The sequence below is a fragment of the Streptomyces sp. NPDC001380 genome, assembly GCF_042895785.1.
In the GTDB taxonomy this organism is placed as follows: Bacteria; Actinomycetota; Actinomycetes; order Streptomycetales; family Streptomycetaceae; genus Peterkaempfera.
In genome coordinates this window covers 1-57,671 of record NZ_JBIAWP010000024.1, presented here as the reverse complement: position 1 = coordinate 57,671, position 57,671 = coordinate 1, and the positions used below count along the sequence as shown (strand labels likewise).

Sequence of the window (57,671 nt, the reverse complement as noted above, 5' to 3'; positions counted from 1 at the left end):
GTACCCGGCGAAGAGAGGCGGGGCGCCGAATTCGGCGACGGTCGTCGCCACCAGCTCGTCCATGCGCTCGGTCAGCGCGTCGGCGATCTGCTGCAGGTACCGCTTGCGCTCTTCCAGGCTGGTCGTGGACCAGGAGGGGAAGGCGGCCTTGGCCGCGGCGATGGCCCGCTCGGCGTCCACGGCGTCACCGCGTGTGGAGCGCCCGATGAGTTCACCGGTCGCGGGATTGCGCACGTCGACGGTCTCCTGACCGTGGGATTCGACGAAACGCCCGTCGATGAAGTGCTGGTTGACGGTAATCATCATGACTCCTCTGTCCGGGGAAGATTTTCGGACTACTTCTGCGCCGGATTCTTCTCGATCAGGTCCTGCGGGTTCGAAATGCGTGCGAAGGTGTGGAAGAAACCGTCCTCCAGGCGGCGGTGGACAATCCGCCAACCTTCCGCGCGCCTCTCCAGCCTGTCGTGCCACAGACCGGTGTGGATGACGTTGGCCTTGCCGTCCCGTGTTTCATGCGTATGGAAGAAGGGCGAGACGGCGGTCGCGGCGTCGTCGTCGATCGTGACCACCGCATAGCCCTCACGGTGCTGCCACAGACCGAACAGCCTGCCCAGCCCCTGATCGGGCCTGCGGCCCTCACCGCGCATGAAGTCGACGAACTCCTCGAGGCCGATCTCGGCACTCAGCCCCACGTCGGAGGCATCGATCACGGCGTCCGGCGCAAAGACCTCCGCCCACTGGGTCAGCATGTCCTGATCCGCGTCGTCCCCCTGGTGAAGGTCCTGGCCCAGTCCGTACTTGGCGATCACGTCCTGGATCGCAAAACGGTCGAGAAGGTAACGGACATCAGATTCCAGCATCATGGTGTTCTCTTTCCCTATGGCTTTGCCGAGACCGGACACGCCCGCCTTCCCGTGTCCTGCCGGTGTGGTCGGGCGGCAGTCCACTGCGGATCCTTGCGGGCTCCGGACGTACTCCGTCGGCCGCGGCGGGGCATGCCCCGTGCTGTGCGCCGGCGTGCCGGATGGTTCAGATGGTGAGGACGATGCGGCCGGGGACCTCACGGGCCTCGAGCCGGCGGTGTGCCTCCGCGGCCTCGGCGAGGGGGAGTTCGTCGATGCGCTGGGTCAGCCTGCCGTCGGCGAGGAGGGCGATGACATGTGCGGCGGCGGGCTGCGCGGCGGAGGGGTCGGCCTGGAGGTAGGGGCCGACGGCGAAGCCGAGCATGCCCGCGTTCCTGCCCCACAGTTCGTCGCCGGTGACGGGGGTGTCCGGGGTGCGGGCGGCGTGGCCGAGGAGGAGGATGCGGCCGAGCGGGGCCAGGACGTCCAGGCTGGCGGTGCGGACCTCGCCGCCGACCGGGTCGACCACGACGTCGACCGGGCGGCCGTCCAGAGCCGCCACGAAGCGGTCGCTGGTGAGGACCTCGTCGTAGTCCAGGTGGGCGGTGTCGGCGATCCTGGCCTGCGCGGTGACGGTGCCAGTGATGCGGGAGGCGCCGAGGGAGCGGGCGACGGCGGGGAACGCGGCGGCCAGGCCCCCGGCGGCTCCGTGCACCAGTACGCTCTCCCCCTCCCGCAGGTGCGCCACGCGGGTGAGGGCCAGGTGGGCCGTGACGGCATTGGGCAGGACCGCAACGGCCTGGGCCGGGTCCACGCCGCTCCCCTTCAGCGAGACGGTCATGGCGGCCTCGGCCAGGGTCACGGTGGCGTACCCGCCCAGGCTCATCTGGGACAGGGTCACGACCGGTTCGCCGACCTGGAATCCGGTGACGCCTTCGCCCAGCTCCCGGACCGTTCCGGCCACTTCCAGGCCGGGCACGAACGGCGGCCGGGGGAAGCCGGGCCGGTCGGCCAGGTCGCCGCGACGGAAGAAGACGTCGACCAGGCCGACTGCGGCGTGGCTGGTGTCGATGCTGATCTGCCCCGCCCCCGGCTTCGGGTCGGGCAGGTCGACCGGGACCAGGACCTGGGGCCCGCCGAACTCGCTGATGGTCATCGCATGCATGGGAACACTCCTGCTTTTCGGCCCGTGGGGGGGGGGAGGGAGAGGCTGCGGGTAAGGCGCCGCAGCTCGGGAACAGGGGGCGGGGGCGGAGACCGACCGCACGAGGAGCGCCGCACTGCGGATCGCGTGCACCGGGGCACCGCTCCGACAGGGCCCGCAGCCGTGGAGTCCGGTGTCCGCCCGCCGATGACGACAGTAACGCAAGCTGCTTGCGTTGTCCAACGCATGCCGCTTGCGTTGTTAGTATCGTGAGCATGACGCATCCGAAGACCTTCCAGCGCGCCTACTCCCGCCACCACAAGGAACAGCGGGCCGCCGACCTCCTTGAGGCGGCCCGCGTCCTGGGCACCCGCGAGGGCGTCCGCGCGGTCACCCTGACGGCGATCGCAGGACATGCCGGCGTGCACGCATCAGCGGTCCGCCGCTACTACTCCTCACGCGAGGAGATCCTGCTCAGCCTCGCCGAGGAGGGATACCGCGACTGGTCGGAGGACGTCGCCGCGCGGCTGGCCGGCCGCCGCGCCACCTCGGACGAACTGGCCCGCGTCCTGACCGCCTCGCTCGCCGCGCGGCCGCTCTTCTGCGACCTGCTGACCCACGTTCCCCTCACCCTCGAACGCGAGGTCACCTACGAGCGCGTCCACGCCTTCAAGGCCGTCGCCCTCGCCTGCGTGGAGACCCTCGTCACCGCCATCGCCTCGGCCGGCGCACTCGACACGGCGCAGGCGGGCGACCTGGTCATCGCGGTCATCGCCATGGCCGCGCCCCTGTGGCAAGCCGCGCACCCCGCCGAAACGCTGACCCGCCTCTACGCGGAGGAGCCCGGACTGGCCCATCTCGGCATCGCCTTCGAACCCACCCTCGTGCGCCTGGTCAGCGCGCTGGCGGACGGTATGACCGGCCGGGCATGACCACCAAGGGCCGGGTCCCGGGGGACAGGTGACGGAGGCGGGAGAACATCGGGCCAAGCACACCGGGGACGGCCTGAGTGAGGACGATCCCGTTCCCGGGGCCTCCTGGGAGAGCGTCCGTCCCAGCGGGTCGTGGGGGGGTGGCGCCCCTCGGTCCGCCCGTCGGAGGCGGACGGCAGGCGCCCGCCGCGCCGCGGGTGGTGCGGCCCGGGCCGCGCAGGAACGCGCGGACCCCGTGAGCACGCCGCCAGGCGACGGCGATCGTGGCAGCCCGCGCCGGTGCCTCCTTGAGCGGGCTGCCGCGCGGGCATCGGCGTGCTGCGGGCCGGCTGCCTCCGTTCGGCCGCCTCCCGCCTGATCGGCGTGCCGCCCGCACCCGGCCCCCGTGCACGTACGGTCGTCCGCCGTCGGGCACGTGCACCCTGCGACCGACGACCCGAAAACCCCATGTGCGTGCGGCGGGCAGACCCTATGATCACTCCGCCCCAGCGTCCGCTGCAGCGGCACACGCCTCCGAGACAGGCCGAGGACGATGACGAAGACCGCCCGCAGAGCCCCGTGGATCCTCGCCCGCTCCGCACAGGCGGCGACAGCGGCGGCCGCCGTGGCGGACGTGTTCCGCGCGGCGGCCGTCCGGGATCACCACCTGCACCACACGGATGCGTCCCTGCAGAGGTCGGGCTTCATGTCGATGGTCTTCCTGTACGTGATGACTCCGGCGATCGTGCTGTTCCTCGTGTGGCTCGCCCGGTCCCGGCACAACGCCCGGGAGCTGTCCCCCCTGGCCCCGGTCCCGAGTCGGGCCTGGACGATCGGTGCGTGGTTCGTACCGGTGGTCAACCTCTTCGTCCCACGCCGGCTCGTCCTCGACATCGGGCGGGCGAGCTCCGCGTCGTGGGAGCAGAAGCGGGACACGGCCCTGGTGAACCTGTGGTGGGCCGCCTGGATCACGCACGCGGTCGTGCTCACGGTGGGCGGCCGGGCGGCCCCGGGTTCGATGCCCCTCCTCGTGGTGGCGGAGGCACTCATGGTCGCGGCGGCCGTGCTGCTGGGACTGGTCATCGAGCGCATCACGGCGCTGCAGGGCGCCGCGCTCGGCGCCACCGTCCCGGTCGCGCCTCTCGCCCGGGTATGAGCCACTCCCCGGGTGCACTCCCCCACGCCGTACCGCACGCTCCGGGCGGTCCGTTCCGACGTGGGGCACCGGCCGCTCGCGGGCCAGTGCCGCGGCGTGGAGTGGTCCTCCCGGAGCCCGCCTGTCGGCAGGCCCGGTCGTCGTGGCGACACGGCGCACGTCCAACCCTCCCGGAGAGCGGTCCGCAGGACACCTTCATCTGCTGCCTCCGCCTGCTCGTGCGTCCTCCCGGACTCCGGAGGCCCGACGCGTTCGAACGGCGTGAACGCCCACGGGAGGCGCTGCTCCTCGTCCGGTACGCCTCAGACGTCCGTCGCCACGATCAACCCCCGGTCGGCAGAGCAGCTCAGCCTGAGCGGCCGGCAGCGTGCTGGCGCCGGGCCTGTTCGATCAGCCGTGTTCGCCCGGGGACCGGCGGGCGCGGCTCCTGCATCTGCAGGGGTGACGCCGGGGCTGTTCGCCTGTCGGCAGACCGTCGAGCCGGGTGGTGGCGATGCGATGAGGTAGGCGCACGGCGGCAGGTCGACCGGCGCCGGTCCCACCCTCCACGTGTGACGCCCGGCGTCGGTCACCCGAGAGGGCGGCCCGTACGATCATGGCACCCGGCCGACGGCTTGTGCCCGATGAAACGAATGAGCCCATGAGCGACGACGTCCTGTCGGTCATCCCGACCGACCCCTGGTGGCAGCCCGACCGGGCGGCGGCGGAGCGGACCGCCGCGCTCGTCGCAGACCTGGCTTTCGGGCTGCCCGGAGACATGGAGGCCGAGATCGACACCACCTGGTACGAGGCCCCCACCGTCGTCGACTGCGGCGCGAACCTGGAACGGATCGGCTGCCCGCGCTGCACAGCCCCGATCGACACCGAGTGGTGGGCCGACCTGCTCGAAAGCCACAGTGGCGACGGCTTTCCCACGCTGGCCGTGGAGGTGCCCTGCTGCGGCGCCGCCACATCGCTGGATGCGCTGGACTACGACTGGCCCTGCGGCTTCGCCCGCTTCGAGATCGCCGTCTGGAACCCCGAGCGCGACTGGTTCAGCAACGAGGACCTGGCCGCCGTCGCCGGCACACTCGGGCATCCCGTGAAGCAGGTCAGAGCCCACATCTGACCCGGGGCGCGCTGTCAGGGGTGGTCGCTGGGGTTTTGCCCGTTGACCACCGGATGGTCGCTGCACCTGGTGGCCGGACACGGCATGGAGGAGGAGCTGTACGGCGCTGGGAGTTCATCGGTGACCGGTTCTGCGACGTTCTGGGAGGGGTGGTCGAGGGTGCGTCGGTGCGCGTGCGCCACGGCCGGATCGGAACCGAGGGGCGCATCCGGGTGAAGGAGTTGGACTGCGCGGCGGCGGCTTCGGCGCAGTTCGGCAGACTCGTGACGGAGAAGGAGCGCAAGGGCTGCTCCGAGGTCGAGGCGGCGGTCGACCCCGAGCCGCGCACGGACCAGGAAGCCGCTCCCGTCGCGAAGGTCGGCGAGCTGCCGGACGAGGACACCTTTGTCCTGCCCGGCTGACGGATCGTCCCGGAAGGAGGTCTGCGGGTCGGCCGGCAGCCAGCGGTCCTCGCAGGCAGGGTCTGCCGGGCGCCTGACGATCTCGTCCCGGACGGCCTGATGAGCCGCACGGCCTCGTTGCCGCCAACACCTCCTGAGCGCAGGCGCCGGCACCCCGGATGCCTGCGTGCAACCGACCGCATCGAGCCCGCCGGCATCGTCCCCGTGCCGTCCGCCTGGCACACGCCACCGCGCAGGCGAGAAGAGCGCGGCCTCCAGCTCTTCGACCCTCGGCATGCCGCCTGCCGGTCCGAGCAGCTCTCGACCGCGACGGTCCCGGACCGCACCCCGTCCCGGGTGAGGCGGACGTCGCGACGACAGGAGCGCCCGACGGGTGCCGAAGCGCCCTCTCATGCCCCGGCCCCAGCCGTCCGCGTGCGGTCACGACGTTGCGTGTCACCCTCGGAACAGGGAGATTCCACGGATGGAGCACGCGCCGCACACCCCGCAGCCTGTCCTCCGCCCCGGCGACGTACCCGAGCGCATCACCGCCGAGGGCCTCGTCCTGCGGCGCTGGCAGCCACGGGACCGCGAGGCGAGGTACCGCGCGATCCTGGCGTCCTTCGACCACCTGCACCCCTGGATGGGGTGGGCCGGCGAGCCGCCGACCGAGCAGCAGCACGCGCAGCGCTTCGAGGAGGCGCTGGCCTGGCCGAGCGGCCGCAGCTACAACTTCGGCATCCTCGACGAGCGGGAGGGGACGATCCTGGGCATGGCCGCGGTCCACGACGACCTCGGCGGCGGAGCCGTCGAGATCGGCTACTGGTCGACGTCGCGCATGACGCCGCGGCGGCGGCGCGCTGGACCGTGGCCTCCTCCCAGCCCGCCGCCGGCACAGCGGTCCACGGGGACACCCCCGTCGTCCCGCACCTGCGGCCCGTCCGCACGACGACCGCGACCCCGCGACGCACACCGACGCCGCCGCACTCCTCCGTACGCAGGGAGGCCCCGCGCCGCCCGGCTGCGCCCAGGCACACCAAGCGCCGGTAGGCCCCCGCGCACCGGGTGCCGCCCGGACCGACGGGCGGCACCGCCGGCCCGCTCCTCCGCACGGGCGGACGGGGTCGGGTGCGGCGGGTTTCCTCCGGTTCGGGAAGGAGCTCCTGCCGCCGGGCGGTGCCCGGGCGGGAGGGGGATTGCGCGCGGTGGCAGGGCGGCGCCGGCGTCGCCGGATGCCCCGTCACCTCCATCGTCCACCCCGATGGTCGTCCCGTCCGAGACCTCCGCGGTCGAGGTCTTGAGACGACCGGTTGAATGCACCCGTACGGACCCCGGCAGTTCGCCGGCCTCTGCGACGAACTCGGGGGGCCGGTCGATGGGCGCCGTCGGCAGCGGTGCCGACAGCGCGGTCTGCAAGAGCCTCGACATGCCGCTGGGGCGCGAACGCCCGCCCACCATCAGGGGAGAAGGCCCCGTGTGCGTCCGATCCCCTCGGCCCCCCGCCGCCGGACGCCCGCTCGACGGCGACGGCAGGAACAGCAGGACGGTCGGGCGGGACGGGTCCCGGTCACGCGGTGGGCCGTGGGCCCGCGGCGCGGCGGAGCCGGTTGGCGATGGCCAGTCCCAGTCCCTCCTCCTGCGGCAGGGAGGCGATGATGAGGTCGCATCCCCGCCGGTCGAGTTCGCGCAGGTACCCGTAGAGCCCGCGTGCGTAGGCGGCCGTCGATGCGGGGACCGGGATCACGGCGTGCGCCGCCACCGGGGCGCCCGCGAGGGAGGGGGGAAGGAGGACGCCCACCCGGTGGCCGAGTCCCTGCGCGCGTTCCGTTTCGGCGACGGCCTCGCCGGGCTCGACGAGGACGACCCGTGCCCGCGGCGCGTAGTGGGACGGATGCTGGCCCGGTACCCGGACACGGCTGGCGGAGGGGACCGCGATCGGGCGCCCCAGCACTGCTTCGAGGTCTTCGCGCGTGACTCCGCCGGGCCGGAGGATGCTCGGGGCGTCGCCGGTGGTGTCGACGATCGTCGACTCGACGCCGACGTCGCAGGGGCCGCCGTCCAGGACGAGGTCGACGGCGTCGCCGAGCTCCGCGCGGACGTGCTCGGCGGTCGTGGGGCTGACCGAGCCGAAGCGGTTGGCGGACGGGGCCGTGACACCGCCGCCGAAGGCCGAGAGCAGGGCGAGGGCGACGGGGTGGCCGGGCACGCGCACGGCCACCGTTTCCAGGCCGCCGGTGGCTTCGAGGGGGACGCGCCGGCCGCGCCGCAGGACCAGCGTCAGGGGCCCGGGCCAGAAGTGCTCGGCCAGCAGGCGCGCGGTGGCGGGAACGTCCTCGGCCCAGTCGTGGAGGTGCTCCGCGCCGGCGATGTGGACGATCAGCGGATGGGAGGGCGGGCGGCCCTTGACCTGGAAGGTCCGGGAGACGGCGGCGGGATCCTCGGCGTTGGCGCCCAGACCGTAGACGGTTTCGGTCGGCAGGGCCACCAGGCCGCCGGCCCGCAGCACTTCGGCCGCCTTCTCGATGTCACGTGTGCTTGCCGTCACTGTCCTTCGTCCTCTGCCTAGCCCGTTCCCCGCACCGCCCGGCCCGCGCCCGCTCAACGGCGGACGCGGGGCCGGCGGCCACCACGCCGTCCCGCCGTCCCACTGTCGCTGCGGCATACGCGCTGCGTCGAAAGGGGCCGTCGCACGGGTGCGCGGTCAGCCCGCCTGCCGGTCGGAGGACTCGTGCCCGGTGTAGCCGGCGACGGCGGCGAGGAGGTCGCCGATGCTGTGGGGCTGCTCGACCGGGTGGCGGACGGGCAGGTGGGGGTTGATCGTGTAGTGGTTGCGGCGCCCGACGCGGGCGCGGGTGATGTATCCGGCGCCGATGAGGTCGGCGATGATCGACTGGGTGGCCCGTTCGGTGATGCCGACGCGGTCGGCGATGTCGCGCGCGCGAATGCCGGGGTCCTGGGCGATGCACACCAGGACGTGGCCGTGGTTGGTCAGGAACGTCCAGGCCGGCTTGGCGGTCTCGGCTGCGGCAGACGGGGTCACCTGTTCAGTGTACTGCACTTCCTGAATCAGAAGCCGCATGTCATGCCCCTCCCGGGTTGCGCCCCACCCTCACCTGCTGTACTAATCACGATATCAAATTCGTGCTTTAGAGATCGGAGGTGGTGCGGATGGACGCGGGGACACTCGGGCAGGCGGCACTCGCGGCGGCAGTGGGTGTGCCGCTGCTGGCCGCCACGGGAACCGGGGGGTCGCAGGCCGCGGCCCGGTGGCGGGCGGGATGGTCGTGGGTGGCGGCGGCGGCCGCGGTCGTGGCCCTGGTGGCGGTCGCGGTGGGCGGGCCGGTGGGCCTGGTGGCCCGGGCGGGATCGCTGCCGGCCTGGGGGCTGGTCGCGGACGGGCTGACGGTGAGTCTGCTGACACTGGTGTGCCTGGTGGGTGCGCTGGTGCAGAGCTTCTCCGGCCGCTACCTGTCCGGGGATGCCCGCTCGGGGCGGTTCGGGGTGGCAGCGGCGTGGGTGGTGGCGGCGATGGCCGTGGTGTCGGTGTCGGCGACCGTGGCCGGGATGGTGGCCGCCTGGGTGGTCGCCGGCCTCGGGTTCACGCGGGTCGCGGGAGCCCGCCGGGACCTGCCCGGCGTGGCGGGGCTGGTGCGGGTGATGCGCACCGCGCTGCTGACCGGTGACGCCGCCCTGGTCGCGGCAGCGGTGATCGTTCTCGCGCGGGCGGGAAATGTGGGGACGGAGTACACCGCGCTCCAGGGTGCGGCGGCCCGGCTGGGCGGGTGGGCGCCGCTGGTGGCGGGGCTGATCGCGGTGGCGGCGATGTCGCGGTGTGCGCAGGGCGTCTTTCAGGGGTGGCTGCGGCTGACGGTGTCGGCGCCGACCCCGGCGTGCGCCCTGCTGCACGCCGGGGTGGTCAACGGCGGCGGGATCCTGCTGGTGCGGCTGGCGCCGCTGGCGGCGTGGACGCCGGCCCTGGCGGCGGTGTCGCTCGCGGGGACGGCGACGGCGACCTGGGCGGTGGCGGTCATGGCACGGCAGCCGGACGTGAAGGGGCGGCTGGCATCGTCGACGAGCGCGCAGATGGGCTTCATGCTGGTCGAGTGCTGTGTGGGCGCCCACCCGGCGGCGGTGGTGCACCTGATCGGGCACGGCCTGTACAAGGCGGGGCTGTTCCTGTCGTCGGGGTCGACCGTGCGCAGGCCGGGCTCCCCGGGGGTCCCGGAGCCGGTCGGCGGCCGGGCGCGGGCGGGTGCGGCCGCCGTGGCCGCCGCCGCTGCCACCGCCGCCGCGGCCCCCGGGGTGGCCACCGGGGACGGGCTGGTGCTGGTGGTCCTGGTGGCGGCGACCGCGTGGACGCTGGCGAACGCGTGGTGGGCGCGGCGCCCGGCCGGCGAGCCGCGGCGGTGGCTGTGGCCGGTGCTGCTGGTGGTGGCCGCCGGTGCCTACGGCGCGGTCGCGGCGGTGGTGGGCGGGTTCGTCGCCCGGGCCGTGCCCGGTGCGGGGACCGGGCTGCCCGTCTGGGTGCTGCTGGGTGTGCCGGCTGCGGCTGCGGTGTTCACCTGGGCGGCGACCCGTACGCGGGCGGCGGTGTTCCTCGGGGCCCGGCTGCTGGACGCCGCCGTCGCACCGGTCGGCTGGGACCGGCCGCGCCCGCCCTCCGCCGCGGCCGTCGCCAGGCCGCACCGGCCCGAGAAGGAGCCGGTGCTGGAGTCCGCGGCCTGAACCGCCGCCCCGGCGCGGACGCCCCCCGTGCCCTCGCCCGCACGCGGCGTGAGCGGCCCCGACCCTCCTGCCCCCCACGACTGAAAGGTCTGCTTCCATGACGACGACCCATCCGGCGCCGGTGACGGCGGCGCTGATCGAGCAGGCGGCTCGGCCGATCCCGGCGCTGTGGCCGGTGACCACCGCGATCGCGGTCAACCCGCTGTGGGACCTGCGCGGGCACACCATGGCCGAGGCCGTCGGCATCGCCGCCCCGCTGCTGGGCATCACCGGCCTGCCGGATGCGCGCCTGGTCGCCGACGCCTACGAGCGCGGCCGGATCACCGACGCAGACCTGAGGACCGCGCTGAGCTCCCTGCACGGTCCGGCCGTACCGGGGGACGCCGCGCACACGCCGGCTCTCGCGCCGCCGGTGCCGACGGTGGACGGGCGGGCGGAGGCGGTGACGGACCGGGAGGTGGCCAAGTGGTGCGCCGCCTACGTCACCGGAATGCTCGGCAGGACGGCCCCGGCGTCCGGCTTCTACGCCACGTGGCGGGAGTGGGCGGGAGGGGATCCGTTGGCCCGCCGCCTGGGGATCGGCACCGGCCGGCCGCTGCCCGCCGCCGCCGAGGACGCCCTCGCGCTCGCCCTGGAGGGGATGGGGGCGGACGACGAGGAGACGGTGGTGGCGGTGCTGAGCGCGCAGCTGGCCCGTCTGCCCGGCTGGGCGGCCCATGCCAAGTGGCGCACGCAGTGGGCCGCACCCGACCACCCCGGGCCCGCCCTGCACCTGGGCGACTACCTGGCCGTGCGCCTGACCTACGACGCCGCCCAGCGCACCCCCGCCCTGCCTGCGCCCGGCGGCGCCGGACCGGCCCCGCACGGAGACGCGGCCGACGCCGGCCGGGGCCGCGACCGGCTGCCGGAACCTGCCGACGCCGAGGTGGCGGCCCGGCTCTCGGCCCTGGACCCCCGCACGCGGCACTGGGTGTGGCTGGCCGCCTACGAGGGCCACTACCGCGACGGGCTGCTGGCCGCCCTCGACCGCCCCGCACGCCCGGTCCCCGCCCGGCCCCCCGCCGCCCAGCTGGTGTGCTGCATCGACGTGCGCAGCGAGGGACTGCGCCGGCACGTGGAGGCCGTCGGCGACTACGAGACCTTCGGGTTCGCCGGGTTCTTCGGCCTGCCCGCCCGGGTGAGGCCCTTCGCCAGCGATGACGCGCTCGACCTGTTCCCGGTGCTGCTGCGGCCCGCCTTCACCGTCGGCGAAGCCTCCCGCCGTGCGGGCGCGGGTGCCGCGGCGGCGGCCGCCCACGCCGACCTCGCCGCTGCGGCGGCAGCGGCCGGCGCCGCGCAGAAGGCCCCGCTGGGCGCGTACCTGCTGGCCGAGGCGGGCGGGTTCGCGCTCGGGCCCCTGGCGGTGGCCCGCACCCTCGCCCCGCGCGCCTGGGCGGCCGTACAGCGGTGGGCGAGGACCGCCCTGACCGGCACCGCCCCGGTGACGCCGGTGCTGTCCGGGCCGGCGGCACCCAGCGACACCGAGCAGGCCGACTTCGCCGAGGCGGCCCTTGCCGCGATGGGCCTGACGGAGCGGTTCGCGCCGCTGGTGCTGCTGTGCGGGCACGGCAGCACCACGACCAACAACCCCTACGCGAGCGCCCTGGACTGCGGCGCCTGCGGCGCGGCCCGCGGCGGCACCAGCGCCCGGCTGGCCGCCGCGGTCCTCAACCGGGCGCCGGTGCGCGCCCTGCTCGCCGAGCGGGGCCTGCCCGTGCCCGACGACACCGTGTTCGTCGCCGCCGAGCACGACACCGCCACCGACACCGTCACCTGCTATGACGTGGACGCCCTGCCCGCCACCCACCAGGCCCGCATGAGGCGGCTGCGCCGCGACCTGGCCACCGCCGGACAGCGGCTGGCCGCGGAGCGGGCCCGCGATCTGCCCGCCGCCCCCGCCGGCCTGCGGCCCAGGGCCGCGGCCGCGCACACGGCCGCCCGGGCGGCGGACTGGTCCCAGGTCCGCCCGGAATGGGGTCTGGCCCGCAACGCCGCCTTCCTCGTGGCCCCGCGCGCGTTCAGCGCGGGCCTCGACCTGGGCCGGCGGTGCTTCCTGCACTCCTACCGGCCCGAGACGGACCCCGACGGCGCGGTGCTGGAGGCGATCCTGTCGGGGCCCGCGGTCGTGGCGCACTGGATCAACGCCCAGTACTACTTCTCCACCGTGGACCCCGACACCCTCGGCGCCGGGGACAAGATCGCCCACAACGTCGTCGGCGACATCGGCGTCCACCAGGGTGCGGGCGGCGACCTCCGGCTCGGCCTGCCCCGCCAGTCGGTGTTCACCGACCACTCCCGCCCCTACCACGAGCCCATGCGGCTGCTGGTCGCCGTCACCGCCCCCCGCGACCGCCTCGACACCCTCCTGCACCGCAGCCCCACCCTGGCCGACCTCGTCGACGGCGCCTGGATCCACCTCGCCGTGCACGACGCCGACCGCTGGTGGCTGCGCCGCCCCGGCCACGGCTGGACGCCCTGGCGCCCCGCCGGCCGGCCCTGAGAGCGACCACGAACCGACCCAGTTCCAGCGCAAGGGAGAAACCCGCGATGACCTCGCCGCAGCCCGACGCCGCCACCGCCCTCGCCACCCTGCTCGACGGCAACCGCCGGCACGCCCTCGGCACCCCCGCCCCGCACGCGCCCGGTGAGCACCCCGGCGTCCTCGCCGCCGTACTCACCTGCAGCGACCTGGGCGTGGCACCGGAAGCCGTCTTCGACACCCAGCCCGGCCGGCTGATCGTGACCTCCACCGCGGCGCACCTGACCGGCACCGCCGCCCTCGCCGGCATCGACTACGCCCTCACCCTCCACCAGGCGCCCCTGCTGGTGGTCCTCGGACACCAGCCGTGCCGCATCCTCGACACCGTCCACGCCCAGTACACCCGCGGCACCGTCCCCACCGCCTACCACGGCGCCATCACCGCGCACCTCGGCCTCACCCTCGGCCACCGCCCCGCCGCCACCCCCGAGGACCTCCTCGACCGCCACCTGCGCCACACCGCCACCACCCTGCTCGACACCTTCCCCGTCCTCGCAAGGCTCCACCGCGCCGACCCCGCCGCTCTGGCCACCCTCGTCTACACCCCCGCCGACCGGCTCGTCCGCCCGCTCCGGACCGTGTCCGTCCTCCAGTCGTAGGAGCAGCCCGGAAAGGCACCGATCCCATGGCCAGCACGCCCACCGCCCGCCCCTACCACGGCGCGACCGTCGCCTTCGGCACCCGGCACGGCAAACACCACTGCGCCGCCCCCGCGTTCCAGGACGTCCTCGGCGCACGCGTCACCGCCCCGCCCGGCCTCGACACCGACCAGTTCGGCACCTTCGCCGGCGACATCCCCCGCACCCTGCCCCCGCTCCCGGCCGCCACCGCCAAAGCCCGCCTGGCCATGGCCGCCACCACCACCCCCTACGGACTGGCCAGCGAGGCCAGCTACGGACCCGTCGGGCTGGTCAACACCCACGAGGAGATCATCGTCTTCCTCGACGACACCCGCGACCTGTGCATCGTCGAGGGCCTGCGCAGCCTCGACGTCCCCGGCACCGCCACCGACGTCGCCGACCCGGAGACCGCCGTCGAGGCCGCCCGCTCCTTCGGCTTCCCCCACCAGGGCGCCATCGTCACCACCACGTACGACGGGCACCTGCACGTCGCCGGCAAGGGCATCACCGACACCGCCGTCCTGCGCCGCACCACCGGCACGGCACTGCAGCGCTCCGACACCGGCACCGCCACCGTCGCCCCCGACCTGCGCGCCCACCACAACCCCACACGCCGCGCCCTCCTCACCCGACTCGCCCGACGACTCGCCACCCGCCTGGCCACACCCTGCCCCCGGTGCCGCACCCCCGGCTACGGCCGCACCTCCCACCGCACCGGCCTGCCCTGCCGCGCCTGCGCCTGGCCCACCGACCTCGTCACCGCCGACGTTCACGGCTGCGCCCGCTGCCCGCACCGCCACACCGTGCCACGCCCCGACACCACCGCCGACCCCCGCTGGTGCGAACGCTGCAACCCCTGACAGAGCGTTCTCTCCCCTGGTCCGTGTTCGGCCCCGGGGCCGGGTTCCGCGCCGGCTCACGGGGACCCCCGGGGGGGCCGACGGCTCCTGCGGCCGGTCGTCACGGGCTGGATCACGGCTTCGGGGCGGTGGGGAGTGGGTCTCGTGGTCGCGGGCCGGGCGGGCGCCGTGGTCGACGGCCGTGGCGCGGCAGCCGGAGTCCGCCCGCGCCGAGGCCGCGCGGGCCGGGGAGGACGCCACCGTCCCCTCGACCCGCGCGGCCGACGCCGTGCCACGGCCGACCCCGCGCCACCGCGTACCGGGTCGTTAGGCTCAGGGACATGACTGTTCAGCGGATGGACAACGTCGCCATCGTCGTCGACGACCTGGACGCGGCTGTCGCCTTCTTCACCGAGCTCGGCCTGGAGCTGGAAGGCAGGGCACAGATCGAAGGCCTCTATGCGGACCGCACCGTCGGACTCGACGGCGTCCGGAGCGACATCGCGGTGATGCGGACCCCCGACGGCCACAGCAAGCTGGAGCTGACCAAGTACCACACCCCCGCGGTGTCCGACGCCGGGCCGCGGAACCCTCCGCCCAACACGCTGGGCCTGCACCGCGTCATGTTCGCCGTCGACGACATCGACGACACCGTCGCCCGCCTGCGGACCCACGGCGCCGAACTCCTCGGCGGGGTGGCGCAGTACGAGGACGTCTTCCGGCTCTGCTACCTCCGCGGCCCCGCAGGCATCATCGTCGCCCTGGCCGAACAGACGGGCTGACGCGGGCCCGCCGCTCGGAGCACGCCGACGGCCGGCCCCGCGCCCCCGCGTACCGGGTCGCAGGGCCCGGACCGCGGACGGGCCACGGGCCGACAGGGCGGCTGCGCTCGGCGAGGTGCTCCGCAGACGAGGCGCCCGGGCCCGTGCCGCGCGCTCGACGGCGCAGGTGACGGCGAGGACGGACTCCCGTCGCGGCGTCAGCGGCGCCCCCGTGTGCGGCGCCCCTGTCCTACCTGATCGATAGGGTCGCGACCATGACGTCGGATCACGGCCTGACCGGTCGCACCAACCAGGGACCGGTGCTCACACGCGGCGGCGAGGCCGAGACCTGCGCCGACCCCAGCGCCGTGATGGCGCTGTTCGCCGATTCGGCGCAGACCGGGGGCGCGTTCACGAGCTACCGCTCGACCTTCGTCGAGGGTGCGCCCGGCGCGCCCGCGCACGTCCACACGCGCGCCTGGGAGGTGTTCTTCGTCCTGGGCGGCTCGCTCCAGGTGCTGCTCGGCGAGGAGGTGACCCTGCTGCACCAGGGCGACTTCCTCGCCGTGCCGCCGGGCACCCCGCACGCCTTCCGCGCCGCCCCGGGCTCGGGCGCCGACATCCTGTGCGTGTTCACGCCGGGCATGGACCGCTTCGACTACCTGCGCCTGCTGGGGCGGGTCACCCGCGGCGAGGAGCCCCCGAGCCGGCTCGCCGAGACGTCGGAGCGCTTCGACAACCACTACGTCGACAGCCCGGTCTGGCGCGCGGCCCTGGAGGCCGCGCAGTGATCACCCGGGACACCCGCGTCCGGATCGCCCGCCCCTCCCGGGACCTGGTGGCCGCCGAGCGCTTCTCCGTCGAGGGCCTCGGGCTCGACGTTCTGTGGCGCACCACCACCGAGCGCGTCTCCGGCAAGCATGACCTGGTGACGCTCGGGCTCCCGGGCGGCTCCTGGCACTTCGAGCTCACTCACGACCCCGAGCGGCCGCTGGAGCCCACACCCACGGTGGACGACCTGTTCGTCCTCTATCTCGGTACCGCGGTCGATGACGCCCTCGTCGACCGCCTCGTCGCCGCGGGCGGCACCCGCGCCGCGGCGCACAACCCCTACTGGGACGAGTACGGTGCCACCGTTGCGGATCCCGACGGCTACCGCTTGGTGCTCTGCTCACGTTCGTGGAGCGCCTGAAGTCCTCCGCCGTTGAGGGGCGGGGCCGGGTGGCCGGGCCGGGCCGGGCCGGGCCGGGCGATGATGGCCGCGGTCGACCGGCCGCTCGGCCTGCAGGCGGACATGGCCGACCTGGCCGGACGCGGCCTCCGCGTCCACCGCCTCGCACACCGCCCGCTCCCGTGGCCCCGCCCGTGACCGCGCCCGCGACCCGACGGTGCGTCAGCTGCAGCGGACACCGCCATGACCCGCCGGCAGGCCGGAGGGTCCGGCAGCCTCGCGGGCGGTGGCGCGGGCGGTGGAGGACCTGACAGCTCCAGCAGCGTCTCGCGGGTGATCCGGATCCCCTCGGAATCCTCGTCGAACCCGTCCGGCAGCGCCGCCCTGCCAGGAGTGCCCAGCGATGCGGGAACGCGCCTGCCCTACGCGTGCGCGGGCGTCCCGGTCACTCCACGAAGTACGAGTCGTGCCGGTCGAAGAACCTCGCACGCTCCTCGTCGGAGGCGTCGGCCGGCTCCGACACCCGCTCGAAGTACTCCTCGCGCGGTGCGCCCGGCGTGAAGAGCAGCAGCATCTCGGCGGGCGCGTCGGAGTCGTTGCGGAAGGCGTGCAGTCCGCCCTGCGGGACGTGCAGGAAGTCGCCCTGGTGCGCGTCGACCCGCTGAGCGCCGTCGTAGAGGCGGACGGTGCCGCCGAGGGTGGAGAACGACTCCGAGATGGTCTTGTGGAAGTGGGTCCTCGGACCGCCGGCCCTGGGCCGCATTTCGACGCGGTAGAGCCCGAACTCGCCTCGGGTGGTGGTCGTGGTCGCCCGGTAGTGGATGGCGTCCCCGCCCTCCCCGCCGATGTCGGGGGCGGTCTCCGCGGGACGGTAGCGGGCGCTGACCTCGCCCCCGTCCCCCCAGTACACCTGTTCCGGGTAGTACGACATTGCAGGCACCCTTCGTCCGATCGGTGTGCGCGCCGAGAGGCGCTGGTGGGCGCGGCCCGTTCGAGGTCCGGGCCCACGCCCTTGTCCACTTGACCGGGCACGTCGGGGGAGTGTGACGTGCCCGTCGTGGGCGGTGCGGCGGGCCCGGCCGCCCGCAACCGCCCACGACGGACCCGGTGCCTCAGCCGAACTGGCCCGGCTGGTAGCCGCCGGCCGGCGTCCGGTTGATCACGTTGATGCGGTTGTAGGCGTTGATCACGGCGATGAGCGAGACCAGCGCGGTGAGCTGGTCCTCGTCGTAGTGCTTGGCGGCGTTCTCCCAGGCCTCGTCGGTGACCCCGCCGGCCGCGTCGGCGATGCGGGTGCCCTGCTCGGTCAGCTCCAGCGCGGCCCGCTCGGCCTCGGTGAAGACCGTGGCCTCGCGCCAGGCGGCGACCAGGTTGAGGCGCTGCTGCGTCTCACCGGCATGGGCGGCGTCCTTGCTGTGCATGTCGGTGCAGAAGCCGCAGCCGTTGATCTGGCTGGCGCGGAGCTTCACCAGCTCCTGGACCGTGTGCGGCAGCGTCGAGTCGACCACCACCTTGTTGGCCGAGTTGATGTGCTTCAGCACCTTGGCCGCGAGGGGGTGGCCGAAGTAGTCGAGGCGCGCTTCCATCGTGGGATCTCCTCGTCGTATCGGGGTTGCGCCCAACTGACCGGGGAGCCCTCCGGACTGTGACACGGCGGCCGGTGATCCGCGTCACTCCACGCCGGACGTTCCGATGCGATGCGATGCGATGCGTCCGGTCCGGGTCGGCGGCGTGCGGGCGGAGGGCCGGAGCTCCGCTGCCGGGACGGTGCACGCGCGCTCGATGCCGGTTCCGGGGTCGCCGGGGACACCGGATCCGTCCAGGCCGACGGGGGCGCCCCCGCCCCTTCCGGCCCGGCGCCCCGTGTCACAGCCCCGCGCCACGACCGGTCGTACGAGCGGAACAGCAGACGGTCCGGACACCCGCCGGCCCGAGCGCCCCGGCGGGCCCGGGCCAGTGCCGGGACACCTCGCAGGAGCACCGGCGGGAACCCCTTGTCAACGAACGATGAACGGTGGTGGCGGCATGAGCGGCGGGAGCCCGGAACAGCAGGCGGAACCGTCCGGTGCGGACCGGGCTCGGCGTCGCCTGGATCAGCTGCTACGCGGTGGCGCCGGCCGGCTCGGCCAAGGACATCATCGCCACCCCTCTCCACCTGCCGGTGGGGCCGGTGACCTGGGGGGTCCGCATCGGCCTCCTCGTCGTGCCCGCCGCCGCCTGCACGACGGCGCAGCGATGGGCGCTCGGCCTCCAGCGGGAGGACCGCGACACGGTGCTGCACGGCCGCGAGACCGGCCTCATCGGGCGTCTGCCGCACGGCGGGTACGTCGAGCTGCACGAGCCGCTCAGCCAGGCGGAACTGCACCTCCTCACCCAGCACGCGCAGTATGCGCCGATCAACGGCGTCACCCGGGACGGCGCGGACGCGGCCGACGCCGGCCGCCGCCTCCCCCGGCAGCTGCGCGCCGGGCTGAGCAGGCGCCTCCACGGCGAGGACGCGCAGCTACCCAAGCCGACCCGGCAGGAGTACCGGGAGACCGGCAGCCGGCACGAAGGCTGAGCCGGCGGCCCGTCGGCAGCGGGCCGCCCGGCCCCCCGGAAGCGCCCCGGGCTCCGTCCCGTGGTCGCACGGCGGAACGGCCGGCCTCCACCGGAGGGGTACGGCGACGGGGAGAGGCTGCGGACGTGCGCGGGTGGTAGCTTCCCCACCGTGACGGAGCATCAGGACGAGACCAGGGCGGCCTACGACGGAGTGGTCGAGCTGTATGCGTCGATGTTCGCCAACGGGTTGGAGGCGCACCCGTTCTCGCGCAACATGATCGGCACCTTCGCCGAGCTGGTGCACGCGACGGGGAACCCGCGGGCAGCGGACGTCGGATGCGGGCCCGGGCATCTGACCGCCATGCTGCACGGCCTGGGGCTGGACGCCTTCGGGCTCGACCTCTCCCCGGGCATGGTCGCCCACGCCCGGCGGGCCCATCCGTCGCTGCGGTTCGACGAGGCCCGGATGGAGGCCCTGCCGGTCGAGGACGGCGCGCTCGGCGGCGTGCTGGCCCACTACTCGATGATCCACACCCCGCCCGGCGCACTGCCTGCGCTGCTCGCCGAGCAGGTACGCGTCCTGGCGCCGGGCGGCCTGCTCCTGGTCTCGTTCTTCGCGACCGACGGACCGGAGCCGGTCCGCTTCGACCACAAGGTGACGCCCGCCTACAGCTGGCCGGTGGAGCGGTTTGCCGCGCTGCTGGCGGGGGCCGGGCTCGTCACGGTCGCCAGGCTGATCCACGACCCGGCCTCCGAGCGGGGCTTCCTCGACGCCCACATGCTGGCCCGCCGTCCCCGGAGCACGCCCGTGGTCCCGGGGAGCGAGCCGGTGTAGATCACCTTTGTGGCGGGAGGCCGCCGGAAGGCGCCGTGCCCCGACCGCCCGGGAGCCCGCTCCCCCGGCCCGTCCGAGGCTCTTTCCCCCGGACTGTCGGAGGCCGCCTCCAGCGGCTTCCCGGGGTCCGGTGTCACAGATTCCGTGCCTGTCCGGTCTGAACGGTTGGGCGGTGTGCGCGGGCACGGCTGCCGGCACGGGGGACGCGGTGCCGGGTGATGAGGGGATGGATGCGGTATGGACCACGCCGACGACGCGGCGCCGATCTCGGAGCTGCTGGACGAGCGGAGGCATCTGCTGGATGTCGCCCACTGGATGCTCGGCAGCGGCAGCGCGGCCGAGGAGGCCATCGACGACTCCTACCGGCAGTGGTACGCGCTGGCCGAGGAGGAGCGGGCTCGGATCGCCGCCCCCCGCGCCTGGCTGGCGAAGGCCGCCGGCAGCGTCTGCCTGGCCCGGCTGGCCCTGCCCCGCCGGGTCCCGCCCGGAGCGGCGGACAGGACGGCGGACGGCGTGGCGGCCGGGGCGGCGGACCGGGCGGACGGGGCGGCCGGGGCGGCCGGCGAAGGGGACCGGCAGCGACTGCTGGAGGAGGAGGTCAGCGAGGTCCTCCTGGAGGCGCTGGACTCCCTGCCGCCGGCCGAGCGGGCGGCCTTCGTGCTCAACGACGCCTTCGGGATGGCGCCGGGTACGGTCGCGGACATCGTGGGGCAGCCGGAGCCGGAGTGCGCCGAGACGACCGACCGGGCTCGCGACAGCCTGCGCGCACGCCGGGCACGGTCCGCGTCCGTCAGGCGGCACGACGCGGTGGCCCGCCGGGTGGGCAAGGCCTGCGCCGCGGAGGACGCGGCGCTCCTGGCGTCCGTGATGGCTCCCGACGCGACGGCGTTCTTCGACGGCGGCGGCAGGATCCGGGCCCTGGTCAGGCCCGTGTACGGCAGGGAGCAGGTCGCCCGCAGCCTGCTGACGCTGCTGGCGCGACGGCCGCGGACCACGCTGCGCACGCAGTCCGTCAACGGGCGGACCGGTCTCGTGGTGCGCCACGACGACCTGGTGGCCGCGGTCATCAGCCTCGACGTGGCCGGCCACCTGGTCGCGCAGGTGTGGATCACCCTCAACCCCGACAAGCTCCGCTCCTGGAACCGCCCCAACTCCCCGCCGGACACCGGACGGCACGGCGGCAGCCCTGCCGGAACACGCCGGACGTGACATCCGCCGCTCCCGCGGCACGGGATGCGGGGTACAGGATGCGGGAACGGCGGAGCGACGCGTCCGGCCGGGACCGGGACGGCCCCGCCGGTCCGCTCCCCGGTCGACGCCGTGCCACCTCTTCACCGGATGCGACGGGCTGTGGGAAATCCTGCCAGAAGCGGCGGTCCTGACCTGGCCGGGGGGCGGTGCCGCGCACGAGGCCGCCGGGTGCCGGGACGCGGTCAGCCGCGTCATCGCACGCGGTGCGCCCGGTGACGTCGGCGGCCGTCCCCGGGACACTGGCCGCCCATGGATGAGGTCGAGGTCGTCGTCGCCCATTGCGAGCGCGCGACCCTGCGCGTCGGGGACGTGTTCCTCAAGGTGGACGCCGATCAGACGCGCATCGACGTCGAGGTCGAGGTCGAGGCGATGTCCCTCGCGCCGGTCCCGACCCCGGAGGTCCTGTGGCGCAGGCCGCCCGTGCCGGCGCTCGCCGCAGTCCCGGGGACGGCGCTCGGGCGCCTCGGCGGGCCGTCGGCCGGATCGCCGGCGGCGTGGGCCGCGGCGGGCGCCGCCATCCGCAGACTGCACGACGCGCCGCCACCGCGCCGGCCCGGCCAGGCGAGCCGGAGCACTGCCGCGCTGGAGGCGGAACTCGACGACGAGTGCGGGCTGCTCGTGGCGAACGGCCTCCTGCCCGCCGACCTGGTCACCCGCAACCGGCGGGTCGCCGAGGCCGCACTGCGGCCGTGGACTCCGGCGTTCACGCACGGCGACCTGCAGATCGCGCACGTCTTCGCCGAGGGCGACGAGGCCACGGGCATCATCGACTGGTCCGAGGCGGGCCGGGGCGACGCCCTGTACGACCTCGCCACCTTCACGCTCGGACACGGGGAGCACCTCGGCGACCTCGCCGCCGGCTGCGGTGCCGGCATCGACCTCGACGTGATCCACGCGTGGTGGTCGTTGCGGAGCCTGCTGGTGGTTCGCTGGCCGGCCGAGCACGGCTTCGACCGGTTCGCGCCGGGCTGTGAGGCCGACGTGCTGAGATCCCGGGTGTGGGGCTGCGCGGGCCCGGCTGCGACGAGAACCGGCATGCCGCCATGCCCGCAGGTCCGGAGGCGGCCCCCTGCCGGGCTCGCAGCCGGGTTCGGCGTCGGACCGGCCGCCGTCCGCCGCGTCACCGAGGCCCCCGGCGGCGCGGCCTGCCCCCGCGCCCGGGGGCCGTCGGCCGCCTCACGGTCAGCTCCGGACGCGTACCGCTCGCTCCACGCCGGGGCGGCTCGGCTCCCCGCTGGAGACGAACGCCCGGCGCGGGTCCTGCACGGACGCGAGCGAGACGAGGTCCCGGCCGAACAGGGCGGCGGTGAGCCACACGGCGAGCACCCGCACCTTCCGCTCCCAGGTGGGCACGGCGAGGACGTGGTAGCCCCGGTGCATCAGCCAGGCCGGGAAGCCCTTGATCACGATCCCCTTGTACTGGAAGATGCCCCGGCCGAGGCCGAGGGTCGCGACCACGCCGAGGCTGCTGTGCCGGTAGTCGCGGACCCGGCGCCCGCGCAGGTCGGCCAGGATGTTCTTCGCCAGCCGCCGGCCCTGGCGCACGGCGTGCTGGGCGTTCGGCACGGTGTGCGCTCCCGGGACCGGGGACGCGAGGTCGGGCACGGCGGCGTCGTCCCCGGCCGCCCAGGCGTCCGGCACGGGCTCGTCGGCGGTGCCGACGCGGAGGTCGGCCCGGACCACGACCAGGCCGCGGCCGTCGACCGGGAGGTCCGTGTGGTTGTGCACGACGGGGTTCGAGGCGTTGCCGGCCGTCCACACGATCAGTTCCGAATCGAACTCCTCGCCGGTGGAGAGCACCACGTGCCCGTCCTCGGCGGACTTCAGCTGCGTGTTCAGGTGGACGTGCCCGCCCCGGCGTTCGAGGGATCGCACGACCCAGGCGCCGGGCCCGTCCCCGACCTCGGGCAGGATGCGGTCGCGCGCCTCCACCAGATGGAAGGAGAGCTCGTCGGCGCTCAGCTCCGGGTAGTACGCGAGCATCGCGGTCGCCAGCGACAGCAGCTCGCCGAAGCCCTCGACGCCCGAGAAGCCGCCGCCCACGAAGGTCACGGTGAGCAGGCGCCGCCGCCGGGGCCCCGGGGGCAGCGAGGCGGCCTGGTCGAACGCGGTCAGGAGGCGGTCGCGTATGGCCACCGCCTCCTCCACGTGCTTCAGTCCGATCGCCTGCCGGTCCAGGCCGTGGACGGGGAAGGTACGGGTCACCGCGCCGGCGGTCACCACCAGGGTGTCGTAGCGGAGTGCGTAGTCGGCTCCGTCCGCGGGCCGGACGGTGACCGTCCGGTCCGCGTGCCGGATCTCGGTCACACTCCCCGCGACCAGCCGGGTCCTGCGCAGGTGCCGCCGCATCGACACGGCGGCGTGGCGCGCCTCGACCGATCCCGCGGTCACCTCCGGGAGGAAGGGCTGGTACGTCATGTAGGGGCGGGGGTCGACGACCGTGACCCGGGCCTCGCCCGGGCGCAGCTTCTTCTCCAGCCCCCATGCCGTGCAAAAGCCGGCATAGCCGCCGCCGACGATCAGGATCTCTCGCATGATTCCCTCTGCTCGTTGTCCGTCACCAGGTAGACCGGGCGAGGCGGGGCGGCGTGACAGAGGGGCCCGCGTGGGGCGCCGATGTGACACACGGCACAGCTCGCGTCCTGTCACGGTCCGCCGGGGCGGGCCGGTCGGCGGGCCGTACCGGCACCGCCTCGCACGTCCGCGCGGGCCCGGGCGGCTTCTCCGTCCCGACCGCCCTCCGGCTCCGGACGGCCGTCGGGGCCTCGGCGGCGGGGGCCGCCGCGGCCCTGGCGTCGGACACCGCGGTCGTGCCGGCCTGCTCGCGCAGCCGGAGGACGTCCTCCGCCTCCCCGACGGTCCGACGCCGCACGAGGGACGGGACGAGCCTGAACGGAAGAAGGCGGCGGACGCCGGCGGCCTCCCGGTCGTCCTCCGCGATCAGGAGCACGGTGAGGCCACCGCAGTCGGGGGGCTCGACGGCCGTCACCTCCCGTCCGCCACGGAGCCCGCGCGGATTTCGGTCACGCACGTCCGGCTGCGGGATCTCGCTGGTCATATCGTGGCTTTCGTACGGCTGGCCGGCAGGGGCTGTTGACCTCTTCCGACCGGCGGCGCCCCGCCCGTGTGACACCGGGAGGGCAAGGGGCGCCCGGAAGGTACGGACACGGACGGATCCCGTGGGCGCACGGCGCGTGCCCCGGTGCCCCCGGGGGCGAAGCCGGTTGCGAGGCCGGCCGTCGGCGGAAGCGCCCTGCTCAGGCCGCTTGTACAGTGGGAGGCGACCGGACCGGAAGGGACGATCATGGAAGCTGGCGCCGACGCCGACTCCCTCGACCGGGCGACGAGCGACTTCCTCGCGGCGCGCCCGCAGCTCTTCGGCATCGCGTACCGCATGCTCGGGAGCGCCGCCGAGGCCGAGGACATCGTGCAGGAGGCGTGGCTGCGGTGGCAGAACGCGGACCGCACGGACGTCCACGAGCCGACGGCCTTCCTGACCACGATCACCACACGCCTGGCCATCAACCTGGCCCAGTCCGCGCGGGTGCGGCGGGAGTCGTACATCGGGCCGTGGCTTCCCGAGCCGGTCGACACCCGGTCCGACCCGCAGCTGGGGGCGGAACGGGCCGAGGCGCTCGAACTGGCGGTCCTCATGCTCCTGGAGAAGCTGAACCCCGTGGAGCGTGCCGCCTACGTCCTGCGGGAGGCGTTCGACTATCCGTACGGACAGATCTCCGACATCCTGGACACGAGCGAGGCCAACGCCCGCCAGCTGGTGAGCCGTGCGCGCAGGCACCTGGCCGCCGAGCGCAGGGAGCGCGTCAGCGCGGCAGACCACAAGCGCCTGCTGGAGGTGTTCCTCTCCGCCGCGCGGACGGGCGACCTGGCGGTGCTGGAGGACGTCCTCACCGCGGACGTCGTCAGCTACTCCGACGGCGGCGGGATCCGCGGCGCGTCGAGGATCCCGGTCATCGGACGTCCGCACGTCTCCAAGTTCCTGGTGGCCTTCGCGCCGCGCTTCTGGCCGCAGGCGGACATCCGGTGGGTCGAGGCCAACGGGCGGCCGGCCGTGCTCGTCTCGTCCGGCGGGACCGCCGTGGCGCTGCTCTCCGTCGACGTGTCCGCAGAGGGCATCGACCGGATCATGTGGGTGATCAATCCGGACAAGCTGTCGCCCTATGTGGCGTCCCTGGACGCCTGACGACCCGCCCCGCCGGTGCACGACGGCGCCGTGCCGGGGGCCTGCGGCTCCGACCCCGCCGGCGGGGAGCGCCGCCTCGTCCACGCGGACGCCGTCGTCCCGAGGGGCGGTGCCCGTGCCCGTCCGGAGGACCGCGGCACGGACGTGCGCGGCCCCTGCGCCGCCGGTGAGGCGTCGGGCGGCCCGCACGGCGCCGGCCGGCTCGGCGGCGGCCCCGTCGGGCCGCTGGTCCACGGCCGCCTCGCCGGGCGGGCGGCCGCCGCCCTCCCGGAGCCGCCGGCCTCGGCAGCCCGGTCCCGGAGGAACGCCCCGCGGTCCACCCGGGGACCTGTCACACCGACCGTCCCTGCCCGGTCTTTCCTGGGACAGGTGACATCGAAGGTCTCCGAAAGGATTGCCCCTATGAAGATCGTAGTGATCGGCGGTACCGGACTCATCGGCTCGAAGCTGGTCGCCAGGCTCACCGAGCACGGTCACGAGGCCGTGCCCGCCGCTCCCAGCACCGGCGTCAACACGCTGACGGGCGAGGGGCTGGCCGAGGTCCTGAGCGGGGCGTCGGTCGTGGTCGACGTCTCGAACTCCCCCTCCTTCGAGGACGACGCCGTTATGGAGTTCTTCCGCACCTCGACCGCCAACCTCCTCAAGGCGGAGGCGGACGCCGGAGCGGCCCACCACGTGGCCCTGTCCGTGGTCGGCACGGAGCGGCTCCAGGAGAGCGGCTACTTCCGCGCCAAGCAGGCCCAGGAGGAGCTGATCAAGTCCTCCGGGATTCCGTACTCCATCGTCCACGCCACCCAGTTCTTCGAGTTCATGAAGGGCATCGCCGATGCGGCGACCGACGGCGGCACCGTCCGGCTGGCGCCCGTCGGGATCCAGCCCGTCCACTCCGACGACGTGGCCGCGGCCGTGGGCCGTACGGCGGTCGGGACCCCCGTCAACGGGGTGGTGGAGGTGGCCGGCCCCGACGCGTTCCAGCTGGACGAGCTCATCCGCCAGGGCCTCGCGGCCAAGGGCGACCCCCGCGAGGTCGTGACCGACGTGCACGCCCGGTACTTCGGTGCCGAGCTGCGCGAGGACACCCTCCTGCCCGGCCCGGACGCGCACCTCGCCGCGAGCCGTTTCGCGGACTGGCTCGCGCAGCAGCGGTGAGCCACCGGGTGGCGGCCCTGGCACCAGGGCCGCGACCCGCCCCCGGCCTGCTGCTCCTCGGCGCCGCGCGGCCGTGCCGCAGCGGCCTGCCGCACCCGGAGCGGCAGGCCGTTTCCTTCCCGGACACGGCGGGCGCCGGGATGCCGACGCTCTTCACCGGCACCGGCACCGGCACCGGCACCGGCACCGGCACCGCGCCCGGCACTCCGTCGGAGCAGGAGGCCCGGCACCGGACCCCCGTCGAGCGCGGGCACGTCGACGTGAGGCGGATACGGCAGGACTCCGCGGACACCTCAGCCCGGTCCGCCGCTGCTCCTCCGGGTGACGTCGCACCTGCTGTCGCTGCACGCCCGTCCCGGGAACGGCAGCCGCAGGGGCAGGCCGGTCGCGGGAGCCCTCCCTCCCTGAGAACTGTCGGAAGGTCAGCCGCCGGGGGCCGCACCGGTAGGGCCGGGCAGGGCGTGGGCGGCGGACGCGTCGGGACAGCGTGCGCTTCCCCGGGGGTTTGCACGATGCGATGATTGAACGGTGGTACGGACCGGTCCGATCGAGGGGTGCTCGGCAGGACGCTGCCTGCCCCCTGACTCCGGAGGGTCCGGGGCAGGTGGGCCGGGACGTCCGCTCGGCGGTCGCCCCGGCGACCCCTCCGACAGGCGGACAGAGGCCCCCGCACGATGACGAGCACCAGATCCTCCGACGGGTCCGGAGAACCCTTCCGGCCGAGCGGCGCACATCCGTACCGCCTCCGCCTGGAACCCGCCGTCCTCCTGCCCGGCGGTGTGGCCGTGCTCAGGCCCGCAGGCACCCTCGACCACCGCGCCGACGCCCTGCTCGACCCTGCCGTCGCCGCGCTGCTCGCCGACGGCGCGCGCCACCTGGTGGTCGACCTGGCAGGAGTGACGCGCTGCGACTCCCGAGGTGTGGACTGCCTGCTCGGCGTCCGCCACTGCATGCGCGTCCTCGGCGGCGCGTTCGCCGTGGCCTCGGCGCAGGGGCCGGTCCTGCGGACGATCGCCGCCTGCGGCGCGGGCCGGGAGCTGTCCTGCTTCCCCGACACGGAGCGCGCCCTCGACGCGGTCCGCCGGGGCGCCGCTCCGGGCTCCCCTCACTGAACCGGGCCGGGGGGCGGGCCGCCCCTGTCCGGCACGGCACCGGACACGGCCGTGCCCGTCCCGGGCCGCGACGCCGGAGCCGAGGCCTTGGCCGGAGCCGGGGCCGCGGAGCCGCAGGGCGCGGGACCGGCCGCCCACGGGCCGCCGTCTGGCCAGGGGGGCGGCCGGTGGCCCGTCGTCGTCCGGTCGGGCACCTCCCCCGGTGCTGTCGTGGTCCGCCGCGCCGGGACGGTCGTCGCGGTGCCGGCTGCCGGGGAGCACCTCCTGCAGCTCGGCCTTGAGCCCCTGCCGGAGCACGGAGTCCCGGTCGCTCCCGCCGTGCAGGACCGCGGAGGCCGCGGCCTCGATCCGGTCCGGGGAGGCGTCCGCGCACCTCCTGCGCACCCGGCGTGCGGTGGCCGGCCGGGGTCAGCGGGGACGGGGAAGGGCGCGGTCCCGGTGCAGCCCCTGCGTGCGGGCCGCCTCCGGCCCGGGGCCGCGGGCCACCCGCCACATGCCGTACGGGAGGTCGACCAGGAGCCGCCACGGACGGCCCTCGGCGCGCGCGCTCCACCGCTCCACCCACCCGGCCGTCCGCACGCGGGGCAGCGGACGGGCATGGGCCCGTCCTCCCACCATGTCGGAGAGCACCCTTGCCACAACGCCTCCCGCACGTCCCCTGTCCGCCCGCGGTCCCGTGCCGCGGCTCACGTCGCGCACCGCACTGCTGCCCCGTCCGGCGCCGGGCGAACCGCACCGGCGGCGACAGGGGCGGGGCCGCCGTCCGCCGCGAGGGCGGCGGCCGGCGGGCCGCGGGGGCGGGCCGGCGGGTCCCCTGCGGGTCCCTCCTGTCCTCGGGCGGCCTGCGGCCGACGGCGGTCGAAGAGCCCCTGGGTGCCCGCCGGACCGGAGGGGAAACGGTCGTGCGGGCGCCGGGACCGGACCGTCCGTCACCATCCCGGGGGGTCGGGGGGAAGGGGGAGCGCGTACGGCTCCCCTCAGGCCTCGGCGAGGTCCCGCAGGGCACCCACCAGGCCGGCCCTGCGGTCGGCGGGCACCGCCGCGACGACCCGCCGGATCTCCTCCCGGCGGCGTTCGAGGACGAGGGCGACGGTGCGCCGCCCCTCCGGGGCGAGGGCGACCCGCACCTCGCGGCGGTCGCGGACCCCGGCCTCGCGCACGACCAGGCCCGCGGCGGCCAGCCGGTCGGCCATGCGCATCGCCGTCGACGGGTTCACCCCGAGCTGCTCGGCCAGCCGCGACAGGCTGAGGGGGCCGCGCGTCTCCAGGACCACGAGCATGCGGAAGCGGGGCAGGGTGAGGTCCTCGGCGGTCCCCGCCAGGGAGCGCACCGCGAGGGCCACCAGGACGCGGGAGGCGGCCAGGACGGCCGTGACGACCTCGTCCTCGTCCTCGCTGTCGGGGGTGACGGGACACGCGGGGGCGGCTGGCTCCTCGGGGGCGGCCGGCTCCTCGGGGGCGGCCGGGCTCTGGTCGGCGGCAGGCCGCCCGCAGGCGGCGGAGCTGTCGGAGGGGCCGGGGGCGGGGAGCGCGCCGCCGTCCGCGGCCGGCCGGAGTTCTGTCATGGCTCCTTCCTACCGTCAGGGACCACCCGGTCGCCGCCCGCCCCGCTGACGCCGCTCCCGGCCCCGGGGGCGGGCCGCGCCCCCAGGCGGGCCGTGCACTCCAGGAGCTGCAATACCGACCGGCCGACCGTCCTGGACTGCTTCGTCGCCGACACGGGACTCGGCCTCGGCTCACCGCCGTCACCCTGAAACGCTGATCTCGGCAGCGTCGGCAGAGCGGGCCCAGGTGCATCGGGCAGGGGTCGGCGAGGACGTGGGCGGTGGTGCCGGTCGGGTGCCCGGTGCCGAGTGCGGCGCAGGCGTCGCGGATGGCGACGATCCCGGCGTGAACACGGGGGCCGCCGGCCTGGGTGATCCTGTTCGGTCTCCCGGCGAGGGCCTTGCCGTCCCTGACCACGACGGTGGTGAACGGGCGCCTGTCCTCGGCTCCGTTGCGACGGGGCAGGCCAAGGGTGTGCCGGGCGAAGCACCCGACGGAATTCCTTGCCGGCGCGGCCCGGACCTGGGGCGGGGGCGGGAAGACCTGCCGGTCTCCCGCCCCCGCCGGGGGTCAGAACGGCTTGGTGGGCAGGTACTTGCCGTCCAGGGTGATGACGGCCCGGCGGCCGCCCTCGGGGTCCTCGACGGTCTTGAAGTCGAGCCTGAAGTTGATGGCGGAGACGATGCCGTCGCCGAGCTGCTCGTGGACCAGGGCCTTGAGGGTGGTGCCGTAGACCTGGAGCATCTCGTAGAAGCGGTAGATGGTCGGGTCGGTGGGGACGCCGCCGGGGATGGATCCGCGCATCGGGACGGTCTGGAGCAGCCGGGCGGCGTCCGGGCCGAGACCGAGGCGCTCGGCGACGGCCGTTGCGGACTGTTCGGGCAGGGGGTGCTGGCCGAGCAGGGCGGCGGTGACGAAGGCGACGGAGAGGCCGGCGGTGTCTGCCAGCTCCTGCCAGGTGAGGTCCTTGTCGGCCTTTGCTTCGACGACCTGCAGGGCGAGCTGCCGGCGGGCGGTCGGGTCGAACTGGGAGTGCACCATGGGGTGGGCCTTTCGGGTGGGGTCCTCAGCGGGGTGCCCGGACCTGGTTCGGGGGTGCGACGGATGGTGGGAGGGGGTGGTCAGCCCGCCAGGGCGGTGAAGCGTCCGGTTTCGGTGTCGAGCGTCTCGGCGGAGCCGGACCCGATGTCGTAGACCCAGCCGTGCAAGGTGACCTTGCGCTGAACCAGGGCCTTGGCGACCGAGGGGTGGGTTCGCAGGTTCGCCAGCTGGGCGAGGACGTTGTCCTTCACCAGGGCGGCGACCCGCTCCGGGCCGGCGGGGTGCCCGCCTGCTCCGGTGCGGGCCATGGAGGCGTCCGCGTGGTGGAGCCAGGTGGTGACGGCGGGCAGTGCGGTGAGGTCGCCGCCGGAGGCGAGGGCGGTCATCGCGCCGCACGCGGAGTGCCCGCAGACGACCACGTCTGCGACCCCGAGGACGTCGACCGCGTACTCGATGCTCGCCGCGACACCGTCCGGTCCCCGCGTGTACGGGGGGACGAGGTTGCCCGCGGTGCGGATGACGAAGAGCTCACCCGGATCGCTCTGGGTGATCAGCTCCGGCACGACCCGGGCGTCCGAGCAGCCGATGAACAGCGCGGTCGGCCGGTGGGTGGTGGCGAGTTCCTCGAACAGCGCCGCCCGGGCCGGGAACACCTCCCGGCTGAACCGCTGGAAACCCTGCGCCATGGCATTCACGAGGTCATTCCTTCCGTCGGCGATCTGCGGTACCCGCCTGTGACCTCAACGATGCACGACCTTTCTCATAGTTTCCAAGACGCAATATCCATGATCGCCATCGATGCCACCTATAGTCGACGGCATGGAACTGCGCCACCTCCGGTACCTGCTCGCCGTGGCCGAGCACGCCAGCTTCACCCGCGCCGCCGAAGCCCTGCACGTCTCGCAGCCCACGCTCTCGCAGCAGGTCAGGCAGCTGGAGAGCTCCCTTCAGGTGCAGCTGCTCGACCGCTCCGGGCGCACCGTGCGCCTCACCGACGCAGGCCGGGCCTACACCCACTACGCGCGTCAGGCCCTGCGCGACCTCGCCGCGGCCGAGCGTGCGGTCCGCGACGTCCAGGACCTCTCACGCGGCACCCTGCGCCTGGCCGTGACGCCGACCTTCACGGCCTACCTGGTCGGGACGCTCGTCGAGGACTTCCACGCGCGCCACCCCGGGATCACCCTGGACATCCGCGAGATGGCACAAGCCCGCATCGAGTCCGAACTGGCCGCCGACCGGCTCGACCTCGGCATCGCCTTCAGCGGGGCACACCTGCCGGCCATCACCGCCAGCACCCTGTTCACCGAGCACCTCGGCCTCGTCGTCGCCTCCACCCACCCCTACGCGACACTCCCGGGCCCGCTACCGGTGCGCGCCCTGCGCGACCAGCAACTCGCCCTCCTCAGCACCGACTTCGCCACCCGGCGCCACATCGACCAGTACCTCGCCGAGCACGGGGTCCAGCCGCAGGTCGCCATCGAGGCCAACTCCATCGGCGCGCTCATCGCGATCGTCCGGCGAACCGGCCTCGCCACCGTGCTGCCCGACGCCGTCACCAGGGAGCGGCCCCGCCTCCACGCCGTCCCCGTCGACCCCCCGCTGCCTTCACGCACCGTGGCACTGCTCCGCCGGGACACCTCCTACCAGAGCGCCGCCGCCCGCTCCTTCACCACGCTCGCCGAACGCCACGCCCACACCTTCGGCCGCACCGGCGACGGCCCGGCCCGCACAGACCCTCCGCAAGGAGCACGCGGGTCCGCCTGAAGGCCCGAGCCCGGATCCACCGAAGCCCCCCGACGTGACCGGTGTTCCCGCAGACCAGAGCCGGCGCCTCCGACGGGGCGTCGGCGGCACCGGTCCCGTGGTCGTCGCCATCCACGCCGCGCCGGAGGATGCGGATCCGTCGGACTTCTCGTTCCGGCCGGTCGCCGGGCAGCCGCCGCGCAACGCCATGCCGCCGAGCGGGGCCCTGGACCCCGACCGGACCGGCACGGTCGTGGCGACCCGGGCCGACAGCGGCAGCAGCCGGGCCGGCCGGGGGCCGGCACCCGCGCACGGCCGCCCCCCTCGCGCACGGGCGCGGCCGCCGCATCCGCGGCAACGGCACGACGGCCCTGCGGGCCGGTCGGCGCGGGGCCGCGCCTCGTCCCGGATACGCGTGCAAATCCGGCCGTTTTTATCTGACGGTACGTCAAAATCCAGTGCGGAAACATCTATTGACGCGCAAATGGTCCAGACCTTTCAATGCGATCAGCGAGTGCGCCACCCCCGCCCCGCGCACGAGAAGGGCCTTCCGTGTCCGCATCCCCCACCGCCTTCCTGTGGCACCGGTCCCTGCTGCGGCTGCTCACCCTGTGCACCGTGGTGCTCGGCCTGCAGACCTGGACACCCCCCGCCGCCCATGCAGCACCGGCCTTCAACGTCCTCGCCTTCTACGGCAGCACGAACGACCCGGCGCACATCAGCTTCGACCGGGAAGCCAACTCCTGGTTCCCGCAGGCGGGTGCGCAGTACGGCTTCTCGTACACCTCGACCACCGACTGGAACCAGCTGAACGCCGCCAACCTGGCCGACTACCAGGTGGTGATGTTCCTCGACGACTACCCCCACGCCGCCGCGCAGCAGTCCGCGTTCCAGACGTACATGAACAACGGCGGCGGCTTCCTGGGCTTCCACGTCGCGGCCTACAACGCCGACAGCGGTGACTGGCCCTGGTACCACAACACCTTGCTGGGGACGGGCACCTTCCGCACCAACACCTGGTGGCCGACCGCCGAGACGCTCAGGATCGACGACGGCACCCACCCGGCGACGGCCGGCCTGCCGTCCACCATCACGTCCTCGGTCAGCGAGTGGTACAGCTGGCAGAACGACCTGCGGACGAACCCGGCGATCGACATCCTTGCGTCGATGGACCCCTCGACCTTCCCGGTCGGCACGGACCCCGACCAGTCCTGGTACAGCGGCTCCTACCCCGTCGTCTGGTCCAATCGCGACTACAGGATGATCTACGCGAACTTCGGCCACAACTCCATGGACTACTCCACCAACACCCCCCTGTCGTCCACCTTCGCCAGCGCGCAGCAGAACCAGCTGCTCATCCAGGGCCTGCGCTGGCTGGGCGGGCAGTCCGGACCGGTCACGCCGCCCGGCGGACCCACCGGCGCGATCCACGGGTACGGCGGCACATGCGTGGACGTCGCCGGGGCCGACAGCGCCAACGGCACGGCGGTGCAGCTCTACACCTGCAACGGCACCGCCGCCCAGAACTGGACGGTCGCCGCGGACGGCAGTCTGCGGGCGCTGGGCAAGTGCATGGACGTCACCGCGGGCGGCACGGCCGACGGCACCAAGGTGCAGCTGTACGACTGCAACGGCACCGGTGCGCAGCAGTGGCGGCCCGGCACCGGCGGCTCGCTGGTGAACCCCCGGTCCGGCAGATGCCTGGACGCCACCGGTCCGAGTTCCGCCAACGGCACCCGGCTGCAGATCTGGTCCTGCACCGGCGGGGCGAACCAGAGCTGGACACTGCCGTCCTGACGCCCGGCCCGCACACCGCCCCGTCGCGGAGCTGAGGATCCCCCGGCAGGGCGGGGACCTGCGGACGCCCCCTCCCCGCCGGCCCTGCAGCGCCGGGGACGCCGCCCCCGCGCCGCCGGGAAGCGGGCGTGCCGGGCACCGCACCTGCAGGCCCCTCCCCCGGCGGCGCCCCGCAGTCGCGCACGGATCCCCTCCGCACCCGAGGACGGCGAGGAGGCAGGACAGGGCCGTCGCACGCCTGCGTGAAGCCATGTCGCGGCAGCTCCCGGAACGTCGTCCCGAGAAGCCCGGGCCGACAGGACGAAGACCTCCCCCTGTCGGCCCTCCCGTCCACCGATGACCCGAGCGGCCCTCCTCGCCCTTCTCGGCCGCTCTTCCTCCCCCACCGGTCCCGTACGCCCCCACACCCCTTGGACGGCTCATGCGTATCAGGCACCTGTCCCCCCTCGTCGGCCTCCTGGCGGCCGTCTCCCTCCTCAACGCCCCCCAGGCCCAGGCGGCAGCCGACCCCGGTCCCGGCTTCCCCGCCCAGTACGTCGCGCCCTGGGTGGAGACCTGGAACTCCCCGTCCGCCCTGGCGAACGCCCAGGCCGCCACCGGCGTCAACCACTTCCACCTCGCGTTCGTCCTCAGCGACGGCTCCTGCAACGCCACCTTCAACGGCAACATGCCGATCAACGACGCCGGCTGGACCGGGGCGATCAACAGCCTGCGGGCCTCGGGAGGGGACGTCATCGCCTCCTTCGGAGGCGCCGCCGGCACCGAGCTCGCCCAGGCCTGCGGTACCGTCGCGGCCCTGCAGACCCAGTACCAGCGGGTCATCGACACGCTCAACCTCACGCGGATCGACTTCGACATCGAGGGGGCGGCGGTCGGCGACACCGCCGCCAACGACCGCCGCAACCAGGCTCTGGCGAACCTCCAGGCGGCCGCCGCGGCCGCGGGACGGAGGCTCGACGTCGACTACACGCTGGCGACGAACCCCGACGGCCTGAGCTCCGAGGGGATGAACCTCGTCGGCAACGCCAAGTCCCGCAACGTGAACGTCAACCTGGTCAACGTCATGACCATGGACTACTACCAGAACGTCTCCGACATGGGTGCGGCCGCCATCAGTGCCGCCAACGCGCTGCACACCCAGCTGGGAAGCGTCTGGACCACGAAGACCTCCGCGCAGCTGTGGGCCATGGAGGGCAGTACGCCCATGATCGGCGTGAACGATTCGCTCAACGAGGTCTTCACCACCGGCAACGCCACCACCCTCACCGACTTCGCCAGGTCCAAGGGCATCCAGCAGATCGGCTACTGGGCCCTCGGCCGCGACAATGCCTGCGCGACGAACGGCACGCTCTCCAGCACCTGCAGCGGCACGCCGCAGAGCCCCTACCAGTTCGCCGCCGTCTTCAACGCCGTCGGCGGCGGGGGCGGCACTCGGCACACCGGTCCGATCAGCGGCTACGCGGGCCTCTGCCTCGACGACAGGAGTGCCTCGACAGCCAACGGCAGCCCGGTCCAGGTCTACACCTGCAACGGCACCAGCGCCCAGAACTGGACCGTCAACGACTCCGGCCACACCCTCCAGGTGCTCGGCAAGTGCCTGGACGTCACCGCGGGCGGTACTGCCGACGGGACCAGGGTGCAGCTGTACGACTGCAACGGCACCGGCGCGCAGGTGTGGGTCCCGCAGGCCGACGGCTCGCTGCTCAACCCCCAGTCGGGCAAGTGCCTGGACGACACCGACTGGTCCACCACCCCCGGCACCCAGTCCCAGATCTGGTCCTGCACCGGCAGCGCCAACCAGAAGTGGTCCCTGCCCGCCTGAACCCCCTCCCGGAGATGGGGCCGCCGCGCAGGTGAGGAGCACCACGCGGCTGCGGCGGCCCCTCCGCCGGACCCGCGCGTCGTGCGCTGCGGACACCGGGGGCGTCGACAGGCCCGTGCCCCCTGGTGGGTGGCCGAAGTCCCGTACGTGCGCCGATCCGGGCGTTCGCCGTGCTGGTGTGATCCCTGTCCGGCGGTGCTGCGGAAATCGTGAATCGGTACGCCGAGGACAAGCTCCGGAAATTCAAGGCTGCTCGGCAGGGTCGCCCGAACAACCGGAGCTTCGTTTCACGGGTGACGGGCCCGCACCACGTCCTCGCAGCAGCGTGGCCTGGAGACCTGCATGATCACCGAGACTGCGGCACACCCCTGGGTCGACTACCGCGAGCGCCATGCGGTCGAGTGCGGGACCAATCGCCTCAGGAGGCACCGCGCCGTCGCCACGCGACACGACAAGCTCGCGGTCCGCTACGAGGCGACTGTCCTCGTCGCTGCCATCAACGAGTGGCTGTGGCCCTCGGCCGTTACGCGGTGGGATCCACGTTCCACGCCTCCGGCAGATCGCCGGCGCAGAAGACGCAGACGAAGCCGCCCTCGCGCACGATGTTGTGCTCCTGGCAGTCAGGGCACCGTCGGAACATCACCTCGTGGGTGAAGCCGGAGGGGCCGCCCGAGCCCTCCACTCAGGACGGCCGGGCGGCTCAGGACGGCCGGGCCGTCAGGGAGCGCGTGCGCTCGTACTCGGCCCGGTCCTGGATCCGCCAGACGGCCTGGCCGACGGCGAGAACGCCGCGCGCAGGCAGGGGGACGTCGCCGATGCGCGGGTTCTCCCGCAGCCGGACGGGGTGTCCGAGGTCGACACCGTCGAACGTGGCGCGGGCCTCGTCGATGAAGTACATCTGCTGCGGCATCAGGGTCCCGCTGTGGCCGCTCGGCATCACCCCGGACATCCGCAGGCGGCCCAGCCCCAGCGCGCGGGCCGCCAGCTCGCGAGCCCCCACCAGGGGGCGGGGGCGCCATGTGGCCGGCGGCAGCACCGCGCCGGCGCGGTTCAGCAGCGAGAGGGGCCTGGTCACGTGGGCGGTGAGGGTCCAGTCCACCGCAGGCGTGTCCATCGTGACCCTCAGGGACGCCGGGCCCGTCCAGGTGAGACCGATCCGGGCGAATCCCGTGTGGTCGCAGGCGGCGCCGTAGTACCGCGGGCACGCCGTGTCGAGCCGCTCCCCGTCGACGTGGATCGACCACCTGCCGCCCGGATCGCGATGCCACAGCGTGCGGAAAGGGGCGAAGGAGCCCTCCGGGAACACCCGCAGCGCGAGCACGTGACCGGAGTCGAAAGGCAGGCCGAACACGCCCCAGCCACGGACGTACTCGTGGTCCGGCCAGGGAGCCCGTCCCCGCACCTCGGGACGTCGCGACAGCCTGGACGACAGGTCGAGCATCTGCGTCACCTCGTTCCCGACGGCCCCCGACCTGTGTCCAGCATGCCCACAACCGGCACCCGGGATCCACCGGAGGACCGGGTCGTCGCCGCCGTCCCGCCCCGCGCCGGCAGTGCCCGGCCGCCCCTGGGACCCGGCCCGCCCGGCACCGGCGCCTGCCGCACCGGGACCCGGACAGCGCGGCGAGCGCCGAGCGCCGAGCGCCGGGGCGTGCTCGGCGGACTCACCGACGAGCACCGCCGCACCGCCTGGCGAAGAGGCCGTGGAAAGCGGCGGAACGGCCAGGCCGGGGCAGGTGCAGGACTCCCGGCAGCCGGCAGGGCGGTGGTGTGCCGCCGCGGGCGCGTGAAGGGGTCGGTGGCGATCAGGAGTTGGCGGCAGGTCGGGGTGCCGGGTGCTCCAGCAGGTCGTAGCGGAGGCCGGAGGTGGCTTCGCCGCGTCCTTCGCTGCGGGCCCGGGCCTGCCAGAGGACGGTTCTGCCGTTGGTCCAGCGGGCGAGCTGCCAGTGGCGGACGGCGCGGGTGCCGCCGGGGGGGATCTCGTCCTCGGGGACGGCCATGGGGGTGCCGCGGTCGAGGATCGCGCCGCGGGCGGTGGCGCCGAGGCGGAGGAGGAGGGTGCGGCCGGGGTGGTCGGGGTCGGGGACGGGCAGCAGGGGGACCCAGTTGTCGGCGCCGCCGGTGCTGAGGCGGTAGTGGAGGACGGCGCCGGGGGTGGTGGCGGCGGGGGCGGCGGCGGTGCGGGGCGGGGTGAGGTCGACGGCGCGGCCGGCCGGGCCGGCGACGCTGCGCTCGACGGCCCAGGCCAGATTGGCGGCCTCGTCGCGGGCGAACAGGACCTCCTCGACGGGGTCGCCGTCCAGGGAGTCGATGACGCCGGCGGGGAGCACCAGCAGGTCCGCGGCGGGGCGGACGGCGCCGGCGGTGGCGGGCTGGACGCTGGGCCTGAACAGGGTCCAGTCCGGGCCTGCGGGGGGAATCAGGACCTGCTCGCCGAAGGTGTCGGTGACCACGACGGAGCCGATCCGGGTGACGCTGCCGACGGGCAGGTCGAGCGGGACCAGGAAGTAGTCGTTGGCGTAGCCGGTGGCGTACTCGGCGACGAGCATGCGGGCCAGGTCGGTGCCCTCTGCGGTGACGCCGCCCCAGTAGACGCGGGAGTCCTCCATCTCCCACCAGCGGGTGGCGGGCATGCCGGGGTAGGCGGCCACGGCCGGCAGCACGGTGCGGACCACCTTCTCGACGGCCGCCGAGGGCACCGCGTCGATCGGGGCGGGGGTGCCCAGGGAGGCGCCCTCGCGCACGTCCAGGTCGGACCAGTCCAGGCGGTGGCCGTGGTGGCCGCGGGCGGCCAGGACCGTCTCGGCGGTGTCGTCGCGGGCGGCGACCGCGAAGGCGTACTCCAGCCGGTCCTGGTCCCAGGCCCGGCCGGGGGTCTCGGCGACGGTGGGGACGCCGAGGGTGGCCAGCCAGTCGTGGACGGCGTGGCCGACGGCGTTCGCCTGGTCCTGCGGGATGCCGATGCGGGCGGGGCCTCGCTCGCGCAGCAGCGCGAGCCCGTCCGGGACGCGGCCGACGGCCACCGCGTGGTAGCCGCGGGTGTCGTCGTCGGCGGGGACGCCGCTGCCGTCGGCCGGCGGGGGCGGCGGCGCGGGCAGCGGGTAGGCGGCCAGCACTGCGGCGATGATCTGGGGAGCGGCGCCGCAGGCCCGGAGCGACCGCAGGAAGTCCAGGCCGAGCTGGACGGCGGTGCGGCGGTCGTGGGCCAGTGCCGCGGGCTCCCGTTCGACGACGGCCTCCAGCGGCAGCGTCGGGTCGATCGGCGCCACCGAGCCGGGCACCGGGCCGCCCTCGGGCCGGTAGCGGGAGAGCGGCGCGGCCTGGGCCCGTACCCGGACCGCGACCGGGGAGCCGGCGTCCTCGCCGTGGAACTCGCCGACCTGCCACTGCCGGGCGAGCAGCCACAGCGGGTCCGCGGTGGCGGCGGCCAGGCCGGGGGACATGTCGGCGGCGCGGGTGCGCGGCTCGATCCGGGTCCAGGAGGTGATGGACGGCTGCTGGGGCACGGGGACTCCCGGTTCGGTCAGCCGGCCGGCGGGGCGGCGTCGACGGTCAGGTCGGTGGAGACGGCCAGGCCGTCCGTGTTCAGGCCGAGGTAGACGGCGGGCAGGAACTGGCCCGCGGCCTCCAGCAGGTCCAGGTCCACGGCCCGGACGGCGGCCAGGTCCAGGGTCTGGTGCAGCAGCCGCTCCAGGGCGCCCGGTGTCCAGAAGGCCGTGTCCTGGTGCGGCGGCACGGCCAGCAGGACCGTGTTGGGCGGTGCGGCGGCGGGCGCGTCGTACTCCAGAGCCAGGCCCGCGGTCTGCCGCGGCGCGGGCACGGTCTCGGTCCACTCGTCCAGGGCCAGGCCGACGAGCTGCCGGGACAGGTCCAGCCGGCCGGGCGAGGTCACGGCCACCACCAGCGACAGCCGGCCGGAGCCGGCCGGGCGGGAGGTGCTCTCCGCGCCCCACCACACGTCCCCGGCACGGTACGGCAGCTGGGCGATGCGCAGGCGTTCGCGCGGGGCGTCGGCGACGGGGGCGTCCAGCATCTCCGCGAAGTCCGCCGCGTCCTGCCAGCGGGCCGCGCCGCCGCGCACCCGGGCGTACTGGCGCAGCCAGCGGTGCGCCGAGCCGGGCGGGCCCTGCAGGGCGGTGTCGTCGAGGGACGGGGCCAGGCCCGTGCCGGCGGGGGCCATCAGCGGCGGCAGCACCGGCAGGTCCGGGTCGAGCAGTTCGTGCAGGCGGTCCCGGTGGTGCCCGGCCAGCTCGGCGGAGCCGGCCGGAGCGGTGGCGTGGTCGGCGGCGAAGGCGGCGGTCAGCGCGTCGTGGGCGGCCAGGCGGCGCAGCAGTTCGGCGCGGGCGGCGGTGACGCACTGCGCCACCGCCTCCTTCTCGCCGGGCGGGCCCGCGGGCGGCGGCACGGCCCCGGCGATGCCCGCGCCCGCCGCCCGCACCAGGGCGGCCCGCACGGCGGGCAGGTTCTCCTCGGTGGTCTCGGGGGCGTCCGGGCCGCCCAGCGCGGCCAGGGCCGCGCGCAGATGGGCCAGGGCGAAGTCGGCCCGGTTCTGCGTGTCCTGGGCCGCCGCTGCCGCGGCCTGCTCGTCGGCGGGCGGCTCCTGCCCCGGCGGGACCAGATCGGCGGCGGTCAGCGGGCGGGCCCGCAGCAGGAGCTCGCGCACGCCGCCGACGCAGGCCAGGAACTCGGTGACGGAGACCGCGTCGGCGGGCCAGGACGGCAGCCGGCCGAAGTCCAGCCGCAGCCGGTAGGCGCGCAGGTCCGCGTCGGCCGGGCGGGCGTACGCCCACGCGGCCAGCACGATCCGGCGCTCCAGCTCCGCCGTGTCGTCCACGGCCAGGCCCTGACGGCGCAGCATCACCTGGTCGATCGCGGACATCCCGAGCCGGTCCAGGGTCAGCTCGGCCACGACCGCCGGCGGGAGCGGCGCCGGGCTCCCGTCCCCCTGGGGCTCCCAGTGCAGCACGCAGCGGACCCGGGCCGGCAGCGGCAGCAGCGCGGCGGCGACCGAGTCGGCCGCGGCGGCGGCCGTCATCCGCGGCTGGTCGCCGACGGCGGCCGGCCAGTCGGCGCGGCTCACCGGGGCCTGGTTGGCGGCCAGCAGCAGGCGGTGGGTGACCGGGTCGCCGCTGCGCGGGCCCTGGGCGAACTCCAGCTCGCCCGGCGGCACTTCGCCGCGGGCCAGCGCGTCCACGGCCGTCGCGGCCCGCTCCGGGCGGCCCTGCGCCACCTGGTGCACGCCCTCGGCCAGGAGGCTGTCGTGGAGCGCGTCGACGGCGTCGGCCAGCACCGTCAGCACCTGCTCCAGGGCGGTGCGGTCGTCCCCGGAGGCGGGCAGCGGCGGCGGCACGGGACCGCCGGGCGGCGGCGCGGGCGCCGGTCCGCCCCAGGGCAGCAGGCCGTCGCGGTGGCGCAGGTGCAGCGCCAGGCCGTCGGTGAGCACGCCCGCCGCGCCGCCCGAGGAGACCTGCCCGTCGGGCGGGACGAGGGTGCTCTGCGCCGGGGCGAGCGCGCGCAGCGTCGGCAGGAACCGGTCCAGGGTGCCGCGCGGGTGCTCGTGCAGGGCCCGCTCGGCCAGGCCGCCCAGCAGCAGGCCCAGCGGCCTGCCCGCCCGCACCCCCGCCAGCAGCGTGCGGGCCAGCCGCACCCGGCGCGAGGACAGGTCCACGGCGAACGCCTGCCCGTCGTGCGAGCGCTGCGCGCTGCGCAGCACCGCCGCGGTCGTGGCCTGCCCCACCGAGGGCGCCAGCACGTAGCCGGTGGCGGCGCCGCCGTCGGACAGCGGCCCGGCCTCGTCCGCCGGCAGCCTGGTCACGGCCGGGCGCCGTCCGGCGGGGGCGAGGTCCAGCGCCCAGCCGTAGGCACCCGTGTGCACACCGGTCGGGAAGGTCCGGCGCAAGGTTTCCAGACGCTTCGTCGCGAAGGATGTGATCCAGGCGTCCAGGCGGTGCGAGGCCAGGCCGAGGACGCCCGCCAGGTGGCGGGCCGCCTGCTCGGGGGCGAGCCGGGCGGTCGCGGCCAGCGCCGCGCGCAGTTCGCCCAGCCGGGCCCCGCCCGGGTCGGCGGGCAGCGCCAGGGACAGGTAGGCGTCCAGGTCCGACGCGGACGACGCGGGCGGCAGCCCGTCCCGGCCCGTGGTGGAGGCGCCCCGGGGCGGGGCGGCGGCCAGGCGGCGCTCCAGGGTGGCGGTGGTCTCGCCCTCGGCGATGTCGATGAGCTGCGGCTCGGTCGGCTCCACGGCCCCCAGCAGCCCGGCGGAGCGGGAGAACTCGTCCAGCAGCGCGGTCCGGGCCAGTCGGTGCAGCAGCGGGCGGGCCGCCGTCTGCGGTTCGCGGAGCAGCGCCGACGGCAGCAGGCCGCGCGCGGCCAGGCCCGCCAGATAGGCGTCGGGGGTGTCCGGTCCGGTGCCGTCGGCGGTCAGCGGGGTGTGCAGCGGGAAGGAGCCCGAGGCGAACACCGCCCGCGCCAGCGGCGGCTCCCCGGCCAGTTCCAGGGTGCGCAGCAGCGCCATCGGCCCGGTGAACAGCTGGCTGCGCCAGTCCTTGCCGAGCCGCAGCCGCAGGAACCGCCACAGCCAGATGACGTACTCCTCGCCGAGCACGCTGCGGGCCCGCACCTCCAGGGCGCGCGGGCCCGCGCCGAGGATGCCCACCAGGTTCTCCTCGGGGCGCGCGGACCGGCCCAGGCGCGGCACGCGTGCCGCCGACGGCTTCCACACGCCCGAGCGCAGCCGCGCCAACAGCGCCAGCCCCGCCCGGTCGTCGCTCTCGCCCGGCAGCGCCGCCCACTCCCCGGTCTCCATCACCGGCAGCACGCCGTAGGGCTGGCTGCCGATCCGCAGCGTCGGCAGCGGGCCCTCCGCGCGCACCCAGTCCAGGTAGTGGCCGCGCACCCGCTCCACGACCGCGGGCGGGACCGAGCCGGCCAGCATGTGGCGCAGGAAGTAGCCCCAGGTCGCGGACCAGGTGGCGGCCTGCACGGTACGGGCCGTGTCCGCGTCGGCCGGGCCGTGCGGCAGCAGCCGGGACAGGGCGGTCGGCGCGCCCGCGCGCGGCGGCGCGTTGCGGGCCGCGGCCAGCGGGCCGCGGGCGTCGTGGGCGAGCGCGATGCCGAGCGCCCGCGCCAGCCGTCCCGCCTCGGTGGCCGGGCCGGGCACCGCGTCCGCGTGCCACACCGGCTGTCCCGGATCGGCCGGGTCGAAGCCGGAGCGGGCGCCGTCGGTGTTGTTGGTGGGCGTTCCGGGGGGCAGGTGGGCCAGCCCGTCGGCGGCCGCGTGCGCCTCCAGCAGGGCCGCCAGCTCCTCCGCGCCCCGGGCCGCGTCCGGGCGCTGCGAGACGCCGAAGACCAGCAGCCGGTCCACGCGCTCGCGCAGCTCCGGCGGCAGGTCCAGGGTGAGGGCCATGCCCGCCTCGACGGCCGCCTGGTAGTCCGTCATCCAGCGGCCCGCCGCGTCCACCGGCGGCGCGGTGTCCGGGACCTGGGACAGGTCCGCGCCCGGGTCGAGGCCCACCACGAGGTCGCGGCGGACGTCGTGGCCGGACATGCCCGCGGCCCGGACGCTCCCGGAGACCGCCACCGCGCACCAGCGGTCCGGCAGCAGCCGGGCCACCGCGGGCCGGGTCCACGACTCGGGGCGGGTGCTCGGGCTCGGGAAGACCGGCGTCACGGGCAGCGGCGCGTCCGGTGGCAGCGGCGCGGCGGGACGGCCGGCCGGGTCCGGCTCCGTCACCTGTGCGATCCAGCGGGCCCGGCCCGGCCCGAACAGGGCGGTCAGGCCCCTCCACGCCTCCGCGAGCCGTCCCGGCTCCCCGGCGGAACGCCAGGCGTCCTCCCAGTAGCGGCGGGCCGCCGCGGTCTCCTCCGCGGTCAGCGGCGGCTCGTGGCTGTCGACGTGGAGCGTGTCCGGGAAGACGCGGATACGCAGCCGCTCGTTGTCCGGGCCGTCGAAGCGGGTCTCCACCCGGACCGGCAGCAGCGCCAGCGGCCACTGCGTGTTCAGCGTCCACGGCGACGCGGGGATGGGCGTGGTCATGGCCGGGCAGCCTCCGGGAGGATCATGTCGCCGGCGTGCACCGCGCAGCACACCGGCCGTTGCAGGGTGTCGAGGGCGTAGTGGGCGGCGTTGAGGGGGTCCGCGGGCTCCTCGGCACCGGTGTCCAGGCCGAAGCGGAGACTGGCCGGGGGCTCACGGAAGGCCACGAACCAGCCCGCGTCCCCGTCCGTGCCGCGCGCCTGCGCCGCGCTGACGGGGAAGCACAGGAGCCGGGTGCCGGCCCCCAGCCGGGCCCCGAACAGCGGCAGCAGCTCCTGGCCGCCCTCCGGCATCACCCGGGCGCCCGCCGACCAGGCGGCGCGGCGCAGCGTGACCGCCGCGGCCGGGTAGCGGTCCAGCAGGTTGCCGCGGATCAGCAGCACGCAGGCGCCCTCGCCGGGTCCGCCCACGCCGGTGGTGTGCGAGCCGAGCTCGCCGGCGGTCCAGCCGTCCATCGGGGTGATGTCGGTCGCCTCGGCCGGGCGCGCCCCGCGCACGTCCCAGAAGGTGCGGAACCAGGTCGTGGCCGGGTCCACGGGGACCTCCCGCCAGAGCAGCTCCCGGCTCAGCTCGGTGTTGAGCCCGGCCAGGAACGCCTCGAGGAAGGCCGGGTCGGTCTCCAGCACGGTGAGCGTGTCCGCGGGCAGCAGTTCCCCGCCGGCCAGCAGGTGCTCCGGGTCCAGGGCCCGCAGCAGCTCGTAGACGGGCTGGTCGAAGCCGACGGCGGCGGTCAGCGGGCGCAGCGGGTCCGCGCCCGCGGGCGGGCTCAGCGGCGCCCCGTCCAGGGCGACCTGGGCCAGGGCCCGCCGGGTGACCTGCACACCCGGGTCCAGGGCGGCCCGGACCGCGGTGGCGGCCTGTGCGATCGGCACCGTCGCGGCCGGGACGGACCGGGTCAGCTCCTGGGTGGCGGAGACCCGCGCCTGGTGCCGGACGGCCGCCGCCACGAACCGCTCCGCCACCGCCTGGCGGCGGGCCACCAGGGCCGGGTCGAGGTCGGCGACGGCCACGGCCGCGCCCGCGCTCTCCCGGCCCCACCAGCCCGCGACCGGGTTCTCCTGGCCCCACCAGGCGGCCCGCCCGGTGTTGTCCAGGTCGAAGCCGATCCGGTACAGGCCCCGGTTCTCGTCCGGCTGGTTCTCGATGCGGAACACCAGCAGGTCCGGGCGGCGGCTGCCGGTGAAGTCCGCGACGGCCACCCCCAGGCCCTGGTGCGGCACGGTCCCGGTGGGCTCGCCGCCCAGGGAGGAGGCGCCGGTCCAGCCGCCGGTGACCCGGCCGCGCCGGTTGACGCGGCGCCCCACGCGGTAGTCCACGCGGTCCCCGGCGCCGTTGCGGGTGGCGGCGACCACGACCAGGTCGGCGCAGTCGTCGTCGTCCAGCAGGTCGGTGACGGCGATGCCGAGCCCGGTCACCTCGGCCGTCACCGGCCACGGCACGTCCGTGCTGTGGCCCCAGCCGTCGCCGACCGTGCCGTCGGCGCCCAGGGACCAGCCGACGCGGTAGGCGATGCGGCCCTGGAAGGCGTAGGCGAGGACCAGCTCGGGGCGGCCGTTGCCGTCCAGGTCGGTCACCGCGATGCCGCAGGCCTGGATCGCGGGCAGCGGGTCCGGCACGGTGAACGGACCCTGCCAGCCGCCGGTCGCCGTGCCGGCCGCGTCCAGGTCCCGCCCCACCCGGTACACGGCCCGCCGGGTGCCGTCGGCCTGCGGCTCCACGGTCAGCACCACCAGGTCCGGCCGCCCGTTGCCGGTCAGGTCCGCCAGCGCCGTGCCCAGGCCCTTCGCCTCCTCGTGGAAGACCGGGCCCGCGTACGGGTCGGCGGGGCCCCAGGAGGCGCGCGGGCGGCCGTCGAAGCCGAGGTCGGGGCCGACCCGGTACCGCACCTGGTTCGGGCCGCTCGGGCTGTCCAGGTGCGCCACGACCAGGGAGCCGAAGACCCCCACGGGCGGCGCGAAGCGCCAGCGGTCCGCCCTCGGTGCGCCGTCCGGGTCGCCGCTGCCCGAGGTGTCGGCGGGGAACCCGAGGCCGATGCCGAGCCTGCGCCCCAGGCCGCCCACGACCAGGCTGCCGTCGGTCTGGACCCAGTACACCATCCCCGCGGCCGGGTTGGCCTCGGTCGGCGGAACGGTGGTGCTGGGGGATCCCATGTTGAAGGTGGTCCAGGCCGGCGTGGCGCCGTCGAGGCCGGTGACCGTGGCGGCGGCGCCGTTGCGCAGCACGATGTGGTTGGCGCCGGTGCCGCCGGAGACGCCCAGCGCGCTGCCGAGCAGGCCCGCGTTCGCGGGCGGCGCGCCCCGGCTCACCCAGCCCCCGGACACCCGGTACTCCCACAGCCGGGTCACCGCCTGCTCCGTCCAGGCCCGCTCGGCCAGCCGGACGCCCGCCGAGCCGTAGGGGACCGGGGCCGAGCCGAAGTACAGGTCGGGTCCGGTCGGGTTGGCCGGGTCCTTGCAGATCCGCTCGTACCAGCGCCACACCCCGTCCGTGCCGCGCTGCCGCTGGTAGAGCGTGCCCCACTGGGTGGTCACGAACACCGAGGAGCCGTCCGCGAGCACGCCCGGGGCGCGGTCCGGGTCCAGCCAGATCATCGTCGAGCCCTGGAGCTGGGAGGGCTTGCCGTGGTACGTCCACGTGTCCGTGGACAGGTCCATCTGTGCCAGCTGGTCGCCGACCAGCAGCCACAGCGAGCCCGCCGCGACCGCCGGCGCCCCGCAGGAGCCGGTCAGCTCCGGGTGCTGCCGCCACACCCAGCGGTCCGCCTCCCAGCGCCGCTCGATCAGCCGGCGCATGCTGCTGAAGCCGGACGCGAGCGTGAAGACCCGCCGCTCGGTCGTCGACGCGGCCAGCCCGCCGCCCAGGTACCAGACGTCGCCCCACAGCTCCGAGGGGTGCCGCCGCCACCTGCCCCGGGTCAGCTCGTACAGGCTGTTGTCGCTGCCCAGCACGTACGAGCCGTCCAGGCCGTTCACGACCGGCGAGGTGATGGCCACGCGGGGGCCGGTCGCGGGCGGCAGCGGGGCGGGAGCCGTCGGCGGCTTCCACCAGGCGTCCGCGGCGGCCTGCAGGCCCGGATCGAACAGGGCCAGGTCCAGGGGGTTCCCCCGCGGGTCGCGCAGCGTCGCGTCGGCCACGGCGCCCGCGGGCAGAACGGCGGGCGGCACCGGGTCCACCCGCCGCGCCGCCAGCTCCGTCACCGTCCCGTCCGCGGTCGCGCCCAGCCTCCCGCCCAGCGAGACCGGGCCGCGCACCGCCCGCCGGAACGCGGGCGTGACCGCGGCGGCCACCGCGGGCGCCTCCCCGGCCAGCAGGTCGGCGACGGTCGCGGGGGCGGCGGGGGCAGCCGTCGGGGCGGCGGGGGCGGCCGCGGCGGGGGCGGCCGTCGGGGCGGCGGGGGCGGCCGCGGTGGGGGCGGCCGTCGGGGTGCCCGGCACCAGGTCGTGCACCGGTCGGGTGACCGCGAGCAGGGCAGCGTCCGACAGGCGCGCGCTCGCGGCGGCGGTGAGTCCGGCGGCCGGGACCAGGCCGGCCCCGGTGACCCGGCGCCGGTACAGTGCGGTGCCCGCGTCGCGGGCCAGCTGCGCCCGGCCCAGCACGAGGTTGGCGTCGCGCAGCCGGACCACCTGCTCCCAGACGGCGGCGACCAGCTCCTCCTGGTGGTCCCGGACGATGCGGGCGCCCAGGGCGGCGACGGCGCGGTAGCGGGGGTCGAGGTTGAGGGTCTCCAGCCAGGCGGGGCCCTGGCCCTGCGCGGGCAGTCCGGCGGGCACGTAGGGACCGCCGTACAACGGCGGGGTGAGCCGGTCGGTGGCCGTCATCAGCGGGCGCATGGCCGTCCGCCAGGCGGTCCGGAGCGGCCAGGCGGGCAGGGTGCCGGGGGCGCGCAGGGCGCTGGGCAGGACGGTGAGCGCGCCCGGGTCGCCCTCCGCGACCGGGATCGGGCTGCTGCCGGTGACGTCCAGCGGCCGGGCGCCCACGCCTGTCGCGGGCCGGGGCGCGAGCCGCTCGACGAGGGTCTGGAAGTCGCCCTCGGGCCCGGCCGTGAAGCTCCAGTGGTGGTAGACGGGCAGCGTGACCGGGCCGCTCGCGTGCACGTTCCAGGCGTCGGCGGCCGGGCCGCCGTCGTCGTCGGGCCCGAGCAGGCCCAGCCCGGCCCGGCGGCCCGCCTCGAAGGCGGGCACGACCGCCGCCAGGTGGCGCACGCCCTCGGTGAGCGGACGCGGGCACAGCAGCCGGGAGGAGCACCGCTCCGGGTGGTCCCGCAGTACGACGGCCGGGTCGTCGGCGGCGTCCTCCACCACCGCCTGGGCGTGCGCCCACGCCCAGGAGCGGGCCGGGTCGGGCAGGGCGGAGGCCGGGCAGGACAGCACCGGGGCGCGCCCGGCCGGGGTGTCCAGGACGGCCTCGTCCTCCCGCAGCACCACCAGCACCAGCCACGGCCGCAACCGCCCCCGCGCGTCCGGCACGCCGGGGCTGAACAGCCACGGCAGGTCCGGCCGGGCGAACTCGACCGCGGCGAAGCCCGTGGTCTCCGCGTCGGCGCTGCCGGGAGCCGGGAAGGAGCGGACCACCTGCGCCGGGTCCAGCCCCGTCACGTCGCCCGGGCCGAGCAGCGTCACCCGGACCGCGCCGCCGTCCAGCTCCTCCCCGCCGCGCGACACGGTCAGCCCGACCGCCGTCCCCGTTCGGCCGCCCGTCCCGTCCCCCGGCTGCCCGTCGATCCCGCCGGCCAGCCCGTCACGGACCCACGGCAGGAACCGAAGCCCTCCACTCACGCTGTGTCTCCTGCCGGGTCGGCCGCCGCAGCGACGGCGGGGGTGGTGGTGCGGGTGGACGCGGGACGGTGCTGGCCGGGCGGGGCGCGGGGTGGTTCGGGAGCGCGGCCCGGGGGTTGCCGGTGCGGGGGTGTGCGTGCGGGACGGCGGGGGTGTCAGGCGGGCGTGGGGAGCCTGCGTGCGGCCAGGAGCAGGTCGGCGGTGAGGGCGGTCACCCGGAGGCCGTCGGCGGCCTGCACGGCCTCCGTGTAGCCGGTGCCCCCGGCGGGGCCTCCAGGGGCGGCGTACCGCAGCGGGGCGGTGGCCAGGGCCGGGCCGGAGGCGGCGAAGCGGTGCCGGGCACCCGCCGCCGCACCCGCCTCCGCGAGGACCGGCAGGTCCGCCGCCCGGACCGGCTCGGTCCGGACCGCCGCGGCCCGCCCGGTCCGCGCGACCTCCGCGGCTGCGTCGGTGTCCCCGGCCGCGTCGGTGTCCCCGGCCGCGGCGGGGGCCTCCGCCGGTGCCGCGTCTCCGGCCGGTACCGCGTTCCCGGCCGGCGCCGTCTTCCCCGCCGGGGCGGTGCGGGTGACGGCCGGGTCGGGGGTGTCCCTGGTGATCGTGCGGTAGCCCACCTCGCTGAAGGCGGTCAGGGGGACGCCGCCGGTGCCGGTGCCGGAGGCGCAGCGGAGGCCGGCGGAGGCGATGCGGTAGCCGGAGCGCATGGTCTCGAAGGAGGGGCGGCTGAGGCGGGCCGCGTCGTCGAGGTCGAGGAACTGGCCGGGGGCGAAGGAGTCGCCGAGGGCCGCGCCGAGACTGCCGGGGCGGGCCTGCGCGCCGGTGCCGAGGCGAACGCCCGTGATGTCGTAGGCGGCCCTGGCGGCGACGCGGTCGGAGCCGATCCGTTCGAGGGTCAGGCCGAGCGGCAGGGCCCGCTGGGAGACGGCGAGCGAGCCCAGCGGGTGGGCCAGGACCTCGCCCGCGCGGGCGTTGACGCGGCGCAGCGCGACCGGGTCCGCGCCGGGGGCGGCGGCCGACCAGGAGGACGGGTCGGACAGGGCCCTGCGCAGGTCGGCCAGCGGGTCGACGGTCCTCGGCAGGACGGGGGAGGTCCGGCTTCCGGAGGTGACGTCGAAGGAGACCGAGACCGAGACGAACCAGACCTTGACGTGGGCCCTGCCGCGGGCCCGCCACGGGTCGGGTCCGGTGAGGTTGAGCTCGACCCCCACCGAGATCAGCACCTTGGAGCCGCGCCTGACCGCGGCGGTGGCGAAGACGTCCACCTCGAAGGCGAAGGGGGAGAGCCGGACGAGCGCGTCGTAGCCGAGGTGGCCTTCGACGGTGAAGCCGGCCTTGGACGCGAGCAGTTCCAGGCGGGCGCCGTGCTGCACGGTGTTGGCGGTGACGGCGAGGTAGGCCTCGGCGCGCAGGCGCGGGTTGTCGCCGCGGCCGAGGTCGAGGGCGACGCGGCGCAGCTGGGGGAAGCCGGCGGGCTTGTCGTCGAAGCGCGGGTGGAAGCCGCCGACGGAGAGCAGGAACCGGCGCCGGGCGCCCCACTGGAGCCGCATCGCCATCTCGCCGGTGAGCGGGAAGCCGGCGATCTTCGAGTCGACCAGGGCCGCGTCCAGGGAGGCGGTCTTCGCGCCGAGGTCGACCAGGCCGACCGCGTCCATGCGGAGCTGGACCACGGGGGCCCCGGGGTCGGGCAGGGCGGCGGTGATCCGCGCGGCCAGGCCCGCCCGCAGCGGTGCGGGGAACTCCAGGAAGAGCGCCAGGTCGACGGTGACGAGCGGTTTCGCGCCCCAGGTGAGCCTGCCCATGACGCCTGCCACGTAGCGTCCGGGCGCGGCGGGGAAGAGCGAGCCGAGGACCTCGGGCAGGGCGGTCGGGTCGGGCCTGCCGGAGGGGCCCGCGGCGGGGGCGGGGAAGAGCAGGGCGTCCAGGGCCTTGGTCCTGACGCCCGCGCGCAGCGCCTCGGGGTCGGCGGCCCGGTTGACGCCGACGAGCAGGCCGAGGCCGGACAGGGCGAAGCCGAGCCCGATCTGCCAGCCGGGCGACCAGGTGCCGGAGGCGAGGAGCAGCAGCGACCAGGTCTCGCGGCCGTCGCGGGTGCGCAGCGGGCTGCCGTCGGGCAGCCGTGTGTCGATGACGGCGAGGGCGGAGAGCCGGATCGCGTGGCCGCCGAGGTCCATGCCCAGTTGGGCGGCTCCCGCGTAGCGTCCGCGCGCCCGGTCGGCGATGAGCGCGCCGGAGCCGGAGACGGGGCCCGAGTCGACGGTGAGCGCGAAGGAGGCCGGCGGCTTCAGGGTGGCCCCGGCGGCGAGGGGGCCCAGACTGCCGGCGCCCCCGGCGGCGTTGCCCGCCTCCAGGCGCAGCCCGAGGTCGGCGGCGGAGACCTGGAGCGGGCCCAGGTCCAGGCCGAGGTCGGCGGCGGTCTCGAAGGCGACGCCGGCGGAGTCCACGGCGAACCGCACCCGCACCCGGGGGATGCGGACCGGGCCGAGCTCCAGGGCGACCGGGACGGTGCGCTCCAGACCGGCCGAGCCGGTGAACCGCAGGCCCGTACCGGGGCTGAACTCGGCGCCCAGGTCGAGGGCGACGGTCAGCGGGTCGGCGGGCAGGACGCGGGCGAGGAAGCCGTCCCCGTCGGCGCCGAGGACCAGGCGTGCGCCGCCCGCGCGCAGTCCGGCGGCGAAGGAGAAGGGGTGGCCGGCGGCGGCGAGGGCGGTGACCGTGGCGGTCAGCGCGTCGATCTCCAGCCGGGTGCCGGTCGCGGGGCCGATCCGCAGCAGCGGCCCGTCCTGGGGGGCGGCGGTGAAGGACACCCGGCCGCGGGCCTCGCCGGCCGGGGCGGGGGAGCCGTCGTCGGCGGAGGCCGGGGCGACCGTGTCGCGGTCGATCAGCAGGGCCGGGGCGACCGCCTGGAGCAGGGCCTCCACGGTCCAGTCGCCGAAGGTCCAGCGCGCGTCCACGGCCCCGGCCAGGACGACCGCGACGACGATGCCGGCGGGCCCGTCGCCCAGGCCCGCGGTGAGGGTGAGCGCGGCGGTGCCGTCCGCCCCGGAGCCGTCCGCGGCGCGCGGCGGCTCGCCGAAGGGCACGCCCAGGGAGATCCGCAGCAGCCGCTGCGCCGCCGCCCGCGCCTCGGGCGTCAGCAGCGGGTCGCCCGCGGCGGAGGGCATCCCGTACACGGCGCCGAGCCCGAGCTGGCGGGCGGCCTCGGCGACGAGCGGACCGATCCGGTCGGCGACCAGGGCGGCGGACGGGCCGTCCCGGAAGGCGTGTTCCAGCACCACCGCGCGCGGCTCGGCCAGGGCCCGCCCGAGCCGGTCCAGGTGCAGTCGGGGCCGGGGCGCCGCCCTGCGCACGACCGTCGTACCGAGTGCGAGCGGGGGCTCCTGGTCGAGGGTGCGGACGCCGAGCAGCAGCAGCGCCGCAGCGAGCCACGGGAAGCGGGACTGGAGCCAGCGGTCCAGCAGGGCGTCGAACAGGTCCTCGACGAAGGCCTGCACGAGGGCGGCGGCCTGCTCGGGCGTCACCTCCGCCGGGGGCTTCCACGCCTGCGCCGCCCTGCGCAGCGCGAGCGCCGCCCGCCCCGCCGCATCCAGCGCGGCGGCGACCTCCGCGACGTCGTTCGGGCCCTTCTCCAGCAGCGGCGTCAGCTCGTCCACGGCCAGCCCGCAGGCGGTGAACCCCCCGGCCAGCGCGTCGTACAGGCCGGCCACGCCGGAGACGTCCCAGTCCAGCGCCTCGAAGAGCTGCACGGCGTCGGCGGGACTGTGCGCGGCGGCCAGGACCGGACGCAGCAGTTCCGCGGCGGCCTCGGCCAGTGCGCGATCCACCCGAACCGTCATCGCTCCCCCAGGCGTTGACTTCACCGACCCGCGCACGTCCCGTGCACAACCCTCTTGCACAGAACCCACATCGGCCATCGCTGATCCACGCCAGACTCACATAATCCTTACGGTTATGGCAATCTGACAGACACACAGATCTTTGACGTCACCGGCCACCACGCCACCACGCCACCACGGGGAGCCCGCCATGCCGCCCGTCCTCGCCGCAGCCCCGCCGCCCCCACCCGTCGTGGACGTCGCGGCACTGACCGCGGCGGCCGTGCGCGTCGGCCGGACCCAGCCCGAACAGCGCTGGTACGGAGGCCCGGTGGCGCTTCCGCGCGAGCACAAGGGCTACGTCGTCGACCTGGCCGACTACCTGGCCTGGCTCGACGAGCTGGAGCGCGCCACCACCTGGGACGTCGATGAGTTCGTGCAGCGGGTCCGCCTGCTGTACTACGGCAGGGCCACCGGCAACGCCCTCTTCGACGCCGTCCTCGACACCAGCGGCGACACGTGGGTCGACACCCCCGTCACCACCGCCGACGTCCCTCAGCGCACCCTCGACAACCTCTTCCGCACCGGCGCCGTCCGGGTCCGCCGCGACCTGCCCCCCGTCGACCTCTCCCACCTGTGGGTGCTCGCCGACCGCGCCCGCAACGGCCTCACCTGCAAGGCCCACGCCGTCGACACGGGCCTCGCCGACGTCACCGGCCTGCTCAGCTGGACCGGCGACCTCTGCTCCTGGTGGTCCGAGTGGAACGACGCCCGCATGAGCGCCCGCCGGGCCGCCCTCGCCGCAGGCACCCCCCTCACCGCCCCGCCCTTCGTCGAATCCGCCGACCCCGCCGCCGTCGCCGCCGTCCCGCTGCCCTGGCTCGACCAGGCCGTCACCGCCCGCTGCGCCGCCGACGACCTCATCGGCGACATCGACGCCGTGGTCCTGATGAAGGAGTTCGCCAAGCTCAAGGACCCCTCCCCGACCACCTCGCAGACCCCCGTCACCGACCTGCTGCGCTCCTACTACGACCTGGCGCACCCGCCGGCCGACCGCACCGCCGTCCACTGCGCCAACCGCTTCCACCTCTTCCTCGCCCGCGTCGTCCCCGGCATCGCCGACGAGGAGGACGGCGCGGGCGGCCCCGGCGCCCGCGCACTCGGCGCCACCGCCGCCGAGGACATCCGCAAGGCCGTCCGCAAGGCCGCCTTCGCGCTGCTCTACACCTCCCGCTACCGCCGTGCCAGGTTCCACACCGAGGCACTCGACGCCTTCCCCGAGGCGCACGACAGCGTCGTCCACGACCTGCCGGGCATCGGCAGGATCAGGTTCGCCGAGATCGACCGCGAGATCGACCACGAACTGGACAGCCCCTGGGGCGCCGCCGTGCTCAAGGAGATCGCCGACCGCTTCGCCGCCTGGCTGCGCGCCGGGCTCACCGGCGACGGCTGGGTCCTGAACGGCTGGCCCCTGGTCGACCCGCTGGCCCGCTGGGGCGGCGGTCCGCTCATGCTCGGCGCCAGGGATCCGGCGCCCGGCCCCGACGGGGCGCCCGGACCGGTCAAGCGCCTCCAACTCGACCTGATCGCGCTCGGGTTCACCGTCGTCGGCACCGCGGACGGAGACTTCGGCGGCCGGACCGCCGTCGCCCTGCGCGAGTTCCAGATCGAGGCGCGGCAGACCCGCCTGTTCCGCGACGTCCCGCCGGGTCCCCCGGCCGTGGACACCACCGAACCGGCCCCGATGCGTCACCGCGGCCCCGTGAACGGCGTCCTCGACCACGACACCGCCCAGGTCCTCGCCCTGTGGGCGGAGGCCTCCGGCCTCACCGGGGCCGGCACCACCCCGATCCGGCTCAACCCCCTGCGCGTCCGCTCCCAGCACTACACCAACGCCGGACTCGGCGCCGTCGTCGACGACGACGTGTGGACCTGGAACCAGGTCACCGACTCCGGCCTGGTCGTCTGCGCCGTCGACTACCTGCGCCGCCAGTGGTTCGACGCCGTCGAGAAGGGCGCCGTGCCCGCCCCCGAGCTCGGCTCCGAGGGCTACGACCCGGTCGTGCTCGGTTCCTGGATCGACGAGGGCAGCGGCGGCCCCGTCCAGATGCCGGACAGGTACATCCACCGCACCTGGGCCTCCGCTCAGATGACCCCCTACAACTGCGCCGACCCCGACGCCCCCGCGATCCCCGTCGTCGCCTCCCAGTACCGGGTGGTCCGGGCCATCGCCAAGGTCGAGATGTACGGCTACTTCGACGTCCACAACTGCTGGGACATCGCCCGCCTCTCCATGGGCATGTACCACTGGACCCTCGGCCCCAACGGCCGCTGGGAACTCCCCGCCATGCTCAGCCACTACCGCACCCGCCACCCCGAGGACTTCGACCGCGACTTCGGCTCCTGGGGCATCGGCATCGCCGAGGGCTGGAACGACACCCAGCCCGACGACTCCGTCAACCGCGCCAAGCTCACCGGCACCCTGGCCATGTACGGCCTGCACGACGAGGACGGCGTCCTCCAGCCCCACCAGGCCCTCCCCTTCACCCCCGCCACCGGAGGCGGCGCCAAGGACGCCTACCTGCTGGACTGGTTCCGCAGCTGGCGGGTCCTGCACCGGCTGCTCACCGTCGCCCGCGACAGCCGCCGCTTCCAGCACTCCCAGTACCTCTTCGCGCTGATCCGCCTGCGCACCCTGCTCGGCCGCGACTTCCAGTCCGCCACCGGCCCGGACGCCACCGGCCCCTTCCGCGCCGACGGCACCGTGGCCCGCTTCGGCGACGTGTTCACCAGCGAGCAGGCCGTCGCCGCCCTGCTGCGCTGGCATGTCAACCGCCCCGACCGCATCATCGCCGCCGACGGCGCCGTCCACGCCGCGCGCGGCGCCTACGAGGCCGTCTTCGGCACCGGCCGCGTGGACCTCGGCGCCCTTCCCGCCGCCGGCGCCGACGCCCGCCAGCAGGCCCTCGCCCAGTGGCTCATCGACAACGCCCCCACCGCCGGCTCCTTCCAGAACAGCGTCCGCCTGGCCGTCGAGTACAACGACGCCTACCTCGGCCGCCTCTCCGACCGGGCAGGCTCCCTGATCCGCCCCTGACGGGGCGGGAACCGACACGGCCCGGCCCCCCGCCGCACCGCCCTGCACGGAACGGGTTGACGGGGCGCCAGGCCGCGTTTCGGAGGGGTACGCAGGCAGGACACCTCCGTGCAGCGCGGGCAGGTGGTCGCCGTGCGCTCCCACGAGAACGTGGGCCGCGTCCACCGCCGTTGCGGCCGCCGCGACGGGCAGCACCGCCGTCTCGGGGGCCCCTCCCCCGCCTGGCCACCGAGCCCGCCCACGGAAACCCGGGCCTTCGCCGCGGACCCGCGCCCGATGGAGCCGGGCCGCCGCAACCGCACGGTACGCCGCGGCGGCCTCCCCACCGCAGACGGCGCCTGCACCGTGCTTCACCGCCCGCACCGACACCGCCCCGGCCACGCGGCGCCGCGCGCCGTCGCAGGAGTGCCCGGGGACGCGCCTGCCCGCTGACACGGCGGACGGCCGGTCCCGCCGCTCTGCGTCAGCGCCGGACGGGGGCCGGAGCCGTCCAGTGGACACTCCCCCGGCAGGCGGCGGGCACCGGGCAGCGGCCTGCACCGAGGGGGGCGACCCCCGCGGTCGGCCCGGAGCCCGGCCTTCCAGCCGTCCCGGCACCGGCAGCAGCGGCCGGACCGCCGCTCGCCCCGGCTGCCCAGGACGCCCATCGGCCACGACTCCGGACGGTCCCTGGGGCGGGCGCCGGGCCGTGGTCGACGACCATCGCAGCGTGCGGGGCGGGTGCCCGTCCGGGGGACGGGGCCCGGCGGTCCGCGGCTGCGCCGTGCGGGGGCGAGCGGCCGGAGGCGATGCCGCAGGCAGGCAGCGGCGGAGCCCGAGGGCCCTGGCTGCGTGCCCGCCGGGACGGTGTGTCAGACCTTGGCGAGCCGGTCCACCAGCAGCTCCACCCTCGCCTCGGTCTCCTCCGGCGGCAGCCGTCCCGCCCGGGTCAGGGTGGCCAGCCCGTGCAGGGCCGCCCAGAACACCTCGGTGAACAGTCCCGGGTGGACGCCGTCCCCGGCGACCTCGCCGAGGCTTTCCAGGAGGGCTGCGAAGGCGTCCTTCAGAGGTTGCGGGGTGTCCTCGTCCGCGAAGGCCAGGCCGCCGTCGAGCTGGAGCATGGCGTCGTAGACCGCCGGGTTGCGTGCGGCGAAGCCGAGGTAGGCGCGGGCGAGGGCGGCGACCCGCTCGCGCGGGCCGTCCGCGGCGGAGGTCGCGGCACGCACCGCCGCGGCCATCTCCGCGGCGCCTTCGAGGGCGACGGCGCCGATGATCTCGCGCTTGCCGCGGAAGTGGCTGTAGAGGACGGGCTGGCTGTATTCGATGCGCTCGGCGAGGCGGCGGGTGGTGACCGCGTCCCAGCCCTGCTGCTCGGCGAGTTCGCGGGCCGTCGCCACGATGAGGCGTTCGCGTTCCGCCCGTTCGCGCTGCTTGCGCTCCTGTACCGACACGACTGGATCCTAGCACCGCTAGATAAACAAGCGGCGGCAATACCAGCGTTGCCTCATCACCTAGCGGCACTGGATGCCAGGGGGCATCATGTTCGACGCACTCGAGGTCGTCACCACCGTGATCGTCGGCGTGATGGTGGGGGTGGAGTTCTCCGTCGCCTTCGTCATCAACCCGATCCTCAACACGCTCCCCGAGGACAGCGGCCGGCTCGGCCGCGCCCACGGGGGCCGGATGCTCGGCGCCGTGATGCCGGTCTGGTACATCGGCTCGCTCGTCCTCGTCGCGGTCTGGGCCTTCGCCGGGCGGCACCACCAGGGCACCGGCCTCGTCGTCACCGCCGGCGCGCTGCTGGTCCTCAGCGTGATCATGTCGATCCTGCTGCTCGTCCCGATCAACAACCGGGGCAGGACGTGGACCCCCGAGAACCGGCCCGCCGACTGGAAGGAGCAGCTGAACCGCTGGGACCGCTACCACTACGGCCGCGTCGCCGTCATCATCGGCGCCTTCACCCTGCTCGTCGCCGCCCTCACCTGAGCCTGCGGGCCGACACCGCGCCGGCGGCGCACGGTCCCCGATCCCAGGGCGGCAGCCGGCCACCGCAATCCCGGCATCCGGGAATGCAGCTGCCGCTCAGAGCCCGCAACCGCGATCCCGGCGGACGACGCCCCCGACGCCCCGGACGGCCTGCGCGACTCCTGGCTCCTGGCCCGGCCCGCTGCGTACACATCACGCAGGACGACCCACCGGATCGAGGCTCGGCACGAGGGGAGGACCCGCCCATTGACCACGACCCGACACGCACCCCGGCTCCAGTGCGGTCCCGTGATCACGTGCGGGTCGACTGCACCCAGGCCCGCCCGAAGACCTTCCGGTCGATCCGCAGTCGCAGACGGGCCCTGCCGGCAGACGTCTCCACGGTCGGCCCAGGAACCGGACCGGTGGGGCCCACGTCTCTCGCACCATGACTTCTGACAACCAGCACGGGCAGGCCGGCCGCACCGGGGGCGTCCTGCCGGCTGCTGCGCCTGCGGATCCGCCGAGGGTCAACGACTACGACAGCATCGCCGAGGCGTACTGAGCTGCACTGATTTTCGTGGAGTCCTTGAAGCCTGGGTTACGATCCAGGCGTAAGGAGAACTACAGCAGTGCCAGCACCCCGGAAGTACCCCGATGAGCTCCGTGAGCGCGCCGTCCGCGAGGTCCGCTCGAGTGGCCGGCCGGTCGCGCATGTCGCCCGCGACCTCGGCATCCACAA

At 75.4% G+C, this 57,671-nt stretch carries 41 protein-coding genes and 2 pseudogenes (1 of these 43 running past the window's edge); 25 read left to right on the top strand and 18 right to left on the bottom strand.

Annotation, left to right across the window (positions count from 1 at the left end; translation table 11 throughout):
• The 3 genes from ACFY07_RS24370 to ACFY07_RS24360 form a co-directional block, all read right to left on the bottom strand.
• Positions 1 to 306: the start of an aldehyde dehydrogenase family protein gene (locus ACFY07_RS24370; RefSeq protein WP_390871626.1), read on the bottom strand. Its footprint begins 1,098 nt before the window's first position; only the first 306 of its 1,404 coding nucleotides appear in the window; it begins with the start codon at positions 304 to 306; the stop codon falls past the left edge of the window.
• A 29-nt stretch (positions 307 to 335) separates the two neighbouring features.
• Positions 336 to 947: a nuclear transport factor 2 family protein gene (locus tag ACFY07_RS24365; protein WP_390871624.1), complete on the bottom strand. Its 612-nt coding sequence runs from the start codon at positions 945 to 947 to the stop codon at positions 336 to 338.
• An 82-nt stretch (positions 948 to 1,029) separates the two neighbouring features.
• On the bottom strand, positions 1,030 to 2,007 hold the full coding sequence (locus ACFY07_RS24360; protein ID WP_390871622.1) for a zinc-binding alcohol dehydrogenase family protein: 978 nt from the start codon (positions 2,005 to 2,007) through the stop codon (positions 1,030 to 1,032).
• A 254-nt stretch (positions 2,008 to 2,261) separates the two neighbouring features.
• Here ACFY07_RS24360 and ACFY07_RS24355 point away from each other — a divergent pair, with 254 nt between their 5' ends.
• The 5 genes and pseudogenes from ACFY07_RS24355 to ACFY07_RS24335 form a co-directional block, all read left to right on the top strand.
• Positions 2,262 to 2,918 (top strand): TetR family transcriptional regulator, encoded by a 657-nt coding sequence (locus ACFY07_RS24355; protein WP_390871620.1) that lies wholly within the window; start codon positions 2,262 to 2,264, stop codon positions 2,916 to 2,918.
• A 532-nt stretch (positions 2,919 to 3,450) separates the two neighbouring features.
• A complete protein-coding gene (locus ACFY07_RS24350) occupies positions 3,451 to 4,053 on the top strand; it encodes a DUF4328 domain-containing protein (protein WP_390871618.1) in 603 nt (200 codons plus the stop codon).
• A gap of 640 nt (positions 4,054 to 4,693) precedes the next feature.
• Positions 4,694 to 5,161, top strand: coding sequence for a hypothetical protein (locus ACFY07_RS24345; protein ID WP_390871617.1), 468 nt, complete (start codon positions 4,694 to 4,696; stop codon positions 5,159 to 5,161).
• Positions 5,162 to 5,214: 53 nt separating this feature from the next.
• Positions 5,215 to 5,562 (top strand): WGR domain-containing protein, encoded by a 348-nt coding sequence (locus tag ACFY07_RS24340; RefSeq protein ID WP_390871615.1) that lies wholly within the window; start codon positions 5,215 to 5,217, stop codon positions 5,560 to 5,562.
• A 391-nt stretch (positions 5,563 to 5,953) separates the two neighbouring features.
• Positions 5,954 to 6,361, top strand: a pseudogene (locus ACFY07_RS24335) (GNAT family N-acetyltransferase); the annotation flags it as partial.
• A gap of 747 nt (positions 6,362 to 7,108) precedes the next feature.
• Here ACFY07_RS24335 and ACFY07_RS24330 read toward each other — a convergent pair.
• Together ACFY07_RS24330 and ACFY07_RS24325 are read right to left on the bottom strand one after the other, a co-directional pair.
• The gene (locus ACFY07_RS24330; protein ID WP_390871613.1) at positions 7,109 to 8,086 is read right to left on the bottom strand and encodes an L-threonylcarbamoyladenylate synthase; all 978 of its coding nucleotides are present in this window, start codon (positions 8,084 to 8,086) and stop codon (positions 7,109 to 7,111) included.
• 156 nt (positions 8,087 to 8,242) lie between these two features.
• Positions 8,243 to 8,581, bottom strand: coding sequence for a helix-turn-helix transcriptional regulator (locus ACFY07_RS24325; RefSeq protein WP_390871611.1), 339 nt, complete (start codon positions 8,579 to 8,581; stop codon positions 8,243 to 8,245).
• 128 nt (positions 8,582 to 8,709) lie between these two features.
• Between ACFY07_RS24325 and ACFY07_RS24320 the strand changes: the two genes are divergently transcribed.
• The 7 genes from ACFY07_RS24320 (at position 8,710) to ACFY07_RS24290 (ending at position 16,256) form a co-directional block, all read left to right on the top strand.
• Positions 8,710 to 10,266 (top strand): proton-conducting transporter membrane subunit, encoded by a 1,557-nt coding sequence (locus ACFY07_RS24320; RefSeq protein ID WP_390871609.1) that lies wholly within the window; start codon positions 8,710 to 8,712, stop codon positions 10,264 to 10,266.
• A gap of 97 nt (positions 10,267 to 10,363) precedes the next feature.
• Positions 10,364 to 12,805, top strand: a complete 2,442-nt coding sequence (locus ACFY07_RS24315) for a DUF2309 domain-containing protein (RefSeq protein ID WP_390871607.1) — start codon at positions 10,364 to 10,366, stop codon at positions 12,803 to 12,805.
• A 47-nt stretch (positions 12,806 to 12,852) separates the two neighbouring features.
• On the top strand, positions 12,853 to 13,443 hold the full coding sequence (locus ACFY07_RS24310; protein ID WP_390871606.1) for a carbonic anhydrase: 591 nt from the start codon (positions 12,853 to 12,855) through the stop codon (positions 13,441 to 13,443).
• Positions 13,444 to 13,469: 26 nt separating this feature from the next.
• Positions 13,470 to 14,324 carry a DUF6671 family protein gene (locus ACFY07_RS24305; protein WP_390871604.1) on the top strand — a complete coding sequence of 285 codons (855 nt, stop codon included), beginning with the start codon at positions 13,470 to 13,472 and terminating at the stop codon, positions 14,322 to 14,324.
• A gap of 320 nt (positions 14,325 to 14,644) precedes the next feature.
• The gene (locus ACFY07_RS24300) at positions 14,645 to 15,085 is read left to right on the top strand and encodes a VOC family protein (RefSeq protein ID WP_390871602.1); all 441 of its coding nucleotides are present in this window, start codon (positions 14,645 to 14,647) and stop codon (positions 15,083 to 15,085) included.
• Between the two features lie 254 nt (positions 15,086 to 15,339).
• Positions 15,340 to 15,855, top strand: a complete 516-nt coding sequence (locus ACFY07_RS24295; protein ID WP_390871600.1) for a cupin domain-containing protein — start codon at positions 15,340 to 15,342, stop codon at positions 15,853 to 15,855.
• Entirely contained in the window at positions 15,852 to 16,256 is a 405-nt protein-coding gene (locus tag ACFY07_RS24290; protein ID WP_390871599.1) for a VOC family protein, read from the top strand. Before ACFY07_RS24295 ends, ACFY07_RS24290 begins: the two co-directional genes overlap by 4 nt.
• A gap of 424 nt (positions 16,257 to 16,680) precedes the next feature.
• On the opposite strand, the gene ACFY07_RS24285 is transcribed toward ACFY07_RS24290, so the two are convergent.
• Positions 16,681 to 17,166, bottom strand: a complete 486-nt coding sequence (locus ACFY07_RS24285; protein WP_390871598.1) for a cupin domain-containing protein — start codon at positions 17,164 to 17,166, stop codon at positions 16,681 to 16,683.
• Between the two features lie 181 nt (positions 17,167 to 17,347).
• Positions 17,348 to 17,821, bottom strand: a complete 474-nt coding sequence (locus ACFY07_RS24280; protein ID WP_390871596.1) for a carboxymuconolactone decarboxylase family protein — start codon at positions 17,819 to 17,821, stop codon at positions 17,348 to 17,350.
• Positions 17,822 to 18,300: 479 nt separating this feature from the next.
• Here ACFY07_RS24280 and ACFY07_RS24275 point away from each other — a divergent pair, with 479 nt between their 5' ends.
• The 4 genes and pseudogenes from ACFY07_RS24275 to ACFY07_RS24260 all read left to right on the top strand — a co-directional run.
• Positions 18,301 to 18,795, top strand: coding sequence for a hypothetical protein (locus tag ACFY07_RS24275; protein ID WP_390871594.1), 495 nt, complete (start codon positions 18,301 to 18,303; stop codon positions 18,793 to 18,795).
• A gap of 150 nt (positions 18,796 to 18,945) precedes the next feature.
• Positions 18,946 to 19,611: a class I SAM-dependent methyltransferase gene (locus ACFY07_RS24270; RefSeq protein ID WP_390871592.1), complete on the top strand. Its 666-nt coding sequence runs from the start codon at positions 18,946 to 18,948 to the stop codon at positions 19,609 to 19,611.
• Between the two features lie 237 nt (positions 19,612 to 19,848).
• Positions 19,849 to 20,820 (top strand): RNA polymerase subunit sigma, encoded by a 972-nt coding sequence (locus ACFY07_RS24265; protein ID WP_390871589.1) that lies wholly within the window; start codon positions 19,849 to 19,851, stop codon positions 20,818 to 20,820.
• Positions 20,821 to 21,111: 291 nt separating this feature from the next.
• Positions 21,112 to 21,861, top strand: a pseudogene (locus ACFY07_RS24260) (phosphotransferase family protein); the annotation flags it as partial.
• A gap of 183 nt (positions 21,862 to 22,044) precedes the next feature.
• Here the strand turns inward: ACFY07_RS24260 and ACFY07_RS24255 are convergent.
• Complete coding sequence (locus ACFY07_RS24255; RefSeq protein ID WP_390871587.1) at positions 22,045 to 23,397, bottom strand: NAD(P)/FAD-dependent oxidoreductase; 1,353 nt, start codon at positions 23,395 to 23,397, stop codon at positions 22,045 to 22,047.
• Positions 23,398 to 24,166: 769 nt separating this feature from the next.
• Between ACFY07_RS24255 and ACFY07_RS24250 the strand changes: the two genes are divergently transcribed.
• The 3 genes from ACFY07_RS24250 to ACFY07_RS24240 all read left to right on the top strand — a co-directional run bounded on the left by ACFY07_RS24250 (position 24,167) and on the right by ACFY07_RS24240 (position 27,324).
• Complete coding sequence (locus ACFY07_RS24250; protein WP_390871585.1) at positions 24,167 to 25,063, top strand: RNA polymerase sigma-70 factor; 897 nt, start codon at positions 24,167 to 24,169, stop codon at positions 25,061 to 25,063.
• A 402-nt stretch (positions 25,064 to 25,465) separates the two neighbouring features.
• The gene (locus ACFY07_RS24245; protein WP_390871583.1) at positions 25,466 to 26,212 is read left to right on the top strand and encodes an SDR family oxidoreductase; all 747 of its coding nucleotides are present in this window, start codon (positions 25,466 to 25,468) and stop codon (positions 26,210 to 26,212) included.
• 674 nt (positions 26,213 to 26,886) lie between these two features.
• The gene (locus ACFY07_RS24240; protein ID WP_390871581.1) at positions 26,887 to 27,324 is read left to right on the top strand and encodes an STAS domain-containing protein; all 438 of its coding nucleotides are present in this window, start codon (positions 26,887 to 26,889) and stop codon (positions 27,322 to 27,324) included.
• A 408-nt stretch (positions 27,325 to 27,732) separates the two neighbouring features.
• Here ACFY07_RS24240 and ACFY07_RS24235 read toward each other — a convergent pair whose 3' ends face one another.
• The 4 genes from ACFY07_RS24235 to ACFY07_RS24220 form a co-directional block, all read right to left on the bottom strand.
• Positions 27,733 to 27,903 (bottom strand): hypothetical protein, encoded by a 171-nt coding sequence (locus tag ACFY07_RS24235; RefSeq protein WP_390871579.1) that lies wholly within the window; start codon positions 27,901 to 27,903, stop codon positions 27,733 to 27,735.
• Positions 27,904 to 28,301: 398 nt separating this feature from the next.
• Positions 28,302 to 28,889: a MarR family winged helix-turn-helix transcriptional regulator gene (locus ACFY07_RS24230; RefSeq protein WP_390871577.1), complete on the bottom strand. Its 588-nt coding sequence runs from the start codon at positions 28,887 to 28,889 to the stop codon at positions 28,302 to 28,304.
• Positions 28,890 to 29,439: 550 nt separating this feature from the next.
• Positions 29,440 to 29,910, bottom strand: a complete 471-nt coding sequence (gene cynS / locus ACFY07_RS24225) for a cyanase (protein ID WP_390871575.1) — start codon at positions 29,908 to 29,910, stop codon at positions 29,440 to 29,442.
• A gap of 80 nt (positions 29,911 to 29,990) precedes the next feature.
• Positions 29,991 to 30,605, bottom strand: coding sequence for a carbonic anhydrase (locus tag ACFY07_RS24220; protein ID WP_390871573.1), 615 nt, complete (start codon positions 30,603 to 30,605; stop codon positions 29,991 to 29,993).
• A gap of 124 nt (positions 30,606 to 30,729) precedes the next feature.
• On the opposite strand from ACFY07_RS24220, the gene cynR reads away from it, so the two are divergent.
• The 3 genes from cynR (at position 30,730) to ACFY07_RS24205 (ending at position 35,272) form a co-directional block, all read left to right on the top strand.
• The gene (gene cynR / locus ACFY07_RS24215) at positions 30,730 to 31,674 is read left to right on the top strand and encodes a transcriptional regulator CynR (RefSeq protein WP_390871571.1); all 945 of its coding nucleotides are present in this window, start codon (positions 30,730 to 30,732) and stop codon (positions 31,672 to 31,674) included.
• 531 nt (positions 31,675 to 32,205) lie between these two features.
• Positions 32,206 to 33,450 carry a ThuA domain-containing protein gene (locus tag ACFY07_RS24210; RefSeq protein WP_390871569.1) on the top strand — a complete coding sequence of 415 codons (1,245 nt, stop codon included), beginning with the start codon at positions 32,206 to 32,208 and terminating at the stop codon, positions 33,448 to 33,450.
• A 421-nt stretch (positions 33,451 to 33,871) separates the two neighbouring features.
• Positions 33,872 to 35,272, top strand: a complete 1,401-nt coding sequence (locus ACFY07_RS24205) for a ricin-type beta-trefoil lectin domain protein (protein WP_390871567.1) — start codon at positions 33,872 to 33,874, stop codon at positions 35,270 to 35,272.
• Between the two features lie 700 nt (positions 35,273 to 35,972).
• Here the strand turns inward: ACFY07_RS24205 and ACFY07_RS24200 are convergent.
• The 5 genes from ACFY07_RS24200 to ACFY07_RS24180 form a co-directional block, all read right to left on the bottom strand.
• Positions 35,973 to 36,713: a hypothetical protein gene (locus ACFY07_RS24200; RefSeq protein WP_390871565.1), complete on the bottom strand. Its 741-nt coding sequence runs from the start codon at positions 36,711 to 36,713 to the stop codon at positions 35,973 to 35,975.
• Between the two features lie 364 nt (positions 36,714 to 37,077).
• Positions 37,078 to 38,778: a hypothetical protein gene (locus ACFY07_RS24195; protein ID WP_390871563.1), complete on the bottom strand. Its 1,701-nt coding sequence runs from the start codon at positions 38,776 to 38,778 to the stop codon at positions 37,078 to 37,080.
• Positions 38,779 to 38,795: 17 nt separating this feature from the next.
• The gene (locus ACFY07_RS24190) at positions 38,796 to 43,304 is read right to left on the bottom strand and encodes a hypothetical protein (protein ID WP_390871562.1); all 4,509 of its coding nucleotides are present in this window, start codon (positions 43,302 to 43,304) and stop codon (positions 38,796 to 38,798) included.
• Complete coding sequence (locus tag ACFY07_RS24185) at positions 43,301 to 48,079, bottom strand: hypothetical protein (protein ID WP_390871559.1); 4,779 nt, start codon at positions 48,077 to 48,079, stop codon at positions 43,301 to 43,303. Before ACFY07_RS24185 ends, ACFY07_RS24190 begins: the two co-directional genes overlap by 4 nt.
• 155 nt (positions 48,080 to 48,234) lie before the next feature.
• Positions 48,235 to 51,897, bottom strand: a complete 3,663-nt coding sequence (locus ACFY07_RS24180) for a DUF6603 domain-containing protein (RefSeq protein WP_390871557.1) — start codon at positions 51,895 to 51,897, stop codon at positions 48,235 to 48,237.
• 154 nt (positions 51,898 to 52,051) lie between these two features.
• On the opposite strand from ACFY07_RS24180, the gene ACFY07_RS24175 reads away from it, so the two are divergent.
• Entirely contained in the window at positions 52,052 to 54,985 is a 2,934-nt protein-coding gene (locus tag ACFY07_RS24175) for a peptidoglycan-binding protein (protein ID WP_390871554.1), read from the top strand.
• Between the two features lie 851 nt (positions 54,986 to 55,836).
• Here ACFY07_RS24175 and ACFY07_RS24170 read toward each other — a convergent pair.
• Entirely contained in the window at positions 55,837 to 56,415 is a 579-nt protein-coding gene (locus ACFY07_RS24170; RefSeq protein WP_390871552.1) for a TetR/AcrR family transcriptional regulator, read from the bottom strand.
• Between the two features lie 88 nt (positions 56,416 to 56,503).
• Here ACFY07_RS24170 and ACFY07_RS24165 point away from each other — a divergent pair, with 88 nt between their 5' ends.
• Together ACFY07_RS24165 and ACFY07_RS24160 are read left to right on the top strand one after the other, a co-directional pair.
• Positions 56,504 to 56,950 carry an anthrone oxygenase family protein gene (locus tag ACFY07_RS24165; RefSeq protein WP_390871550.1) on the top strand — a complete coding sequence of 149 codons (447 nt, stop codon included), beginning with the start codon at positions 56,504 to 56,506 and terminating at the stop codon, positions 56,948 to 56,950.
• A gap of 611 nt (positions 56,951 to 57,561) precedes the next feature.
• On the top strand, positions 57,562 to 57,671 hold a 110-nt coding region (locus tag ACFY07_RS24160; protein ID WP_390868505.1), incomplete at its 3' end, for a transposase.

What these genes read in the sequence shown, in the direction of transcription:
- ACFY07_RS24190 (WP_390871562.1), bottom strand. Translation starts at nt 43,304, where the DNA reads ATGACCACGCCCATCCCCGCGTCGCCGTGGACGCTGAACACGCAGTGG.
- ACFY07_RS24205 (WP_390871567.1), top strand. Translation starts at nt 33,872, where the DNA reads ATGCGTATCAGGCACCTGTCCCCCCTCGTCGGCCTCCTGGCGGCCGTC.
- ACFY07_RS24345 (WP_390871617.1), top strand. Translation starts at nt 4,694, where the DNA reads ATGAGCGACGACGTCCTGTCGGTCATCCCGACCGACCCCTGGTGGCAG.
- ACFY07_RS24320 (WP_390871609.1), top strand. Translation starts at nt 8,710, where the DNA reads ATGGACGCGGGGACACTCGGGCAGGCGGCACTCGCGGCGGCAGTGGGT.
- ACFY07_RS24310 (WP_390871606.1), top strand. Translation starts at nt 12,853, where the DNA reads ATGACCTCGCCGCAGCCCGACGCCGCCACCGCCCTCGCCACCCTGCTC.
- ACFY07_RS24360 (WP_390871622.1), bottom strand. Translation starts at nt 2,007, where the DNA reads ATGCATGCGATGACCATCAGCGAGTTCGGCGGGCCCCAGGTCCTGGTC.
- ACFY07_RS24280 (WP_390871596.1), bottom strand. Translation starts at nt 17,821, where the DNA reads ATGGAAGCGCGCCTCGACTACTTCGGCCACCCCCTCGCGGCCAAGGTG.
- ACFY07_RS24250 (WP_390871585.1), top strand. Translation starts at nt 24,167, where the DNA reads ATGGAAGCTGGCGCCGACGCCGACTCCCTCGACCGGGCGACGAGCGAC.
- ACFY07_RS24295 (WP_390871600.1), top strand. Translation starts at nt 15,340, where the DNA reads ATGACGTCGGATCACGGCCTGACCGGTCGCACCAACCAGGGACCGGTG.
- ACFY07_RS24340 (WP_390871615.1), top strand. Translation starts at nt 5,215, where the DNA reads ATGGTCGCTGCACCTGGTGGCCGGACACGGCATGGAGGAGGAGCTGTA.
- ACFY07_RS24285 (WP_390871598.1), bottom strand. Translation starts at nt 17,166, where the DNA reads ATGTCGTACTACCCGGAACAGGTGTACTGGGGGGACGGGGGCGAGGTC.
- ACFY07_RS24200 (WP_390871565.1), bottom strand. Translation starts at nt 36,713, where the DNA reads ATGCTCGACCTGTCGTCCAGGCTGTCGCGACGTCCCGAGGTGCGGGGA.
- ACFY07_RS24305 (WP_390871604.1), top strand. Translation starts at nt 13,470, where the DNA reads ATGGCCAGCACGCCCACCGCCCGCCCCTACCACGGCGCGACCGTCGCC.
- ACFY07_RS24240 (WP_390871581.1), top strand. Translation starts at nt 26,887, where the DNA reads ATGACGAGCACCAGATCCTCCGACGGGTCCGGAGAACCCTTCCGGCCG.
- cynR (WP_390871571.1), top strand. Translation starts at nt 30,730, where the DNA reads ATGGAACTGCGCCACCTCCGGTACCTGCTCGCCGTGGCCGAGCACGCC.
- ACFY07_RS24300 (WP_390871602.1), top strand. Translation starts at nt 14,645, where the DNA reads ATGACTGTTCAGCGGATGGACAACGTCGCCATCGTCGTCGACGACCTG.
- cynS (WP_390871575.1), bottom strand. Translation starts at nt 29,910, where the DNA reads ATGGTGCACTCCCAGTTCGACCCGACCGCCCGCCGGCAGCTCGCCCTG.
- ACFY07_RS24165 (WP_390871550.1), top strand. Translation starts at nt 56,504, where the DNA reads ATGTTCGACGCACTCGAGGTCGTCACCACCGTGATCGTCGGCGTGATG.
- ACFY07_RS24350 (WP_390871618.1), top strand. Translation starts at nt 3,451, where the DNA reads ATGACGAAGACCGCCCGCAGAGCCCCGTGGATCCTCGCCCGCTCCGCA.
- ACFY07_RS24315 (WP_390871607.1), top strand. Translation starts at nt 10,364, where the DNA reads ATGACGACGACCCATCCGGCGCCGGTGACGGCGGCGCTGATCGAGCAG.
- ACFY07_RS24355 (WP_390871620.1), top strand. Translation starts at nt 2,262, where the DNA reads ATGACGCATCCGAAGACCTTCCAGCGCGCCTACTCCCGCCACCACAAG.
- ACFY07_RS24230 (WP_390871577.1), bottom strand. Translation starts at nt 28,889, where the DNA reads ATGACAGAACTCCGGCCGGCCGCGGACGGCGGCGCGCTCCCCGCCCCC.
- ACFY07_RS24265 (WP_390871589.1), top strand. Translation starts at nt 19,849, where the DNA reads ATGGACCACGCCGACGACGCGGCGCCGATCTCGGAGCTGCTGGACGAG.
- ACFY07_RS24245 (WP_390871583.1), top strand. Translation starts at nt 25,466, where the DNA reads ATGAAGATCGTAGTGATCGGCGGTACCGGACTCATCGGCTCGAAGCTG.
- ACFY07_RS24255 (WP_390871587.1), bottom strand. Translation starts at nt 23,397, where the DNA reads ATGCGAGAGATCCTGATCGTCGGCGGCGGCTATGCCGGCTTTTGCACG.